This window comes from Pseudomonas sp. P1_F1_2 (assembly GCF_056405815.1).
This window is the reverse complement of sequence record NZ_JBFUBK010000089.1, coordinates 1-45,597: the sequence shown is the minus strand read 5'-3', so window position 1 is coordinate 45,597 and position 45,597 is coordinate 1. Positions and strand designations below refer to the sequence as shown.

Genomic DNA, 45,597 nt, shown 5'->3' with positions numbered 1-45,597 from the left:
CGGATAGCCCAGGTGGTGGCCGAGCTCAGCACTCAGGGCTCGCTCGATCAAAGCCTTCTTGAACGCCGCAGAGGCGTCCTCAATGGCTTCCGCTGTCATCGGTCCATCAGTGAATTGCTCGAGCAGCTCTTTCGGGATTTTCGGCAGCTCTCGCAACGCGGGTTTCTTCTTGGTTGGCATACATGCACCTCTTACTCATGTTATGCCCGAACACAAAATTTCTGACACCCCCTACCAAGGACGCTATGCAATGCTCAATTACCCCCTCACGGATAACTAAACGACTTCACCAACGTCAACTCCCCCACCGCCCGCATCGGCACCAGAAACGTCTCCATCTTCTCGCTCGGCGTCCCCTCCTCCGTAATCACCGTCACCTGCGCAGTCGTCAGCGGCTGAACCGCATCTTCTTCCCCCTCTTCATCACTGCGATACCCGCCGCCAAAGTAATTCACATACACCAGATACTGCCCCTTGATCGGCGCCGGCATGGCAAAGATCTCAGGCCCATACCCCGTCGTCACGTCAACATCCAGCGCCGCACCATTCGGCGCAACTCGGTCGCCGTACCAGATGTGCGCGCCATCCGGGGTGATGAGGTGCAAGTCCAGGTCGGTGCCGTCGCTGTCCCACGACAACAACACCCGCAACTTGGCCGGTGTTGCGCCACCACTGGCATTGAGAAACTGCGTGCGATGCCGCTGCTGCCCATCAGGGCTGCGCACTTCAACGCTGTTGCTGCCGTTCGGAAACGAGAACGGGCGATCGAAGCGGCCCGTCGGGTCGATTTTCAGCGGCATGCTCACGCCATTGACGATCAATCGGCCAGGCTCCGCAGACTTGGGCGTGGCTTTGATCTGGCCGCTGATGCGCGCGGTGTTGGCCTGGCCTACGGGGGTGTTCACCGACGAAGCGGGATAGTTGACGGTCTGGCGGAAGTTTTCACCTTCGCCTTCAACAGCGCCTGTGCGCCAACCTCCGACGGGAGTGTCAAGGTTGACGGCGGCCGCGAAAATCGTCGGCAGTACGCCAAAAGAACAAAGGAACAGGAGGACCTGTGGATAACGGAGTTTCATGGCCTATTCCAGCAAGAGGTGGCGGGCGAGCCCTTCGATGTAGGTTTCATCCTGGCCGTTGGGGTGTGCTTCGAAGGCCAGGTGCAAGTATTCGTGAGTCAGGTCGAGGCGGTCTTGCAGCGACAGCACGCCGCGCACGTAAATGCGCTGGCGTTCGCGGTCGACATAGGGCCGGCCGAAGGCCAGGCGACAGACGGCGAAGGTGCTGACTTCGTTGTAGCCGACTTCGCTTTCGAGGCGCAGGCGCCAGCCGCGACGCTGCTTTTGCAGCCAGTCTTGCGCGGCGGGCAGCGCTTCGCAGGAGGCGACGGGGTTGTCCCAGCGGCTGAGACTGGCGCGTGGGTAGGCGTGCAGCAAAATGGCGTCGAAGCGTTGGCCGGCGTTGGCTTGTTCGACGGCGTGTGTCCAGGAGAGTTTGTCCGGACCGGGTTGGTCGGAGTGGTAGGTGACGGTGCTGCCGGCCAGCACCAGATCGCTGGTCCAGGCGGCGATGTGCCGCGACTCGGCGGTGGCCGGGCGCGGGGCGACGCGTTGACGACTGCTGCTGTCGTCGATGCTCAGGCAGTCGCCGCTGCGGCTGGCGTTTTGCAGCAGGTAAGTGCGGATGGCGATGGCCAGGGCTTTGGCGGCTTCGACGGGTTCCGGTTTGGCTTCACGCTGAAGGACACGAGCGACGTACTCTTCACGATCCAGACGGGCGACGAGCTTGTCCTTGAGCAGAAACAGTTCGCCGTCGCTGTGAATATCGAGTTGGTTGCCGTTGCTGAATTCAACGCGATAGTCGCCCTGCAATGGCCCCGAATCAACAACACGATCTCCCGCCAGAACACGCCCGATCGGGTAGCGAGAAAATAGCCCGACTTCAACGCAGCGCCCCGCCTCCAGGGGCCAATCAACCGGCAACACCGACGACAACGCCTGACCGTAATGGCGCAGCACCATTTGACTGGTCCCGCGCCCACCGGCCCAGATCGGCGCGCCAGCAGCGGTCCAACCGGCAAACCCGCCCTGACGCGACGACGGGTCCTGATCGCCCAACCAGCTCCAGGTTTTCACCCGCAAGCGGCCCCCGAGTTCCCCCACGACATTGCCATCAGCGGCATTGAGCACCACGTCCAGCAACACTCGCCGCGCCTGATCCTGCGCCGGCATCACGGCCAGCACCTTGAGCAATTCAGCGACGGAAACTCGCGTGGAAGGCTTTAACGATGGCAAGTCCAGTAGCCACTCCGGTGCTTGTCGGTTTTGCCAATACTGGCGCCAATCAGCAGAAACAATGCCCAGACGCGCCGGCTCAAAGTACAAGCCGCAGGATTTGACCAACGCCTGATCGCGCTCAATTTTTCCGCCGGCCGTGCAGCAATAAACTTCGTCCTTCGACTGGCCGCGACACTCATAAGGCGATTCATGGGCGCCGGTATCCACCAGCCAGCCATAAACGAACAACTTCCACAGACTGCCCAGCGGCGCTTGAAAATCAGCGGGCATGGGCTCGCGGGCTATCACCTGAGTCCGGCTCAGCGACAGCAATTCACCGTTAAAGCCCAGCCGCAATGGTTCGTCCTGCGCTGTCGCCAGCGCAGGGATCAAACACAGCAGTAACCAGACCAGAGGTCGGGTCATGTCAGTTGACCGTGACCTGGCCCAGGGCCGGTTTCTGCTCCTGCGCTTGATGTTGCGGCGCGTAGACCTGAGTGAAACGCACCGGCGGCAGGTTGAACTGGCCTTTCTGCGAGAAACGCACCAGATGCCGCAGGCGCAACTCACCGCTCAAGGCATCCACCGGAATGGCATAGGCCATTTGCCCCGGTTCAAAACGCGCTTTTTCCAGCGAAGTCGGTTCGGTACCCGCCTTGCCCATCAGCTTGATGCCCCACGTCGTGCGCTCTACATCGGCACCCGGCGGCAACGGCACTTCGAGCATGCCGTAACGCAGCGGTTTGGCGGCTTTGCTGGTAACGATGACTTCGTCCAGGTACAGACTGTCACTGGACAACGGCTGGGAGCCGACCGCTTCGAGTTTGAAGGTGAAGGCTTCGTCACCCGGCACCAGACGCGACAGGCGACGGGTGATGGTCACGGCCATCGGATCAACCGCAGGTTGCCTGGTCTGGAAGCTCAGCGCGGCACGCAAGGGACGCTCTTGCTCCCCACTCAACGACAACACCGCCGGCACAGGCGTAGCGCCCTGCCACGTCCAGTACATCTCACCGGTATCACCGTAGTTTTTCTTCCAGCCTTCGCCCGGTGCCAGGGCGATGGTCGGCGACGCCTGCTCGATGCTGCGTTGCAACCAGGTCAGCGCCAGGGCGCGCTCCAGCGTCGATTGCTGTGGCAGCAACCGTTGCAACAGCGCTGTCGCGTGAGCCTGATCGAAGGCTTGCAGCGACAGGTTCAGCGCTTCGGCAAATGGCTGGGAACTGACCGCCAACCGTTGCTGCGCAGCCGCCAGTTGCCGATTGAACGCGTCCGGCAGAGCGACCTTCGACTGCTTGGCCAACGAGGCGGTCAAGGTACGTGCTGCGGCCAGGCCCAGCGCCGAATCCGGATCACTCATGACGAGGCTGTCTTCGCCGTCCTCCATCAGGTTGGCGGCATTGCCCTCGCCGGCTTTCGCCAGATCGTCCATCAAGCCGCTGAGCAAGGTGTTCACCGGCAATTGCATTTGTTTGGCGAACGACAGGATCAGCGCGCGCTGCAACAGCGGCGTGTTCTTGGCTTGCTTGGCGTAAACCTCCAGCACCCGCTGCCAATGCTCCGGCGGCAGGCTCAATTCCAGCGCCTTGCTGGCGTGCCAGTCGGCGTAGTAAGCGTACGCCGTCAGGAACGCATCCGGCTCACCGTCCATGCCCCACCAGGTGAAGCTCGCGGATGGCCCGGCCATTTGCACCAGACGCAGACGGCTGTTCTGCATGATCAAACGCAAGCGATCACGGATTTGCGGATTCGACGACAAGGTCGGGTAAGCGATGCTCAGCGGCAACAACTGGCTGGACGTCTGTTCGACGCCACCGTACGGGTAGCTCAACAGATCATCCAGCGCCGAACGGAACAGCGCTTGCGGGCTGTCATCCAGACGCAGGCGAATGTCGCTGGCGTCTGCCGGCAATGTCAGCGGCGTATCGCCACTGGCCACGTCCAGGCTTTGGCTTTGTGTGACCTGCCAACCTTCGCCGGTCGCGGTCAGACGCACAGCCAAAGCGTCGGCGGTTTTGCCGTCCTGTACCAGCTCAGCGGTCCACTCACCGTTAGCCAAGGCGAACGCGGGCAGTGCGATGTAGTTGATGCCGTTGTTCAGCGTCACCGRCACGCGTTGTTCGGTGCCTGCGAAGTGAATCACCAGCTCAGCCTTGACCGGCTTTTCTGCCTGGCTGAAGGCGAAAACACCGAGCGAAGGCTGGTCGCCGCTACGGAATTTGGTCGGGCCGCTCCACTTCAGATACAGCGGTTTTTCCGAGCGCACGAACTGTTTCTTCTGCCCGACCTGACCGTCATCGGCGATGGCCCGGGCGGTAATGCGCCAGCGAGTCAGCGAGTCCGGCATCTTGAAGGTGAAGCGGGTTTTGCCGTTGGCATCGGTCAGCAGTTCCGGCTGCCACGCGGCGGTATCGACGTCTTCACGACGCGGCCGCTCCAGCACTTTCACCCCGCGCTCACTGCGGTTGGCTTTGCCCGGTGCGCCCGGGCTGCCCGGCAGTGCAACGTCGTAGCTGATGAACGACAGGCTGGCGCTGGTGCGCACGTTGTTACGACGCGGGTGATAGAAGAACTGGTCGATGGTCGGCGCGACTTCCGGTTGCAGCGCGTAGACCATTTCGTCGACCACGCTGACGGTCAGGTGCGCCGGAATCGGCTTGCCGGCGAACTGCGTGGTCAGGTCGACCGACACGGTATCGCCGGGCTGATACGTCTCTTTATCGGTGGCGATGGCCACGTCGATTTGCGGTGCAATCACTTTGATGCCGGCGTTCTGGAAGCTGTACTGGCCGCCCTTGGTGTACAGCACGGAGAAGGTCAGGTTCGGCGCAAAACTGTCCTTCACCGGGATGCGCGCGCGGTACTGGGTGTCGCTGAGTTTTTCCATCTTCAACCAGTCACCGCCCTTGGACAGCAACGCCGTGGCCTCGACCTTGTCGCGCTCCAGTGACAGCAGCGCATCGCTGATCGGCTCCGGGAACGTGATCAATGCCAGGGCTTCGTCGCCGGCCTTGTACTCGGGTTTATCGAGGACGATTTCCACGGTGCCCGGCACGGCTTTGACGCCGTCGCCGGTGACCGAATGACCGGTCGCGCCAATCACGCGGCCATGCTCATCCTTCAACGTCAGGTTGTAAGTGCCCGGACGGTCGAAGGCCAGAGTGAAGCTTTTATCGGTGGCCGCGAGTTTGCCCTCGCCAGTGGTCTGGTCCTCCAGACGCACCCAGCTGTAGCTGCTCGGCGTCACCGCTTTGCTCTGCTCGTTGGCGCCTTCATTGACGTAGCTGAAAGCAACCTTGTCGCCTACCGCGCTGAAGCGACGCGGCGCACTCAGGCTGAAACTTGCCGCACCACGGTCGATGAGGATTTCCTTGGTGGTCTTGACCCGATACGCAGCGCCATCGCTGGCGAAAACGGTGAGCATGTAGCGGCTCGGCTTCTCGGCGGCCGGCAGGTCGAGGGTCGCGTTGCCCTTGGCGTCGGTGGTCAGTTCGGTGCTGGTCAACTCAACCGGGAATTGCCCGAGGTATTGCAACTCGTTGTCGACCATCGACAATTGCTGGGCACGCAGGCTCAGGCTCAATTTGGCATTGGCCACCGGTTTGCCGTCCGGGTACAACAACACCAGGCTGCCCTTGACCGGTTCGCCGGTGCGGTAATCCTGTTTGGCCAGGTTCAACGAAATCTCGAAGTGCGGCTTGATGTATTCGGCGACCCGGAACGCACTGCTGTAGGCCTGGTCCTTGTAGCTGAAACGCAGCTCATAACCGCCCGCCACCGCGTTGTCCGGCACCTGGAAGCGACCTTGTGTGCCGGACTTGGAATCGAGTTTCAGCGCCAGCGATTGCAGCGCCGTGCCAGTGGCATCGAGCACGGTCACGTTGACGTCGGCAGCGCTCGGTGCCACTGAATCCCGGGCATTCTTGAACTCGCGCCCGACGATTTTCAGCGACACCCAATCCCCCGGCCGATACAGCGGCCGGTCGGTGAAGGCGTAGAGTTTAGTGTCGTAGATTTCGCTGTCGTAGTAGAAGTTCTCGGAGACAAACACCCCGCCCTCTTCGTCCTCGCCAATCACGAACGAACGCTCGGGGCTGACGTGTTTCAGGCGCAGCAAACCATCGGCATCGGTGGCGCCGCTGCTCATTACGCCGAGGCCATCGGTCCACAGCACATTGACCTTGGGCACCGAACTGCCTTCATGTTTGCGCGCGGCCCAGACCAGCAGTTCATCACCGGCGATCTTGCTCACGGCCACGGTGTTCGAGACAAACACCATGGTCGTCGCACGGTATTTGCCGATCAACGCTTCCACCAGATACAGACCCGGTTTCAGGTTGCCCAACGGGATGTACACATTGCCCGGTGCAACGCTGACGAACTCACTGGAAGAGCCGGCTAGGTTCACCCCGGTCGGTGGCTGGATCGGTTTGGCTTGCCACAGCGGATAGCGGAATTGACTGACCACCGGCAGGCCGGGAATCAAGGCGAATTGTGGCTGAGCGTCGTAGGGCGTTGGCGTCGACATCGCATTGCCCATCTTCAGTTCCGGCACTTCCTCGGTGACCTGTTGACGCGACTCGTAGGAGAACGCCCGTTGCATCACGCGACGGGATTTTCGGTACCAGTTGTCCCACAGGTACGCGAGGGTATTCGACAGGCCTTCACCCTTGAACTGGCCGTCGCTGACCACGCGGTGCAGGTTCTTTTGGCGCTTGAGAAAGTCCAGCGGTTTGTCGATGCGGTACACACGAATGTCGGCACCGCCATAAGGCTCCATGCGGAACCGACGGTAATCGCGGCCCGGCGCTTCGAGGCGCACCATGGCCTGTTCGTCACTGGCGAAACTGCTGTCGGCCAGCAGGAAAAAGCTTTCGCCGGCCACCGGCGTATAGCCGCTCGGCTCGACGGTGTCTTCGGCATTGACCGCCGAAAAAGGCAGCACTAATACCAACAGTAGAGGCAGAAAACGCAGCATGCGGGCACCGGTCATTGGGAGAGAAAGTTCAGTCGATAGACGCCGATGAAGTTGGGGTTGGCTGCGTCGGGTATCCATCGGGTGTCCTTCCATGTCATGAGTTGCTGCAGGCTTGCCGAACGCATGCCGTTGTCAGTGGGGGTGGTGGTGCCGGTGTGATAGGCGATGTAGCGGCCCATCCAGATCATCAGGTGCTGGTCGTCGCCCTGATCGAAAAACATCAGGTCGCCGGGCCGGGCTTGCGCCACGTCACGGCCCACCAGATGACTGTTGAACTGAATCAGTTTGATCGCGTTGACGTACGGCCCGACCTTGCCACCGCCCTGCTGCCATTGCTGGGCGAGGCCGCGCTGGGCCTCGCTCAATTGCAGCTCTGGCGGCAGATAGCGATTGGACAAGCCGTTGCTGCGCAGCCATTTATCGTCGTGGACTTTCAGCGCTTCGTTGGCCGCGAAACGCACCAGCCCGGCACAGTCCTGCTGATACCAGCGCGGGCTTGGGCCTTGGGTCAGTTGCTCCTGGGCGATGCGCACAAACCAGGCGCGAAACACCTGGGACTGCTGCGGGTCCAGCGGCGCCGCCTCAGTGGCAAAGGCGCGACTGCCCAGCAACATCGCCAGCAAGCCGAGGCCTCGGATGAGTGCGGTCACAGGGCTTTCCACTCCAGCGGCAGCCATTGCCAGTGGCCGTCGGGCTCGCTGCCTTCAGGCAAGGTCAGGGCGTACTTGCCATAACCACCGAGCTTGCGCAGTTTCGGGATCAGGTAGGTTTGCGCGGCGTTGTAAAACACCGGCTCCATGTCTTGCGGCAGGCTGTCGAGGGTTTCCTGTTGCATCAGTTGCGCCATGGAATCCGGACCGAAGTACATCGGCATCAGCAGGTCTTTGGGCACCACGTCGGCCATCGGCGGGAAGCGCTTGTCGAGGGTGCCGAGGGCCTTGTCGACGAGTTTGTCGTCGAGGGAGAACAGCAGCGTCGAGCCGTGACGCGCGAGGCTGACTTTCATGAAAGCCTTGCCGGAGATCGCTTCCGGGTCTTGCGCCTCCTTGGCTTTATAAGGACCGAAGTTGGAGCTGACCTGACGCAGCCATTGATGAGTTTGGTCGGTCTGTTTCTCGACCACCGGGAAGGCGTGTTCTTCAACGTTGGGTTCAAAGGCACCGACCATCGAGCCGAACAAAGTGCCCAGGTCCGCATCGAGTTTAGCGCTGCCCTTGTCGTTCAGGCTGGCCACCAGCAACGGTGTGTAGAGACGAGAATCGGCGTACCAGCACAGGCCCGCCGCGCCGGCCATGTGTTCGGTCAGGGCCTCGGCCACCGGTTCTTCGGCGCCGAGTTTCACCAGCAACGGTTTCTGTTGTTCGGCGGCGAGCGGCAAAGCCACGCAGGCACTGGCGCCCATCGGCATGGCTTGCCAGATCGGCTTGAAGTCGAAGTCCGGCTGATCCTCCAGTTCATCCAGGGCGAGGAAGCTGTGCCAGCCCTTGTCGTCCATGTCGAAACGGACGCCGGCGAAGTTCGGGATGAAGCGCTGATACCCCATGGCCAGGACGCTGGAATTGACCGACAGGCGTTGCTTCACTTCCGGTGCGCGCGGTGGCAGGCCGAACGCCTCCGGGAACAGTTTGTCGCCATTGAGCAATGCCGCCAGCGCCAGGGTCGAGACACTGCCCGGCTCTTCACTCGGACCATTGGCCGGGTCATAGAGTTTGGCGGGATTGGACAGCACCACCAGTTTGTCGCCATGGGAGGCGAACACCAGCGCTTTGCTGTTGTTGTAGGTGAGCTGGTACAGCGCCACCTCGTCGGTGCCGACTTTCACCTCGCCAAGCGTTGTCAGTTGCGCATCGTCCAGCGCCACTTTGGCCAGCGGTTCCAGCACCTTGGCCAGACCGCCGCGATCCATCACCAGCAGGAAATCCTTGAGCCGGCCATCCGCCCCGCGCCACAGCGCCACGTCGGCCGGTTGATCGAACAGTTGCTCGATCAGGCTGTCCTGCAATTTGAGGTCATGCTCGTAGATTATCCGCCGCAGGCTGCCGATTAACCCCAGGCGATCCGCATGCGCTTCGTAATAGAAGACGAAATCTTCGGTCAGGGTTTCCTTGAGGAACGGCACCGCCAGCAAGTCCTTGGGCAATTGGCTCAAGGAGCGGGTTTCGAGCAGGCCGTCCGGCCGACTCATGCCCAGTTTGTCACTGGCCAGCGCCGCCACCGGCAACTTGGGTTTGTGCATGAACCAGCCCAGACCGCCCGCCACGCCCGCCACCAGGCACAGCCCGACCAGCAGCGCCGGCCAGCGGCGAGGAGTTTTGGCAGCAGGCGTTTCAGCGGCCGGGGAAACAGTCTTTTCGCTCATGTTTACGCTCATGTTCCCAAAGTTCAGCAATTCATCCGTGGAGCGGGATGCTTAATAGTTGAAAGTCTTGACCAGCAGCAGGTCACCGATGGCCCGCAGGGGCACGATGAAGGTCTCGCGTTTTTCGTCGACGGTGTTTTCGTTGAGCACCAGGTTGATCTGCGAGGTAATCACCTCGTTCTGGTTGCTGGTCTCATCGAAGTTATAGCCGCCGTTGCCGAAGTTGCCCCAATAGTTCACGTAAACCAGATAGGTGCCACGCAGCGGCGCGGTCATGGTGAACATTTCCGGACCGGGGCCGTCGACACCGTCCGGGTCCAGGCCGCCGCCATTGGTCAATGCCGGATGAGCCCAGAACGCATGCTGACCGTCGGGGGTGACAATGTGCAGGTCGAGTTCGGCTTTCGGATCATCCCAACCCAACACCACACGAATCCGTGCCGGGGTGCGCAGGTTGTTGGCTTCATAGAATTGAACGCGCTTGAGCGACTGACCTTTGGCACTGCGCACTTCGACGCTGTTGGAACCGGCGCCGAACGCATACGGCCGGGCAAACCGCCCCTGCTCGTCGGTGTACAGATTCAAAGGATTGCCATTGACCGCCAACGTGTGCGGCCCGCGCTGAGTGCCCAAGGCCTTGAGCTGGCCTTCGATCATCGTGCGATTGCGCTGCACCCCTCGGTCGATGGGTGGCGTGGGGTAGGCGACTTGAGGATTTTCGCTGCGGTCGAGCAGGCCGTTGAAGCGCCAGCCACCGACCGGCTCCGACAGCACGGCCGCAGGCTCGGCCAAGGCCGCGCTCGCGCAGACCAGCCCTATCAGCAGCAAAAGAAGTGAACGCATGTGACGCCTCCTGCCATGCATAACGAAACCTTGCGCCCGATCCTCGGCGCGTTACAGATCCAAATACTGCGTTTCGTCAAAAAGACCCGTGACTATTGGGTCGTAGAAGGCGCGAAGAGTAGCCATTTGGCGGATTTTTAACAATCGGATACATATGGGTTTGCTGCGCGAATCACGAACTTTCAGGGACGTGAGCCGAATAGCGGTGTTATTCGGCTCACAAAATGAGCCGAATAAGTCGCTAAGTTGAGCCGTCCCACAATCACGTAGCAGCTGGCGAAGCCTGGGCTCGGCTGCGTAGCAGTCGTCAATCCTGTTTGCACCGTATGTCTGATACTCCGCGAGCGCTTATTTTACGACTGCTGCGCAGCCGAACGCAGGCTTCGCCAGCTGCTACAAAGGATGCGTCGCAGTTGAAACGGTTGCCGCCGGCACTGTGGCAGAACTGCCCTGCTCATTTGCCCATAACCCCCATGTCTGCTAGTGTCGCGCCGGTTTAACGTCAACCGGAAATAGCCGCCATGGCCCGCAAAAAAGCTGCACTGGATTTCGAACAATCTCTCGCTGACCTGCAAACGCTGGTGGAGCGTCTGGAGAACGGCGAATTGTCGCTGGAAGACTCGCTGACGGCTTTCGAGCAAGGCATCGGTCTGACTCGCGATTGCCAGGCGGCGCTGGCCCAGGCCGAGCAAAAGGTTCAAGTGCTGCTCGAGCGTGATGGCGAGTTGGCCGAGGAACCCTTCGACGCGGATCAGCCAGAATGATTGCAGCGTACTCTGCGACCAGCCAGGCCCGGGTCAACGCGGCCCTGGAAACCCTGTTCAACGCGCCAGGCCCTGAACTCGCCCGCCTCTATGAAGCCATGCGCTATAGCGTGATGAATGGCGGCAAACGCGTACGCCCGCTGCTGGCCTATGCCGCCTGCGAAGCATTGGGTGGCAAGGCCGAGCAAGCCAACGGTGCGGCCTGCGCGGTGGAGCTGATCCACGCGTATTCTCTGGTGCACGACGATTTGCCGGCCATGGACGATGACGATCTGCGTCGCGGCCAGCCGACCACGCACAAGAAATTCGATGAAGCCTGCGCCATCCTCGCTGGCGACGGCTTGCAGAGCCTGGCCTTCAGCGCCCTGCTTGCCCCGCACCTGAACGAAGCTGACGCCGAGATCCGCCTGCAGATGGTCAGCGCACTGGCCGTCGCGGCAGGCCCGGCGGGCATGGTCGGCGGTCAAGCCATCGACCTCGGCTCGGTTGGCCTCAAGCTCGATCAAAAAGCCCTTGAGTACATGCACCGGCACAAGACCGGCGCGCTGATCGAAGTCAGCGTCAAACTCGGCGCCCTGGCCAGCGGCCGCGCCGAGAAGGACGAACTCAAAGCGCTGCAAACGTATGCACAAGCCATCGGCCTGGCGTTTCAGGTCCAGGACGACATTCTCGACGTCGAAAGCGATACCGAAACCCTCGGCAAGCGCCAGGGCGCTGACATCGCTCGCGACAAGCCGACCTACCCGGCGCTGCTCGGTCTTGACGCGGCCAAGGCCTACGCGCTGGAACTGCGCGACCAGGCCCTGCACGCGCTGCGACCGTTTGACGCGGCCGCCGAGCCCTTGCGCGATCTGGCCCGCTACATCGTCGAACGGCGTAGCTGACAGCGTATCGGCCAAGTTAAGACCAACGCGTGGGCAGGGGGCGAAGCATCAGGTAAACTGCCGCATCTTTTATACCTATAACGATTCGCCTGATGCCCACGACGTTTCATGAGATTCCCCGCAAACGCCCGACCACGCCCCTGCTCGACCGCGCCAACACGCCGGACGGCCTGCGCCGGTTAGGCGAAGCCGAGCTGGAAACCCTGGCCGATGAGTTGCGCCTGGAATTGCTCTACACGGTCGGTCAGACCGGCGGGCATTTCGGCGCCGGCCTGGGCGTCATCGAGCTGACCATCGCGCTGCATTACGTCTTTGACACCCCGGACGACCGGTTGGTGTGGGACGTGGGTCATCAGGCTTATCCGCACAAAATCCTCACCGGCCGTCGCGAGCGCATGGGCACCCTGCGCCAGAAGGATGGCGTCGCCGCCTTCCCGCGTCGTTCCGAGAGCGAGTACGACACCTTTGGCGTCGGCCACTCCAGCACCTCGATCAGCGCTGCACTGGGCATGGCGATTGCCGCCCGTCTGCAAAACAGCGATCGCAAGGCGATTGCAGTGATTGGCGACGGCGCGTTGACCGCCGGCATGGCGTTCGAGGCGCTGAACCATGCGCCGGAAGTGGACGCCAACATGCTGGTGATCCTCAACGACAACGACATGTCGATCTCGCGCAACGTCGGCGGGCTGTCGAACTACCTGGCGAAAATTCTTTCCAGCCGCACTTATGCGAGCATGCGTGAGGGCAGCAAAAAAGTTCTCTCGCGTCTTCCAGGCGCCTGGGAAATCGCCCGTCGCACCGAAGAATACGCAAAAGGCATGCTGGTACCCGGCACGCTGTTCGAAGAGCTGGGCTGGAACTACATCGGCCCGATCGATGGCCACGACCTGCCGACCCTGATCGCCACGTTGCGCAACATGCGCGACCTCAAGGGCCCGCAGTTCCTGCACGTCGTCACCAAGAAAGGCAAAGGCTTCGCCCCCGCTGAAGTCGACCCGATCGGTTACCACGCCATCACCAAACTCGAACCGCTGGACGCACCGGCCGCCGCGCCGAAGAAAGCCGGCGGGCCGAAGTATTCGGCGGTCTTTGGCGAATGGCTGTGCGACATGGCCGCGTCCGATCCACGCCTGGTCGGCATCACCCCGGCGATGAAAGAAGGCTCGGACCTGGTGGCGTTCAGCGAACGATTCCCGCTGCGCTACTTCGACGTGGCGATTGCCGAACAACACGCAGTAACCCTCGCCGCCGGCATGGCCTGCGAAGGCGCGAAACCGGTGGTGGCGATTTACTCGACCTTCCTGCAACGCGGCTACGACCAATTGATCCATGACGTCGCGGTGCAAAACCTCGACGTGCTGTTCGCCATCGACCGCGCCGGTCTGGTGGGCGAAGACGGCCCGACGCACGCCGGCAGCTTCGACCTGTCGTTCCTGCGCTGCATCCCCGGCATGCTGGTGATGACCCCGAGCGACGAAAACGAATTGCGTAAAATGCTCACCACCGGCCACCTCTACAACGGCCCGGCGGCAGTGCGCTATCCGCGCGGTTCGGGGCCGAACGCGCCCATCGAGAAGGACCTGCAACCGATCGAAATCGGCAAAGGCATCGTTCGTCGTCAGGGCAACAAAGCCGCCCTGCTGGTGTTCGGCGTGCAACTGGCCGAGGCGCTGAAAGTCGCCGAGACGCTGGATGCGACCGTGGTCGACATGCGTTTCGTCAAACCGCTGGATGAAGCGCTGGTTCGTGACATCGCCGCCAGCCATGAGCTGCTGGTGACCATCGAAGAAAACGCGATCATGGGCGGTGCCGGTGCCGCGGTCAGTGAATTCCTGGCGCGCGAGAACATCCTCAAGTCGGTGCTGCACCTGGGCTTGCCGGACCTCTACGTCGAACACGCCAAGCCTGCGCAGATGCTGGCCGAGTGCGGGCTGGACGAGGCCGGGATCGAAGCTTCGATCCGCGAACGCCTGCAACTGCTGAACCGCTAAATACACTCTCCCTGTGGGAGCAGCGGTGCGGCGATCCGACTTGCCCGCGAAAAGGCCGGCACATCCAACTTCAATGTTGATTGTGCCGACGCCTTCGCGGGCAAGTCGGATCGCCGCACCGCCGCTCCCACAGTGTTTTGTGGACCTATCAAAATTGTGTTCGCTAGAACGAGCCAACGGATTGCCAATGAAACTCTCCCCCCTCGCCCTGACGCTGACCCTGCTGCCGGCCGGCCAGTTGCTGGCCGATACCTTCGAACGCGATCAAGCCCTGAAGCTGCCGGACGTTCTGATCACTGCCAACCGTCAGGTTGAAGCGCGCAACGACAGCAGCGCCGCCAACACGGTATTCACCCGCGAAGACATCGACCGCCTGCAGCCGAACAGCATCACCGACCTGCTCAGCCGGGTGCCGGGTGTGCAAGTTGCGCAAACCGGCGGGCGCGGCAGTCTGCCGGGGGTTTACATTCGCGGCACTCAGTCGGCGCAAAGTCTGGTGCTGGTGGACGGTCAGCGCATCGGCAATTCGACGTCGGGCGACAGCAACCTGCAGCACATCAACATCGAACAGGTCGAGCGCGTGGAAGTGCTGCGCGGCTCCCGTTCGGTGATTTATGGCAGCGACGCTATCGGCGGGGTGATTCAGATCTTCACCCGCCGTGGTGACGAGCAAGGCCTGCAACCGCGGATGCACGTGGGATTTGGCAGTTACCAGACCTGGGAACGCAGCCTCGGGCTGTCCGGCGGCGATGAGAAAACCCGCTTCAATCTCGGTGCCAGCCTCAATGAAACCGCCGGGATCAATCGCACGCAGCAGTCGTTTCCCAGTGATGGCGATCACGATGAGTACCGCAATCAATCGGTCAGTTTCAGCGTGAGCCACGCGCTCACCGACGATCTCGAAATCGGCGCCAACGTCTTGGATAACCGGGGCAAAAGCGAGTTCGACAACCCGTTTGGCCGCTTCGACACCACCACTTTCGAGTCGGTCCAGCAGCAGCCTTCCAGCGATTTCGCCGTGAGCAGCGTCAGCAGTTACGTCGATGCACGGGTCAACGACGCCTGGAAAACCCGCCTCGAATTCGGCCATAGCGAAAACCGCGAGAAAACCTCAGACAAGCTCAGCGATGAACGCAGCGTATTCAACACCTACCGCGACTCGGTGAACTGGCAGAACGACCTGACGCTCAACGACCGTAACAACCTGCTCCTGGGCGGCGACTGGTACGAAGACAGGGTCAACAGCAGCACGGCCTTCGATGAAGACAGTCGCTGGAACCGCGCGGCATTTTTCCAGCATCACTACCGTGCGGACAGTTTTTCCACTGAGCTGGGCCTGCGCCACGACGAGAACCAGCAGTTTGGGAGTCAGAACAGCTGGAGCGGCACCTTCACTTTGCCGCTGAACCCGGACAACGACGTACTGCTGAGCTACAGCGAAGGCTTTCGTGCGCCGACGTTCAATGACTTGTACTACCCGGATTTCAGCAACCCGGACCTGAAACCTGAAACGTCGAAAAGCTATGAACTGCAATGGCGCAGCCAGTTGACTGAAACCAGTCGACTGGAAGCGTCGCTATACCGCACGGACCTCGAAGACGCGATTATTTTCGGCAGCAACTCTCGGCCAGAGAACGTCGCTTCAGCACGGATCAACGGGTTTGAAGCTGCGTTGAAACAGGAGTTGTTCGGCTGGCAGAGCAACCTTGGCGTCGCAATCATCGACCCTCGCGATCGCGACACCGGCCACACCTTGGCTCGCCGGGCACGACGGACGTTGAGTCTGGACCTGGATCGACAGTTTGATCGCCTCGGTCTCGGTGCCAGTTGGCAAGCCGTCAGCAGCAGCTACGACGACTTGAACAATGAGCAGCCGTTGGGTGGGTATGCGTTGCTCGGATTGCGCAGCAGTTGGGAACTCGATCGTGAGATCAAGCTTGAGCTGAAGGTCGATAACCTGCTGGACAAAGGCTACAGCCGGGCCTTGTACAGCCACGACAGCAATCAGTATGGGTACCGCGAAGAAGGTCGGGCATTGATGTTCGGGGTGACCTGGACACCGACAATTTAACTTGATCACCTGATCGTTCCCACGCTCCGCGTGGGAATACATCCCGTGGCGGCATTCCCACGCAGAGCGTGGGAACGATCAACGCAGAACGCGGGAACGATCAGCGTGATGGTACGATCAACTGGCACAGCTTGGCCGTCGCTTCGATCATTTGTCCACTCGGCCGCTCCAGGCCTTTGTCCGTTACCAGCAACAATTGCCCCTGCTTCACCGCCGCGACCTGCGACCACGCCTTCCACGCGTCCAACTGCGCCTGATCACTGGCCAGAATCACCTCGGGATCACGCTGCAACACCGCTTCGACACTGACCTGCGGTGCCGGCAATGTCAGGTCGGCAAACACGTTGCGGGCGCCGCAGACCGCCAACGCATCGCTGATAATCTGACCGCCACCAACGGTGTACAACGGCCGGTCCCACACCTGATAGAACACCCGCAATGGCGTGTCTCGCCGATAGCGCAGACGCAATGTTTCCAGCCGCTGGTGCAAATCGGTAGCCAATGAACGTCCACGTTCCGGGCGGCCCAGTTGCATGGCAATGGCTTCAATCTGCGCCGTCAGTTGTTCCAGCGAATGCGGTTCGGCGACGTAGGTGGGGATGTTCAATCGCTTGAGCTGCTCGCGCTGGGCCGGGCCAACGCTGCCCGGCCAGAGCAACAGCAAATCGGGTTTGAGACTGAGCAAGCGCTCCATATCCAACTGACCGTAGCGGCCCACCGAAGGCAGGTCTTTGAGTTCAGCGGGACGCTCACCGGCATCCAGGACACCGACCAGCAGGTCGGCTGATCCCAGTTCGACAACGATTTCAGAGAGGGACGGCGCCAGACTGACGACTCGTTCGACGGCAGCCGCCGAACCGCTGACGGCCAGCAGCAAAACCGCCAGCCAATAGCGCAACATCAGCCGAGTTGACGCGGAATACGGTAGAGGTAGAACAACACCGTGGTCGACAGTGCCAGCAACACCAATGGCACGGCTTCGAGGCCGACGAATACCGCCAGCGCGCCAATCCAGGCGGGCAATGCAGCCGCCAGGAACGCGGTACGCCGCTTGGCGGCCAGGGCGATCCAGGCAGCGGGCTCTTCAGGGGTGTCGAGGGCTTTTTGAGTGGCGATCAGCGCGTGCTTGTAGCCACCGAAAAACTTCAGGCTGACAAACATCGAGGCGACACCGGCGATGAACAATGGCATCGCCAGCACCGGCAGGATGGCCTCGCCCTGGCCAAACACACCGTTGATCACGAACAGCGGCAACAAGGCCAACGCCAGGTATTGCCACCAATTGAACGACAGTCGACGCCGAACCTGACCGCGGGTCACGCCCGATCCGCCTCGCCCTGATGCTCGTTGCCCATCATGTGGTCGAGCTTGCTGGCCTTGGTGGCCAGGTAAAGTTTGTTGTGCGGGTTATGACCGGTGTGCAGCGGCACGCGCTCGGCAACCACGATGCCCATGTCGGTCAAGGCTTTGACCTTGCGTGGGTTGTTGGTCATCAGGCGCACGGACTTCACCCCCAGGTGCTCAAGCATCGGCAGGCACATGGCGTAGTCGCGCTGGTCGGCAGCAAAGCCCAGACGCTCGTTGGCTTCAACGGTGTCGGCACCGCCGTCCTGCAACTCATAGGCGCGAATCTTGTTCAGCAGGCCAATGCCACGGCCTTCCTGGCGCAAATACAGCAATACGCCACGGCCTTCACGGGCGATGGCCTGCAAGGCGGCTTCAAGTTGCGAACCGCAGTCGCAACGCTGGCTGAACAAGGCATCGCCCGTCAGGCATTCGGAGTGCAGCCGGCCGAGTACCGGGGCACCGTCGGCGAAATCACCCAGGCTCAGCACGACATGCTCGCGGCCAGTGGCTTCATCGAGAAAGCCATGCATGGTGAATTGCGCAAAAGGCGTTGGCAGCTTGGAAGCGGCGACAAAAACGACAGGCACCGGTGTGCTCCTGATCATAATTACTGGAGATTCGCAGACGCGGCATTGTAACAGCAGGTTCCTACAGACGCTTAGGCTGAATTATGGGACATAACGATCAAAATGTTAGATCTCAGACGCCTGACGCCCGGCGTGCAGATCCCCTGTAGCAGCTGGCGAAGCCTGCGTTCGGCGGCGCAGCCGTCGTACGACGGCTGCGCCGCCGAACGCAGGCTTCGCCAGCGGCTACATGTGTTCAGTTCGCGTCAAAGGGGTAAGGCTGTTTCCAGCGCTCGAAGATCGGCTTCAACTGACCGCTTTTCACCAGCGTATCCATGCGCTGGTCAAACAACTCCATCAACGTACGAGCCCTGGGCGTATTGGCGAAGCACAGGTAAAGCGGCAATTCTGCGATAGGCGTGCGACGGAACAGGGAGGGATCTTTGGCCCGCTTGAGGACGTAATCGATCTCGGTCAGCGCATCGATGTAAAAGTCGGCGCGGTCGTGAATCAGCATCGACAAAATGCCGGTGCGCCGAATGACCTCGTTATAGCGACGCACGTTGGGCAGGTAATTCTGGTACTCGTAACCGCGGACCCAGGCCAGTCGATAGTTGCCGAGGGTCTGCGGGGTCGGCACCGGATGACTGGCCAGGCCCAGGGCATAGATGTGATCGGTATCGTAATTCCAGCGCGGATATAGCAGGTCGCTGACGTCATTGTGATACGCGCCGACACAGGCATCCACGTCACCGCGCTGGGTCAGGCCCACGGCGCGGGTATAAGGTTCAATGCGGATGTCCAGCTTGACCCCGGCCGGCTCGAAGATAGCCCGCAACACGTCCCAGCCAAGGCCATGCCCGTCAGCAGCGGTGTAGTCTTCCCATTCTTCGCTGGCCAGATGAATCACGGTCGGCGGCTCGTCCCCCGCCTGTGCAAGCGAGCAAAACAGGGCGAAAAACATCACCACCAACCCGCGCAGAGCCATCCTGAACCCTCTCTTCGCCCATCAGGCGAACATCCGTACCAGCCCTTGCATCGCCAACCAGGCAAATACGCCTGCCAACACGTCGTCGAGCATGATCCCGACGCCGCCATGCACATGCCGGTCGATCCAGCGAATCGGCCAGGGCTTGAGAATGTCGAAGAAGCGAAACATCAGGAAACCCGCCAGCAACCAGTACCAACCTTCCGGCACCAGCCACAGGGTGATCCACATCCCGACCATTTCGTCCCAGACGATGCCCTCGTGGTCGTGCACTCGCAAATCGTCGGCTACTTTGCCGCACAGCCAGAAGCCGAACAGCATGGTGATGCCGAGCATCAGCCAGTAACCCCAATCGGGCAGCATCTGCCACAACGGAATAAAAGGTAGCGCAACCAACGAACCCCAGGTGCCCGGTGCTTTTGGCAGGGTGCCCGAGCCGAAGCCGAACGCCAGGAAGTGCCAGGGATTGCGCCAGACCGATGGCGGTACGAACTCCGCCGGGACCTGTTTGGGATGATCTGTCACGGTGTCTCCCGAAAATGTTGATAGCCCCGGGTTTGCGGGGTGATGTCTTGTCCTGCGGCGTCCAGCAGTTGCACGCCCTGCCCCGACACAACGCGCCCGATCACATGGATTGGCCAGCCATCGGTCAGCAAGGCAGGCAATTCGACGGACGGCAGGGTAAAGGCCAGCACGTAATCGTCGCCGCCACTCAGGGCAGCCATTTCAGCATCGGACTGGCCGAGGAAGGCGACCAATGCCTTCGACAAAGGCAACTTACTACGCTCGACCTGAATGCCGACCTGCGAGGCGAGCGCAATATGCCCGCAATCGGCGAGCAAGCCGTCGGAGATATCGAGCGCCGATGTCGCCTTGCCACGCAACGCCTGGCCCAACGCGAGTTGCGGTTGTGGCGCCCAGTAGTGCGCCAGCAATGGCTCGGCAATGGCCGTCTCGGTCATCCGCTGGCCAAGCACCAGTGGAAGTGCCCCGGCCGCATTGCCCAACTCGCCACCGACGCACAACAAATCGCCCGGCTTCGCGCCACTGCGGGTCAGCGCCTGACCGACCGGCACACGGCCAAACACGGTCATGGTCAGGCTCAGCGGCCCACGGGTGGTATCGCCGCCCACCAGCGCCACGCCGCAGCCTTGCGCCATCAGGTTCAAACCACGGGCATAGGCTTGCAGCCAATCGGCGGTCACCGTCGGCAAGGTCAGGGCAAGGGTAAAGGCAACGGGTGTGGCGCCCATGGCGGCCAGATCGCTGACCGCTACGGCCAGCGAGCGCTGACCGAGCAGAAACGGATCGCAAGGGTCGGCGAAATGTACACCGGCCACCAGCGTATCGGTAGAAATCGCCAACTGCTCCCCGGGGGGAACAGCCAGCAAGGCGCAGTCATCGCCGATTCCAAGGGCAACGCCTTCGCCGCCCTGCGCACAAGGCGCGGCGGCGAAGAAATTGCGGATCAGCTCAAACTCGCCCATCGCAGACCCAAGCGCTAATTAGCGCTTGAACGCCTTGACTTCAGCTTCACGCAGACGTGGGGCCAGCTTGTCGAGTACACCGTTGACGAACTTGTGGCCGTCGGTGGAACCGAAGACTTTTGCCAGTTCGATACCTTCGTTGATCACAACGCGGTAYGGCACGTCGACGCGCTCGAGCAGTTCCCAGGTGGACAGGCGCAATACCGCCAGTTCAACCGGGTCCAGTTCTTCGATGGTCAGGTCGAGGCAAGGCTTGAGCGCCGCATCGATCTTGTCCTTCTGTGCCGGAACCCCGTGGAGGATTTCACGGAAGTAGGCACCGTCGACATCACTGAAATCGTTATCGACCCGAAACTGCGCTTCGATCTCGTTCAACGACTGCTTGGCCATGTGCCATTGGTACAGCGCCTGAGTTGCGAGCTGACGGGCTTCGCGACGCTTGACGCTTTTCGATGGCTTGCCGGCATCCGCAGGCTTTGGATCGCGCGGGTTGAAACGATCGCTTTCGTCGCTAATCACTTGGCCTCCAACTGCGCCAGCAGGCTGACCATTTCCAGAGCGGACAGGGCAGCTTCGGCACCTTTGTTACCGGCTTTGGTGCCGGAACGTTCGATGGCTTGTTCGATGGAATCAACGGTCAGCACGCCGAACGCGACTGGAACGCCAAATTCCATGGACACCTGGGCCAGGCCCTTGGTGCATTCGCCCGCCACGTATTCGAAGTGCGGAGTACCGCCACGAATGACCGCGCCCAGGGCGATGATTGCCGCGTATTCGCCCTTCTGAGCGACTTTCTGCGCAACCAGCGGAATTTCGAAGGCGCCAGGAGCGCGGATGATGGTGATGTCGCTTTCGCTTACGCCGTGGCGAACCAGGGCATCCACTGCACCGCTGACCAGACTTTCAACGACGAAGCTGTTGAAACGGCCCACTACCAAAGCGTAGCGGCCTTTAGGGGCGATGAAGGTACCTTCGATGGTCTTCAGGGTCATTCGTTAGATCTCTTAAAGAGCCGGGACGCGTTTTCTACGCGTCCCTCAGTGATGTGTTAACCGCGAATCAAGGACTGGAAATAACCGGTCATTATTCGGAGGGCACGTATTCTACAACTTCCAGATCGAAACCGGATATCGCATTAAATTTCATTGGCGCACTCATCAGACGCATTTTGCGCACGCCCAGGTCCCGAAGGATCTGCGAACCGGCACCGACGATGCTGTAGGTGGTCGGTTTTTTCACCGCCGCCTGGTCAGCGGTTTCGCGGATGTGCGCCAGCAACACGTCGCCATCCAGCGGGTGACCGAGCAACAGCACCACGCCGCTGCCAGCCTCGGCAACCGCGGCCATGGCGGCGCGCAGGCTCCAGCGGCCCGGCTGCTTGACCATCAACAGGTCGCGCAGGGGGTCCATGTTGTGCACCCGAACCAGCGTTGGTTCTTCGGCGCAGACAGTGCCCAGGGTCAGTGCCATGTGCACGTCGCCTTCCACGGAATCACGATAGGTCACCAGGTTGAATTGGCCCAGTTCGCTGTCCAGTGGCTGCTCGGCAATCCGCTGAACGGTACGTTCGTGGATCATCCGGTAGTGGATCAGGTCGGCGATGGTGCCGATCTTGATGTCGTGTTCAGCGGCGAACGCTTCCAGTTCAGCACGACGGGACATGGTGCCGTCGTCGTTCATCACTTCGCAGATCACGCCGCTCGGCTCGAAACCGGCCATGCGCGCCAGGTCACAGGCCGCTTCAGTGTGGCCTGCGCGAGCGAGGGTGCCGCCGGCCTGGGCCATCAGCGGGAAGATGTGACCCGGGCTGACGATGTCTTCAGCCTTGGCGTCTTTGGCGGCAGCGGCTTGCACGGTGCGCGCACGATCGGCAGCGGAGATGCCGGTGGTCACGCCTTCGGCGGCTTCGATGGAGACGGTGAACTTGGTGCCGAAACCGGAACCATTGCGTGGCGCCATCAGCGGCAGCTTCAGCAGCTCGCAACGCTCGCGGCTCATCGGCATGCAGATCAAGCCACGGGCGTGCTTGGCCATGAAATTGATGTGCTCGGGCTTGCAGCACTCGGCGGCCATGATCAGGTCGCCTTCGTTCTCGCGGTCTTCGTCATCCATGAGGATGACCATCTTGCCTTGGCGGATGTCTTCAACCAGTTCTTCGATGCTATTGAGCGCCACAAGGCACCCCCTTGAGTCAGGATTTGAGGTAGCCGTTGGCGGCCAGAAAGCTTTCGGTAATGGTGCTGCCAGGCTTTTGCGAAGAGCTCGGCTCGGCGGCCTTGTCGCCCAACAGCAGGCGCTCCAGGTAACGGGCCAGCAAGTCGACTTCCAGATTCACCCGGCGACCTGGCTGGTACGACGCCATGATGGTTTCGCTCAGGGTATGCGGGATGATCGTCAGCATAAATTCGGCGCCATCGACCGCGTTCACGGTCAGGCTGGTGCCGTCGACGGTGATCGAGCCTTTATGGGCGATGTACTTGGCCAGTTCTTTCGGCGCACGGATGCGGAATTCCACGGCACGCGCGTTTTCGGTGCGGGCAACCACTTCACCCACGCCATCGACGTGACCGCTGACCAGATGCCCGCCGAGGCGAGTGGTCGGGGTCAGGGCTTTTTCCAGGTTCACCGGGCTGCCGCTTTTAAGGTCGTTCATGGCGGTGCAGTCGAGGGTTTCGCGGCTGACGTCGGCGGCAAAGCCGTTGCCCGGCAGTTCAACCGCCGTCAGGCACACGCCGTTGACCGCGATGCTGTCACCCAGCTTGACGTCGCTCAGGTCGAGCTTGCCGGTTTCTACGTGGACCCGCACATCTCCGCCTTTTGGGGTCAATGCACGAATACTGCCGATGGATTCGATAATGCCGGTAAACATGGAGTCCTCCTCGAGAACAAAGCCGTCGCTAGGCTGCGGCCAGGAATTATACGCTCGCGGCTGGCGAAGGAATGGCTGTGACCCGCCAGTCATCGCCAACCGCGCGAATTTCGGTGATTTTAAGCTCGGGCGCATCCTTCATTTGCGCGAGCGGCCAGTCGAGCAGCGGTCGCGCCGAAGAACCCAGAAACTTGCCGGCGATGAAAATCTGGAACTCATCCACCAGGCCTTGCTGAGCGAATGCGCCCGCCAGGCGCGGGCCGGCTTCGACCAACACCTCATTGACGCCACGGGCGGCGAGCTCGACCAGCAATTGCCGCAGATCGACCTGACCATCGTAGCCGGGCACGATCAGGCATTCCGGGCCGTTGGCGTACTGTTCTTCCACTGCCACGCAGGTGGCGACCAGCGCCGGGCCGGCCTTGAAGAACGGCGCATCCAGCGGCACCCGCAGGCGACCATCGATCAATACGCGCAGCGGCGGACGGCTCATGGCCAACGCGGTTTGCTGCGCATCCAGGCCCAACTCGTCAGCGCGCACGGTCAGACGGGCGTTGTCCGCCAGTACCGTGTCGGCGCCGGTCAGCACCACGCTGGCCTGGGCACGCAGCCGCTGCACCGCCGAACGCGCGGCGGGGCCGGTGATCCACTGGCTCTCGCCGCTTTCCATCGCCGTGCGACCGTCCAGGCTCATGGCCAACTTGACCCGCACGAACGGCAAGCCGTGTTCCATGCGCTTAAGGAAGCCTTCGTTGAGCTTGCGCGCTTCGCCTTCCAGCACGCCGCTTTCGGCGGCGATACCGGCTTGGGCCAGACGTTGCAGACCGCGACCGGCGACGTCCGGGTTCGGGTCCTGCATCGCCGCGACCACACGGGCAACCCCGGCAGTCACCAGCGCATCGGCGCAGGGCGGCGTGCGGCCGTGATGGCTGCAAGGCTCAAGTGTCACGTAGGCCGTGGCGCCCCGGGCCAATTCACCGGCGGCGCGCAAGGCGTGGACTTCGGCGTGAGGCTCACCGGCGCGCTCATGCCAGCCTTCACCGACAATCTGCCCGTCACGCACAATCACACAGCCGACCCGCGGGTTGGGATGCGTCGTGTAATGACCTTTGCGCGCCAGTTCCAGCGCGCGGGCCATGTAATGGGCGTCGAGGATGGCGAGTTCGGCGGGTGTGCTCATTCTTTCACCGGCTCACGGGCCAGGCGATCGATCTCTTCGCGGAACTCGTTGAGGTCCTGGAAGCGGCGATACACCGAAGCGAAGCGGATATAGGCGACTTCGTCGAGCTTTTGCAGCTCGGCCATCACCAGCTCACCGACCACGAGGGATTTGACCTCGCGTTCGCCAGTGGCGCGCAGTTTGTGTTTGATGTGCACCAGCGACGATTCGAGGCGCTCGACACTCACCGGGCGCTTCTCCAGCGCTCGCTGCATGCCGGCACGCAGTTTTTCTTCGTCGAACGGCTGGCGACTGCCGTCGGTTTTGATCAGGCGCGGCAACACCAGTTCGGCGGTCTCAAACGTCGTGAAACGCTCGCCGCAGGCCAGGCATTCACGCCGGCGGCGCACCTGTTCGCCCTCGGCGACCAGACGCGAGTCGATGACCTTGGTGTCGTTGGCACCGCAGAAGGGACAGTGCATGGTGGCAGGCAACAAAAAAAGGGAGGGCCATGGTAGCGCATCCCGGTGGCAAGACAAGCCATAGGGTTTGCGGTATACAGTCGGCTATAGCGCTTGATCCGTGGATTTCATCTTGCTGGAGCCATAAATGTCCTTAAGACCGCTCGTTTTGCTCAGTCTTTTCAGCCTGCTGGTGGCCTGCGGCAGCGATGCGCCCAAGCCCCAGCCACCAACACCCGGCCCGGCACCGCAAGCTGCGCAGAAAAAAGCGCAGGAGTCGGCCAACCTCGGACCGCTGCCGGCGTATCAACGTGAGTTGAGCGGCACCCTGCAAGGCGTGCCGGCCGGCGCCGAAGTCGAACTGGCGTTGCTGGTGATCGACGAGAAAGATCGCCCGCAGCAATTGCTCGCCAGTTCCAGCCTGATCGGCACCAATCAAGTGTTGCCGTTTCATCTACGCTTCAACCCGGACTCCTTCCCGAGCGGTGCTCGCGTTGAACTGCGCGGCCGCGCCAGCCAGTCCGGCCAGCTGATTTTGCATCTGCCGTCGCAGGTCATTTCGCAGCCAACGACACAGGCACTGGGTCAGCTGCAATTTGTCAAAGCACCATGATTGCACCGCTCGACCTGCAACAGGCCTTGGGTGAACTGCTGGGTGATGCGCAGCTTGTCCCTGTTGCATTGCCCGATACCGACCTGAAGCTCTGGCTAATCGACGGCGACAACATGGACCGTGCGTTCAGCCCTGAAGAAACCCGACGGATTCTGCATGAGCCGCCGTACTGGAGTTTCTGCTGGGCCAGCGGCCTGGCGGTGGCGCGCTATCTCGTCGAATTCCCCGAGTGGGTCAAAGGCAAGCGGGTACTGGACTTCGGCGCGGGTTCGGGTATCGCGGGAATTGCCGCGGTGAAAGCCGGCGCCCTCGAAGTCGTGGCCTGTGATCTCGATCCGCTGGCCATTGCCGCGTGCCGGGCGAATGCCGAACTCAATGACGTACAGCTCAACTATTCGGCAGATTTTTTCGCCGAGGCCGACCGGTTCGATCTGATTCTGGTAGCGGACGTGCTGTACGACCGGGCGAATTTGCCCTTGCTCGATGAGTTTTTAACGCGCGGCAATGAGGCGCTGGTGGCCGACTCGCGTGTCAGGGATTTCCGTCACCCGTTGTATCAACGCATCGAGATGCTGGAAGCGATGACCCTGCCGGATCTGGCCGAACCCGAAGAGTTTCGGCATGTGAGCCTCTACCACGCGCGGCGTACCTAGCCTTATAGTTGCCACATTCACGCTTTTACGAGATCCCCCATGAGTCAGGAAACGCCGTACATCTTCGACGCCACGACTGCCGATTTCGACCAGTCGGTGATCGAGAACTCCTTCCACAAACCGGTGCTGGTGGATTTCTGGGCCGAATGGTGTGCGCCCTGCAAAGTGCTGATGCCGATGCTGCAGACCATCGCCGAAAGCTATCAGGGCGAGTTGCTGCTGGCCAAAGTCAACTGCGACCTGGAACAAGACATCGTTGCCCGTTTCGGTATTCGCAGCCTGCCGACCGTGGTGCTGTTCAAGGATGGCCAACCGGTTGACGGTTTTGCCGGTGCGCAACCGGAATCCGCCGTGCGCACGATGCTTGAGCCTCACGTACAAATGCCGCCTCCGGCCGCCTCCGACCCGTTCGAGCAGGCTCAGGCCTTGTTCGATGACAGTCGTTTCGCCGACGCCGAAGCCGTGCTCAAAGTGCTGCTGGGCGAAGACAACACCAATGCCAAAGCACTGATCCTCTACGCCCGCTGCCTCACCGAGCGTGGCGAGTTGGGTGAAGCGCAAACCGTGCTCGACGCGGTCAAGAGCGATGAACATAAAGCGGCCCTGGCCGGCGCCAAGGCGCAGATCCAGTTTCTCGGCCAGGCCAAGGACCTGCCGGATGCGGCGGACCTGAAAGCACGGCTGGCGAAAAACCCGCTGGATGATGAAGCCGTGTATCAGCTGGCGGTTCAGCAATTGGCTCGCCAGCAGTACGAAGCGGCCCTGGATGCGTTGCTCAAGCTGTTCATCCGCAATCGCAGCTACAGCGAAGGCTTGCCGCACAAGACCTTGCTGCAAGTGTTCGAACTGCTGGGCAATGACCACCCGCTGGTGACTACGTACCGTCGCAAACTGTTTGCCGCGCTGTATTAAGTCACCTTGTAGGAGCACGGCTTGCCGGCGATGGCGTCCTAAAGATCGCCATCGCGAGCAAGCTCAGCTCCTACCTGGCGCTTGCCAGCTGTAGAGCGGCGTATCCCCGCCGCTCGACACCTTCACATCGGCACTATGGCGCAAGCGCACCAACAGGCGTTTGCCCGACGCCGCACTACCGGTCAGCCCTTCCAGTTGCTCGAGCAAATCCGGCCCGCTCATTTGTCCGGCCTTGCGCAACAAGTCCTTGGCGATCTGCCACAGCGCATCATCCTGATTCAGTGGTTTGGCCGCAGCCGCGCTAGCCTCGGGCTTGCTCACCTGCAACTGCGCACCGAGCCGCGCCCAATCACCGTCATCCATCTCCAGCGTCAAATCCACCGGCCAGTCGCCGATGCTTCCGCGTATTCGCAACATGAGTCTGCTCCTGCACATTTCTGACTTGCATGCTCCCATGGGACTTGTGCAACGCCAAGCAGGCGGTCAAACTCTCCACGCTTACGTTATAAGATTACATAACAAATTATTCATCTTACTGCCGGAGACCCACCATGCAACGTCTGCTGCTCGCTTTGCCGTTTGCCTTGTTGCCATTGGCCGCCGCCCACGCCGCCGAGGAGCATGATCACGAGCACGGCAGCCTTGGCGCTCACGAACATGGTGTCGCGCGCTTGAACGCGGCGCTGGACGGCCAGACCCTGGAGCTTGAACTGGAAAGCCCGGCGATGAACCTGGTGGGCTTCGAACACGCGGCCACCACCGACGCCGATAAAGCCAAGGTCGCTGCGGCCCGGGCACAGTTGGAGAAACCGCTGGCGCTGTTCAATCTGCCGAAAGCCGCCGGTTGCGTAGTCGCCATGCAGGAACTGGAAAGCCCGTTGTTCGGCGACAAACCTGACACCGATGATGATCACGACGAAGATGAAACGGACAAGGACGGTCATGAACATCATCACGACCACAGCGAGATCCACGCTCATTACCAATTCACCTGCGCAGCTCCGGGTGCACTGAAGAACCTCGACCTGGCAACTATTTTCAACACGTTCCCGGCGACCCAGAAAATTCAGGTACAACTGATCAGCCCGAGCGGCCAGCAAGGCGTCGAAGTGACTGCGAAGACGGCGCCCCTGAAATTCTGAATCCACCCCGATCCTGTAGGAGCAAGGCTTGCCCGCGATAAAGACGTCRCAGGTTTCGATTAGACCGCGTCATCGTTCATCGCGGGCAAGCCATGCTCCTACAGGTCATCAACACCCATGAAATCGGCGCTATGACCCAAGCACTCATCGAACTGTCCGACCTGGGCTTCAGCTGGCCCGGTCACCCGCCGTTGCTGGACATCCCGGCGTTTCGCCTGGAGCCTGGCGAAACCCTGTTCCTCAAAGGCCCCAGCGGCAGTGGTAAAACCACCCTGCTCGGCCTGCTCGGCGGCGTGCAGAAACCTGATCGCGGGAGCATTCGGCTGCTCGGACAGGAATTGACCGAACTGGGTGCCGGCGCACGCGACCGTTTCCGCGTCGATCACACCGGGTACATCTTTCAGCAATTCAATTTGCTGCCCTTCCTGTCGGTTCGCGAAAACGTCGAACTGCCCTGCCACTTCTCCAGGTTGCGCGCCGAACGGGCGAAACAGCGCCACGGCAGTGTCGATCAGGCGGCGGCCACCCTGCTCGCCCATTTGGGTTTGAAGGACGAAAGCATCCTCAGCCGACGCGCCGATTCGCTGTCCATCGGCCAACAGCAACGAGTGGCCGCCGCGCGAGCGCTGATCGGCCAGCCGGAACTGGTCATCGCCGACGAACCGACATCAGCCCTGGACTACGACGCTCGGGAAAACTTCATTCGCCTGTTGTTCGCCGAATGCCGTGAAGCCGGCTCTAGCCTGTTGTTTGTCAGCCACGACCAGAGCCTGGCACCGCTGTTTGATCGCAACCTGTCGCTGGCCGAACTCAATCGCGCCGCCACGCCTGCAGAGGTCTGAGATGTATTTGTTTCGTCTTGCCATGGCCAGTCTGGCTAACCGGCGCTTCACCGCGATACTCACCGCGTTCGCCATCGCCCTGTCGGTGTGCCTGCTGTTGGCCGTGGAGCGCGTGCGCACCGAAGCCAAAGCCAGTTTTGCCAGCACCATCAGCGGCACCGACCTGATCGTCGGCGCACGCTCCGGTTCGGTGAACCTGTTGCTCTACTCGGTGTTTCGCATCGGCAATGCCACCAACAATATTCGCTGGGACAGCTTCGAACACTTCGCCAACAACCCGAAAGTGAAGTGGGCGATTCCAATGTCCCTCGGCGACTCCCATCGCGGCTACCGGGTGATGGGCACCACCGAGGCGTACTTCGAGCATTACCAGTACGGCCATCAGCAACACCTGGAACTGGCCGACGGCCGCGCTTTCGCCACCGACCCGTTTGAAGTAGTACTCGGCGCCGAAGTCGCGGATGCGCTGCACTACAAACTCGGCGACAAACTGGTGTTGGCCCACGGCGTGGCGGTGATCAGCCTGGTCAAGCACGACGACAAACCGTTCACCGTGGTCGGCATCCTCAAACGCACCGGCACGCCCGTGGACCGCACGTTGCACATCAGCCTTGGCGGCATGGAGGCGATCCATGTCGACTGGCACAACGGCGTGCCGGCACAAGGAAAAGGCCGAATCAGTGCCGATCAGGCACGCAACATGGACCTCACGCCGCAAGCGATCACCGCGTTCATGCTCGGCCTCAACAGCAAGATTTCGACCTTTGCGTTGCAACGTGAAATCAACGAATTCCGTGGTGAACCGATGCTGGCGATCCTGCCCGGCGTGGCGCTTCAAGAGCTGTGGAGTTTGATGAGCACGGCGGAAAAAGCCTTGTTCGTGGTTTCACTGTTCGTGGTGCTGACCGGGTTGATCGGCATGCTCACGGCGATTCTCACCAGCCTGAATGAACGTCGCCGCGAGATGGCGATTCTGCGCTCAGTCGGCGCCCGGCCCTGGCACATCGCGACCTTGCTGGTGCTTGAGGCCTTTGCCTTGGCGCTGTCCGGGGTGATTGCCGGCGTGGCGCTGCTGTATGTGTGCATCGCCGCCGCCCAGGGTTACGTGCAAGCCAATTACGGTTTGTACCTGCCGCTGGCGTGGCCGAGCGAGTATGAATGGACGCTGCTCGGTGGCATCCTGATCGCCGCTTTGTTGATGGGCAGCGTGCCGGCCTGGCGCGCGTATCGCCAATCGTTGGCCGATGGCCTGTCGATCCGACTATGAGGACGTTGAACATGCCCCGCGCCTTGCTTGCGCTGCTGATGCTGGTCGCCCTGCCCCTGTGGGCGGCCGAGCCGAAAGACCTGACCTGGTCGGAAATGATCCCGCCGGACGCCGCGCCGGAAGTGCCGAACATGACGCCGCTGCACGACTTGTCGCAGATGAGCAGCACGCTGTCTGCCGAGTCAGCGCCCGCCGCCAAGCAGGACATGCCCAATGCGCCGGTGGTGAGCAGCCTTGATGGCCAGAACATTCGCCTGCCGGGCTACATCGTGCCGCTGGAAGTCGGTGAAGACGGGCGTACCACCGAGTTTTTGCTGGTGCCGTATTTCGGCGCCTGCATCCATGTGCCGCCACCACCGTCAAACCAGATCGTGCATGTAAAAAGCGAAGTCGGCGTGAAGCTTGATGAGCTGTATCAGCCGTACTGGATCGAGGGCGCGATGCAGGTCAAGGCGTCGACCAGTGAGCTGGCGGATGCCGGGTATCAGATGGAAGCGGACAAGATTTATGTGTATGAATTGCCCGAATGAATCCGGTAATTCTGAGTCACTCACAAGGGTGCGACGATTCGACTTGACCGCGATGGGGCTATCAAATTCACCACAAAACCCGGTCATCACAGTTTCATTGAGCTGAATCAAAAGACCGTATCAGGCAGCTTTGTACCATTGGACATCAAAAATTTTTAACGTCCTTTGGAGCCTCCCATGCACAAGTCTTTGCTCAGTGCCTCGCTGATTACCCTCGCGCTCGCCGCCCCGCTCGCCCACGCCTTCGAGGCAGGCGATATCCTGATTCGTGCCGGTGCAATCACCGTCAACCCTAAAGCCGACAGCTCCAGCGTCAAGGTCGACCAGGGCCCGTTGGCCGGTACCAACCTGGGTGGCAAGGCCACCATGGACAGCGACACGCAACTGGGCCTGAACTTTGCCTACATGCTGGACAGCCACTGGGGGATCGAGCTGTTGGCTGCCACTCCGTTCGAGCATGACGTGAAACTCAAAGGCACTGCCCTGGGCTCAGCGGCCAACGGTAAACTCGGCACTCTGAAACACCTGCCACCGACCTTGAGCGTCGTGTACTACCCGCTGGACCCGAAGTCCGCTTTCCAGCCGTATCTCGGCGCCGGTATCAACTACACCGTGATCTACGACGAACACGTCGGCAGCGAAGCGCAGGCCAAGGGCTTCAGCAACTTCGAAGCGGATAACTCCTGGGGCATGGCGTTCCAGGTCGGCGCCGATTACATGATCACCGACAACATCTTGCTCAACGCCCAGGTGCGCTACATCGACATCGACACCACTGCGACCGTGGAAAACAACGGGATTGCGCCGGGCACTCGGGCCAAGGTCGACGTGGATGTAGACCCGTTCGTCTACATGGTAGGCCTGGGCTACAAGTTCTAAAGGTACATTCACGTGGTGGTGAATCGATCGCTCCCATGCTCTGCGTGGGAACGATCAGCAACAAAAAAGGCGCCTTAACAGGCGCCTTTTCTATTGGCTATCGTCCCAGCAACCGGGCCAATCCAACACTCATCGGTGTTTGCCCGGGTACGACAAAACGCTCCAGCAAACGCCGGTTACTCGCTCGCGAATGACGGATGTCACCGGAACGTGCCGGGCCAAAGCTCACGGGGGGCAGCTGGCCCACCACCGTCTCAAGGGCTTCGAGCATTTGCTTGAGACTGGTCGCCTGGTTCCAGCCGACATTCACCGCGCCGACTTCAACCTGCGGCATTTCGATGGCTTGCACCAGCAGGTCCACCAGATCCTCGACGTAAACGAAATCACGCGTCTGCTCACCGTCACCGAAAACAGTGATCGGCAGGCCATTTTGCGCCCGCTCGCTGAAAATACTGATCACCCCGGAATACGGCGAGGACGGGTCCTGACGCGGGCCGAAAATGTTGAAGAAGCGGAAAATCACCGGTTCCAGCGCATGCTGGCGGCGGTAGAAATCGAAGTAGTGCTCACTCGCCAACTTGTCCGACGCGTAGGGCGTCAAGGGCGCCTTGGGGGTGTCCTCATCGATCGATTCACCTTCGCCATTGTTGCCGTAGACCGCCGCGCTGGAAGCGAACAGCACGCGTTTGACGCCTGCCTGGCGCATGGCTTCGCAGACATTCAGCGAGCCGACGAAGTTGCTCTGATGAGTCTTCACCGGATCATCCACCGACGCTTGCACCGAGGCCACTGCCGCCAAGTGCGCCACCGCGCTGCAACCGACCATCGCCTGAGCCACGAGCGACGCATCGGCGACATCACCGACAATCAATTCCAGGTTGGGGTTATCCATCGGCAGGTTGCTGCGTTTGCCGGTGGACAAGTCATCGAGAATGCGCACCGAATGCCCTTTGGCGAGCAAGGCATCGGTCAGGTGCGAACCGATAAAACCGGCGCCGCCGGTGATAAAAACAGGGCCGTCAGCCATGGCGATAAAACCTGTCCAGTAAGCCCGGGAGTGCCGCGCGCCAGGCGCGGGGCTTGATCCCGAACGTGTGCAAAATTTTCTTGCAGGCCAGCACCGCGTGTTGTGGCTCTTCGGCGGCATCCGGTCGCGCGGCGTGAGCCTGGGCCGTCGGCGCTTCGATGGCCAACGGATGCAGGCTGCGTGCTTCAGTCAGGATGGCCTGCCCCAGCGCCAGCGGCGTGGTCGCCTCATGCCCGGCGTAATGATAGGTGCCCCACAGCGGCGCTGCACAATCGAGTTGTTTGAGCACCGAAATGATCACCCGGGCTGCATCGTCGACCGGAGTCGGGTTGCCCCGGCGGTCGTCGGCCAACAACAGTTCGTCAGGCGTTTCCGCTCGTGCAAGGAAGCGCCCGAGCGTGCCGTCAGGGCTGTCATCGAGCAACCAGCCAAAACGCAGCAGTACGTGCTGTGGACAGGTTGCGCGAACGCTTTGTTCGATGCGCCACAGTGACTGACCGCGTAGCCCCAGAGGAACCGGCTCATCTTTTTCGCTGTAGGCGGTGGCACGCGAGCCATCAAACACACGATAGCTCGAGGGTTGCAGCAGAACGATGTTGTGATGCTGGCACAGTTCGGCCAGACGCTCGATCGACCGCTCCTGCCCGGCCAGACGCATTTCGCTGACCGTCTCTGCCTGAAACCAGTCGAAGTAGTAGGCGAGGTTGATCAACGCGTCCGGACGGGTGTCGTCGAGCAGTTGCGTCAGGCTCGCGGCATCCCAGCCGTCTTGCGGGGGGCGGGGGGCGAGGAAACCGATGTCTTCCTCCGCACCGAGGCGAATCAGCGCCTGCCCAAGGGCATTTCCGCCGCCCAGTAACATAAGGCGCATTCGCATAGAGTCAGCAGGCCCAGTCTGATTGGAACGATGGCTTTATCGACAATGCCCGCAGGCAATGCCGTTGATAGTTGCCGGAATCGTTGCATTTTGCGGGTTTAGTGCGCAACCGTCATCCGTAAAGTGTAGATGCCCGGGATTTGTGCCGCCGGTGATGGCCCCTTCGCGGGCAAGCCCGCTCCCACAGGGATCTCCTATGAATACAAAATTTATGAACAACAGAAACCACTGTGGGAGCGGGCTTGCCCGCGATGAGGCCCTCAGGCTCGGCGAAGGGCTTGAATGGTACTTGCATCTGAACCACCCCACCCGCATAAATTACCCCATGAATCTGCCCATTCCCACGGACGCTGCACTGGCAGGCTTCCACCCCGCCGTCAGCGCCTGGTTCAGCAGCACCTTCCCGACGGTCACCGCCGCCCAGGCCCGGGCGTGGCCGTTGATCCGTCAGCGCCGCTCGACCCTGATCGCCGCGCCCACCGGATCTGGCAAAACCCTCACCGCTTTCCTCGCGGTCATCGACGACCTGGTTCACCGGGGCCTGGAAACCGACGACGGGCTGCCAGACGAAACCCTGGTGGTCTATGTCTCGCCGCTCAAGGCGTTGTCCAACGACATCCAGATCAACCTGCAAAACCCGCTCGCCGGGATCACCGAGCAATTGCGCGTGATGGGCCTGCCCCCATTACAGATCAACACCGCCGTGCGCACCGGCGATACACCGCAAAAAGATCGCTCGGCCATGCGCAAGACCGCACCGCACATTCTGGTGACCACGCCAGAATCCCTTTACGTGCTGCTCGGCTCCGATTCCGGCCGAAAAATGCTCGGCACCACGCGCACGGTCATTGTCGATGAAATTCACGCCATCGCCGCCAGTAAACGCGGCAGCCACCTGGCCTTGAGCCTTGAGCGATTGCAGGCGCTGTGCGCAGATCCGCTGGTGCGCATTGGTCTGTCAGCCACGCAAAAACCCATCGAAGCGGTGTCGCGTTTTCTGGTGGGCCGTGACCGCCCTTGCGAGATCGTCGACATCGGCCACGCCCGTCCACGGGACCTGGACATCGAAGTGCCACCGGTGCCGCTATCGGCGGTCATGGCCAATGATGTGTGGGAGCTGGTCTATGACCGCCTCGCCGCCCTCGCCCGCGAACACCGGACCACGCTGATTTTCGTCAACACCCGGCGACTTGCCGAACGCTTGAGCCGGCACCTGAGCGAACGCCTGGGCAAGGACGCCGTCGCCGCCCACCACGGCAGCCTGGCCAAAGAGTTTCGCCTGGACGCCGAACAACGGCTCAAGCGCGGCGACCTGCAAGTGCTGATCGCCACCGCTTCGCTGGAATTGGGCATCGACATTGGCGACGTAGACCTGGTGTGCCAAATCGCCTCGCCGCGCTCGATTTCAGGGCTTCTGCAACGGGTCGGCCGCTCCGGGCACCAGGTCGGCGGTACGCCCAAGGGCCGTTTGTTTGCCACCACTCGCGACGACCTGATCGAATGCGCCGCCCTGCTCGATTGTGTACGACGCGGTGAACTCGATACGTTGCAGATCCCCGAGGCACCGCTGGACGTGCTCGCCCAGCAAATCATTGCCGAGGTCAGTTGCCAGGAATGGCCGGAACAGGCGCTGCTGGAGATGTTGCGCAACGCCTCGCCCTACGCCGGGCTCGACGAAAAGCACTATCAGGCGCTGCTGCACATGCTTGCCGAGGGTTACAACGGTCGTCAGGGTATCCGCAGCGCTTACCTGCATCGCGACGCCGTGACCCGTACTTTACGCGGTCGTCGGGGTGCCAAACTGACCGCCGTGACCAGTGGCGGGACTATTCCGGACAACGCCGACTACAGCGTCTTGCTGGAGCCCCAAGGGCTGAACATCGGCAGCGTCAACGAAGACTTTGCGGTGGAAAGCATTGCCGGGGATGTGTTCCAGCTGGGCAATACCTCCTACCGGATCCTGCGGGTCGACACTGGCAAGGTCCGGGTCGAAGACGCTCAGGGGCAACCGCCGACCATTCCGTTCTGGCTCGGTGAAGCGCCCGGTCGCAGCGCCGAACTGTCCTTTGCCGTCGCTCGCTTGCAGGCGCACCTCGACGACCTGCTCGGCGCCACACCGGGCCATCTGCAACCGGCCCTCGACTGGCTGACCGACACCCTCGGCCTCAACCTCGACAGCGCCGGGCAACTGGTGGATTACCTCGCCCGTGCGCGCCTGACGCTCGGCGCCCTGCCGTCACARGACACGCTGCTGATGGAGCGGTTTTTCGACGAGTCCGGCGGTACACAACTGATCATCCACACGCCGTTCGGCAGCCGCATCAACCGGGCCTGGGGCCTGGCCCTGCGCAAACGCTTCTGCCGCACCTTCAACTTCGAATTGCAGGCCGCCGCCAGCGAAGACGCCATTGTCCTGTCGCTGTCCACCAGCCACAGTTTCGAACTCGACGATGTCTGGCGCTACCTGCACAGCAACAGCGCCGAGCACATCCTGATTCAAGCAGTGCTCGATGCGCCGTTGTTCGGTGTGCGCTGGCGCTGGAATGCCGGCGTCGCCCTGGCATTGCCGCGCTACAGCGGCGGACGCAAAGTCGCGCCGCAGATCCAGCGGATGAAAAGCGAAGACTTGATTGCCAGCGTCTTCCCCGACCAGATTGCCTGCGTGGAAAACCTCGCCGGCGAGCGCGAAATTCCCGACCATCCGCTGGTGGAGCAAACCCTCGACGATTGCCTGCACGAGGCGATGGACAGTGACGGCTGGCTGGCGCTGCTGCGGCGCATGGAACGCGGTGATGTGCGGCTGATCAGCCGTGACTTGCCGGCGCCCTCCCCTTTGGCGGCCGAAATCCTCAGCGCCCGGCCCTACACTTTTCTCGACGATGCGCCGCTGGAAGAACGCCGCACGCAAGCGGTGCTCAACCGTCGCTGGACCGACCCGCAATCCACTGACGACCTCGGCGCGCTGGATGCCGAGGCGATTCAAGCGGTGCGCGATGAGGCTTGGCCGACACCTTCCGGCATCGATGAGATGCACGAGGCATTGATGAGCCTGGCGTGCATCACCGACGCGGAAGCGCAGGCCAATCCGCACTGGCTCGATTGGCTGAACGCCTTGGCCGACAGCGGTCGCGCCAGCCTTTTGCGGATCAACGCCAGGCAATCATTGTGGCTGGCACTGGAGCGACTCACCTGTTTCAAATCGATTTATCCACAGGCCAGGTTGTTGCCGGCACTGCAAGCGCTACCCGGCTTCGATGAAGTCTGGGAGCCCGACGAAGCGATGCTTGAAGTGATCCGCGCGCGGCTCAGCGCCTTCGGGCCGTTACCGCTCGATGCCATTGCCGAACCGCTTGGATTGACAGTGAATCAAGTCACCCAGGCCTTGGCCCAACTGGAACGCGAAGGCTATGTATTGCGCGGTCGCTTCACACCCGGCGCCAGTGTGGAGCAATGGTGCGAACGGCATCTGCTGGCACGAATTCACCGCTACACGGTCAAGCGTCTACGTCGGGAAATCGAGCCGGTGGCGTTGCAGGACTTCATGCGTTTTCTGTTCGACTGGCAGCACCTGTCGGCGGCGACTCAAGGCCAGGGCAGTGCCGTATTGCCGGCGATCATCAGTCAGTTCGAAGGCTACCCGGCCGCTGCGTCAGCCTGGGACAGCGATATGTTGCCCGGACGTATCAAAGACTATTCGCCGGGCTGGCTGGATGACCTGTGCCGAAGCGGAAAACTCGTCTGGACACGCCTGACCGCTCGCAACAAAGGCGCCAGCACGGCACTGCGCAGCACACCCATTGTGTTGTTGCCGCGCGGCCAGATCGGGTTATGGGTCAGCTTGACCGAGCAGACACCGGTCAGCGAGTTGTCGCCCAAGACGCAAAAGGTCTATGAAGCGCTCAGCCAACATGGCGCGCTGTTTTTCGATGAGTTGATTCATGAAGCGCACCTGTTGCGCTCGGAACTGGAAATCGCCTTGCAGGAATTGGTCGGTGCGGGGCTTGTGAACGCTGACAGCTTCGCCGGGTTGCGGGCGCTGATTACCCCGGCCAGCAAACGCCAGAATCGCAGCAGCCGACGCGGGCGCGGAGCGTTTGTGGGCGGCATGGACGATGCCGGTCGCTGGGCCCTGTTGCGACGCGGGCCTGCCGCGCCGGTTGTGGATAACAAACGCCCGGCGCCCACACCCAACGAAACCCTGGAACACATCGCCATGACCTTGCTGCGGCGCTATGGCGTGGTGTTCTGGCGCTTGCTGGAGCGTGAGGCGGATTGGCTGCCAAGTTGGCGCGAATTGCTGCGCACATTTCACCGACTGGAGGCACGGGGCGAAATACGTGGCGGGCGGTTTGTCAGTGGTCTGGCGGGGGAGCAGTTTGCGCTGCCCGAGGCGATCCCGTTACTACGCGAAGTACGCCGACGGCCGCATGACGGCAGTTTGATCGCGGTGTGCGGGGTTGACCCGCTGAACCTGGCAGGCACGCTTTTACCGGGCGTGAAAGTGCCGGCGTTGGCGAGTAATCGGTTGGTGTACCGCGATGGATTGCCGGCGGCGGCGGAGATTGCCGGCAAGCAGCATTTCTGGATGGAGCTGGATCAGCAGGCGACTGCTGAATTGCACAACAAACTGATCCGGCATTGATCGTTCCCACGCTCTGCGTGGGAATGCAGCCAGAGACGCTCTGCGTCTCAAGAGTGGACGCGGAGCGTCCGGTGAGGCATTCCCACGCAGAGCGTGGGAACGATCTGTCCTGGTACTACTGGGTACGCGGCTGATCCGGCAGCAAAACCGACGAATGCTCCGGCGCCAGCCCGCCCTCTCCCTCATCCACCTGCCGCTGGGGAATAAAAACCTGCTGTGGATAAGTCTGCGCGAAATGCACCCAAGGGCTGTTATCCACAAGCTTTTTCAATCGCTGGTTGAAGGCTCGGCTCACCGCATACTGCCCGCCCGACACCGTACGGAACTGCGCCGTCAGCACCACGCCGTTGAGGTCCATTTTGTCGACCCCGAATACGTCGAGCGGTCCTTGCAGGTTGTACTTGAGAAACGGGTCGTCGCTGATCGAATGCCCGGCCTCGCGAATCAACTCAATCGCCTTGTCGACATCCGTGTCGTAGGTGAACTGCACCGAGAAGAACGCATAAGCAAACTGTCGGGACTGGTTGGTCACCGCCTTGATCTGGCCGAACGGCACCGAGTGCACAAAGCCCTTGCCGTCACGCAGACGCAGGGTGCGAATGGTCAGGCCTTCGACCGTGCCGGCATGCCCGGAATCGAGCACCACCCAATCGCCAATCGACAGGGTGTCTTCGATGATGATGAATAGCCCGGTAATCACATCCTGCACCAGTTGCTGGGAGCCGAAACCGATGGCCAGCCCCACCACCCCGGCGCCGGCCAGAAACGGCGCGACATTGATCCCGAGATTGGCCATGGTGGTGATCGCACAGATCACCACCAGCAGGATTTTGATCGCATTGCGCAGCAGCGGCAGGATGGTTTTCACCCGCGTGCTCGGTTGGCGTGCCGAGCGTTTGCTGACCGGTGGTTTCAGGGCCTCCTGAATCGCCGTGTCGAGCACCACCCAGACCATCCAGGTCATCAGGAAAATCAAGCCGATGCGGCTCAGCGAATCACTGATCGCCCGGCCGACCGAATTGCTCACCGCGAACTCGAAGAGTGACACCCCCCAGATACGTCCCAGGATGTCGATGAACACAATTGCCATGCCGATCCGCAGCAAGGCGTGAGAAAGGCTCAGGAAGCGCTCTTTATAGGCATTGCTACGCCGTACCGCTTGCTCGCTGCGGGACTTGAACAGGTGATGCAACGTGGTGCTGAGGAACACCGTCGCGATCAACAGAACCGTGGTGAGCAGTGCACTGCGCAACACCTGCTGATTGTCATCGCTGATGCTGACCAGGTTCATGATCGACACCATCACCATCAACAGGATCGGCCAGTACCACAGGCCGGAAAATATCCGCAGCGTCTCGCGCAGTGCAGGCTGACTCTGACGCTGGGCCAACGGCAGAACGCGGATCAGATGCGCGACTGGACGACGCATTTTGATCACCAGCAAACCGAAGGAAATCGACGCCCCCAGCCCGGTCAATACCGCGATGCTGCTGGTGAGATTGCCGCCCAATTGGTGGGCGATTTGCGGGCTGGTCAGGGCATCGCTGATCGCGACCAGAAAGCCGATGCCAAACAGTGGTCGCGGGCTGAACTGACGAAGGATCTGCACCGCCCGGCGCTTGTGCCCGGTGTTGAACAGGACCACCAGCGTCATGACCAGCGAGGCGGCAAAGATCCCGCTGCTGGTGGCATAGGCGAAACACAGCGCCAGCGCCCGCCCGGCTGACACGGGCAGGAAGTGGCTGACAAAAATCGTCAGCGGCAGGCTGACCAGCGCCGGAATGCTGTAAGGCAATGCATAACCGAGCACGGCTTGGCCGCGTTCTCGTGTGAGCAGCAAGCGGTGCTCGCTCAGTCGCTTGGCCAACAACCCGCCGAGCAGCCAGAGCAACGCAAAGACGCCCACCCACACGCCGGACAACAGCAGGAAATCCCCCGCCACGCTCCAGCTGGAACGCGCCGATGGATGATTGACCAGTTGATCCACTTCATCCGCCGCGCGGTCTGCGCGCAGACGCCAGGCGTCGACCAGGCCTTCGTTGAGATCGAGTTTGCCCTGGACCTCATCAATGCTCGAACTGATGGCCCCCAGCAAACCGCCCTGGACCAGCGGTTCCGGGTGAGCCGGTGGCGTCGCGGCGCTGCTGGCCGGCATGCCCGGCAGCGCTGCCGCTTGCAGCCCGACGCTGGTGGTGAACAGAAGTAGCGCCAGCCATATCGCAGTCTTGAACGGATGCAAAACGCGGTGCTCCTTTTAGTGAGTCGATATGAACACGAAAGATCGCAGCCTTCGGCCGCGCCTACAAGCGTAGACCGGCAGGAAGTTTCAGACCTGGCGGTGTATGCGGGGCCAGCCCGATTGCTGCCGTACATCGCCCCCACGTTGGTTATTTTGTGGGCCTGTACCGTCCGTAGTTCCGTCGAAACTTTCTCGCTCGCCCCGCAGTCATCAAAAGACAGGGTTGTTCGAAGACCATCAGGCGGGAGGCGGCATGGCGGCGATTCATGTGGGTAGTTCAGGCTGGCGCTACAGCGTCCCCGGCAAACCGGTGGCCGAAGGCGTGCTGCCATGAACGTTTCCGAGCCGCTTGGCGCCGCCGACGAGCCATCGCCTATCCTCACCGCCGTGCGCAGCTTCACCGTGCTGACGGTCAACACGCACAAAGGGTTTACCGCGCTCAACCGGCGTTTCATCCTCCCGGAGTTGCGTGAAGCGGTGCGCAGCGTGTCCGCCGACGTGGTGTTTTTGCAGGAAGTCCACGGCACCCATGAACAGCATCCGCGGCGCTACAGCGATTGGCCGACGATGCCGCAATACGAATTCCTCGCCGACACCCTGTGGCCGCAGTTTGCCTATGGCCGCAATGCGGTTTACCCGGCGGGCGATCACGGCAATGCGCTGCTGTCGAAATTCCAGATCATTCGCCATGACAACCTCGACGTCTCGATCAGCGGCCATGAAAACCGCGGCATCCTGCATTGCGTGTTACGCCTGCCCGGTGACGGTCAGGAGGTTCACGCCATTTGCGTGCACCTGGGGCTGCGCGAAACCCATCGCACCGAACAGCTCAAGCTATTGAGCCGACGCCTGGCACAGTTGCCGGACGATGCTGCGGTGATCGTGGCCGGCGACTTCAATGACTGGCGCCAACGCGCCGATGCGTTGCTCAAACCCTGCGGACTGCGCGAAGTGTTCGCCGAACATCACGGCAAACCGGCGCGCAGTTTTCCGGCGCGAATGCCGGCACTTCGACTAGACCGCATCTACGTGCGCAACCTCAAGGCCCACCGTCCGCAAGTGCTGGCGGCGCGTCCCTGGTCACACCTTTCCGACCATGCACCGCTGTCGGTGGAGATCGAGCTATGAGCAGCCCATCGATGGAAGAAGCCCGCGTGGAACACGTGTCCACTCCCCCGAAAACCCGAGAGCCCGCCGTGGTCGATGTCGACTATGGCTGGCAAGGCAACAACCGCGTCGAGTTGCTGGAAAACGGTGAGGAGTATTTCCCCAGGGTGTTCGAGGCCATGCGCCAGGCCAAGACGGAAATCCTCTTGGAAACTTTCATCGTGTTCGAGGACAAGGTCGGCAATGAAATGCAGCAAGTGCTGATCGACGCGGCTCGGCGCGGTGTGCGGGTCACGGCCAGCCTCGACGGTTTTGGCTGTGGCGAATTGAGCACCGGGTTTCTGGCCGCATTGAGCGAGGCCGGCGTACACATCCAGATATTCGACCCGGCGCCCAAGCGTCTGGGCATTCGCACCAACTGGTTCCGTCGCCTGCACCGCAAGATTGTCGTGGTCGACGGAGCGGTGGCCTTTATCGGCGGGATCAACTTTTCCGCCGACCATCTGGGCGACTTCGGCCCCGAAGCCAAACAGGATTATTCCGTTGAAGTGCAAGGCCCGGCGGTGGCCGACATCCATCATTTCGCGCTGTTGCAATGCGGTCGCCCGGCCCGGGCCAAATACTGGTGGCAGCGCCGTCGCCAACGGCGATCGGAACTGGCCCTGGACGATCATGACGGCCAGGTTCGCCTGGTGTACCGCGACAATGGCGACCACAGCACCGACATCGAAGAGGTGTATCGGCTGGTGCTGCGCAGTGCCAAACGCCGCGTGGTGATCGCCAACGCCTACTTCTTTCCCGGTTACCGCTTGCTGCGCGAGATCCGTAACGCGGCGCGCCGGGGCGTCGACGTGCGGCTGATTCTGCAAGGTCAACCAGACATGCTGGTGGCCAAACTCGCCGCACGCATGACCTACGACTATTTGCTCAAGTCCGGTGTACAGATTCATGAGTATTGCCAACGGCCGCTGCACGGCAAAGTCGCGCTGGTCGATGAGGATTGGAGCACCGTCGGCTCAAGCAACCTCGACCCACTGAGCTTGTCGATGAACCTGGAAGCCAACGTGTTGATCCGCGACCGCGCGTTCAATCGCACGTTGTTTGAACGCCTTGAACACCTGAGCGACAACCACTGCAAAGCCATGTCCGTCGACACTGCGCCGCGCGGCCGCATCTGGCACATGACGGTCGGCTTTCTGGTGTTCCACTTCCTGCGGCACTTCCCGGCCTGGGCGGGTTGGCTGCCGGCACACAAGCCGCGCCTCAAGCCCTTCACCCAGCCGACCGGGAGCGATCATCATGAGCCACGCTGAAGCGCATTCGGGCAGTCACACCGAGCACCCCGGCAAGTCTCGCTGGAGCCGCTGGAAACGGCCGTTGACGATGTTGTTTTTCCTGGCGCTGATTGTCTTGTTGACGATGCTGGCCGAGCGCCTCGAATGGGACGAAGTGTTCAACACCCTGGCCGATTTCAAGGTGCGAACGCTGGTCATCGCTTCAGGACTGACGCTGCTGAGTTTTCTGGTGTACGCCAGTTTCGACCTGATCGGGCGAACCTACATTCGCCAGGACCTGACGTGGAAACAGATCCTGCCGGTGGGGATTATCAGCTATGCCTTCAACCTCAATCTGAGTGCATGGGTGGGTGGCATCGCCATGCGCTATCGCTTGTATTCACGGTTGGGCGTGAGCAAGGGCAATATCGCGAAAATCCTCGGCTTGAGCCTGGCGACCAACTGGTTCGGTTACATGGTCATTGCCGGCGCGGTGTTCAGCAGTGGGCTGGTGCGCATGCCGCCCGGCTGGAAACTGAGCAGTGGCGCATTACAAGGCGTAGGCGTGTTGTTGCTGATTGTGAGCGCGGGTTATCTGGCGGCCTGCCGGTTTTCCAAGCGGCGTGAATGGGCCATTCGCGGGATAGAAATTGATCTGCCGTCATTGCGCATGGCCGTGCTGCAACTGGCCCTCGGCGCGCTGAACTGGTCGTTGATGGCGGCGGTGATTTTTACCTTGTTGCCGAGCAAGCTCGACTACCCACTGGTGCTGGGTGTGTTGCTGATCAGCGCCATCGCCGGGGTCATCACCCATATTCCAGCAGGGCTTGGCGTGCTGGAGGCGGTGTTTGTGGCGCTGCTGCAACATGAGGTTTCGCGGGGAAGCCTGGTGGCCGGGTTGCTGGCGTACCGGGCGATCTATTTCATCCTGCCGCTGTTGATTACGCTGGTGATGTATCTGGTGGTGGAGGCCAAGGCCAAGTCGTTGCGGATATCGAAGAAACCTTCTTGAGTATGTGGTGAGTCGAAGGCCGCCATCGCGAGCAAGCTCGCTCCCACAGGGGAATGCGTTCCAAATGTGGGAGCGAGCTTGCCCGCGATGGTCTCCAAAACACCGAAGATTTTTCAGCGGGACTGAATAATGCTCAACCGTTCGCCCACCACCATTTCGGTAATCCAGTCCACCAGGATCGAGGTGTACGCCTGCTGCGAAACAGGGTCGCTCAACGCGTGATCGGCACCGTCGATAATCCGGTGGGTCAGCGAGTGAGTCTGCTGACAGGCCGCGCGGTAACTCATGATGGTTGCGTGCGGCACATAGTCGTCCGTCTCGGACTCCACCAGCAGCACATCACCGGTGAATTGCGAACAGGCATGCAGCGCGCGGTTGCTGTCGGCGCGAATCAGGGTGCCGCGATAATCACGCAGGTCGGTCTTGTCCAGGTCACGTTTGGGTGTGTGCCATTGATCGTCGCGATACAGCGCCGGCACCCGTAGCGCCAGCCAGCGCACCGGTCGCAACGACGTCAGGATCGCGGCCAGGTAACCGCCATAACTGGTGCCCACCACAGCGATGGCCGACGTGTCGAGCGCCGGGTGCGCGAGCAGGCGGTCATACGCTGCCAGCAGGTCGCGCAAGTTGTCTTCGCGGGTGACGCGCGTCAGCGGAATACCGGTGCCCCCGGTGTGGCCGCGCAAGTCGAACGTCAGGCACACGCACCCAAGACCGGCGATGCCTTTGGCCCGTTCCAGGTCCCGTTCCTGGCTGCCACCCCACCCGTGCACAAACAGCACGCCGGGAACCTTCGATTTGGGGCTCAGAAAAGTCCCGCTCATCTGTTCATCGTCGATGTCGATCTGAATGGTTTCGCTTCTAGCCGTCATAGGATTTGACCGTTACGTACTTGAGTAGAAAGTCACTGGTTTGCGCTGGCCCGCGATACACCTCGATGGCGTCCGCCGGCAGCGGCTGGTCGATGTAGGTTTCGACAGACGACACGCGAATCGCGCGCATCCCCGGATCGTTGACGAAGCTCTGCAACGCCGCCACTTCCGCGCTGCTGGCGCCGCCCATGCGCCAGGATTGTTCCAGCACGCCGCTGCGTTGTTGGCCGTTACAGTCCAGGCCCTGGGCGATGTCGTAATTGCGCCGTGAGGCGTAGAAACCGGGATAGGCCTCGTCCGCAGCGCGGTCGAACACCTGCGCCTGCAGGATCGCCAACCGCACATCGTCAGGCAACGGCAGCTTGAGCAAGTCCTCGTAGTCACCCGGCACCACCAACAGGTTGGAACCGCCATACACCTGCTCGCCTTGAGCATCCTCAGTCAAGTATTGATCACCGCAGTAACTCAGCACGGTGTTGCCGATGAAACTCTGGCCGACGCTGTGGGTGATCACGTTGTCCAGATCCTGTTCCAGCACCACACCTTCGGTGAACAACTTGCTGGCATCGGGCCTGGCGAGGACTTCGTCGAACTGATCGAGGCTTTCAATTACCTCCTGGCCACGTCCGGCGCAGGCATGTACAGGCTTGAGGATGTACAGGCTTGAGG

The 45,597-nt window shown here is 61.4% G+C and carries 40 protein-coding genes and 1 pseudogene; 16 read left to right on the top strand and 25 right to left on the bottom strand.

The annotated features are described in order from the left end of the window. The 7 genes and pseudogenes from AC1D2P_RS22875 to AC1D2P_RS22845 form a co-directional block, all read right to left on the bottom strand. Positions 1 to 180: pseudogene (locus tag AC1D2P_RS22875) on the bottom strand (IS256 family transposase); the annotation flags it as partial. 86 nt (positions 181 to 266) lie between these two features. Next, on the bottom strand, positions 267 to 1,076 hold the full coding sequence (locus AC1D2P_RS22870) for a YfaP family protein (protein ID WP_223525618.1): 810 nt from the start codon (positions 1,074 to 1,076) through the stop codon (positions 267 to 269). A gap of 3 nt (positions 1,077 to 1,079) precedes the next feature. After that, positions 1,080 to 2,699 (bottom strand): DUF2300 domain-containing protein, encoded by a 1,620-nt coding sequence (locus AC1D2P_RS22865; RefSeq protein WP_109787340.1) that lies wholly within the window; start codon positions 2,697 to 2,699, stop codon positions 1,080 to 1,082. A gap of 1 nt (position 2,700) precedes the next feature. Then, a complete protein-coding gene (locus AC1D2P_RS22860) occupies positions 2,701 to 7,266 on the bottom strand; it encodes an alpha-2-macroglobulin family protein (protein ID WP_477811606.1) in 4,566 nt (1,521 codons plus the stop codon). After that, positions 7,263 to 7,928: a DUF1175 domain-containing protein gene (locus AC1D2P_RS22855; protein WP_046028765.1), complete on the bottom strand. Its 666-nt coding sequence runs from the start codon at positions 7,926 to 7,928 to the stop codon at positions 7,263 to 7,265. The genes AC1D2P_RS22860 and AC1D2P_RS22855 overlap by 4 nt, the downstream gene beginning before the upstream one ends. Next, the gene (locus tag AC1D2P_RS22850; protein WP_046028766.1) at positions 7,898 to 9,610 is read right to left on the bottom strand and encodes a DUF2138 domain-containing protein; all 1,713 of its coding nucleotides are present in this window, start codon (positions 9,608 to 9,610) and stop codon (positions 7,898 to 7,900) included. The genes AC1D2P_RS22855 and AC1D2P_RS22850 overlap by 31 nt, the downstream gene beginning before the upstream one ends. A gap of 51 nt (positions 9,611 to 9,661) precedes the next feature. After that, positions 9,662 to 10,453: a YfaP family protein gene (locus AC1D2P_RS22845; RefSeq protein ID WP_477758366.1), complete on the bottom strand. Its 792-nt coding sequence runs from the start codon at positions 10,451 to 10,453 to the stop codon at positions 9,662 to 9,664. A gap of 521 nt (positions 10,454 to 10,974) precedes the next feature. On the opposite strand from AC1D2P_RS22845, the gene AC1D2P_RS22840 reads away from it, so the two are divergent. From AC1D2P_RS22840 to AC1D2P_RS22825, 4 genes are all read left to right on the top strand, one after another. Continuing rightward, positions 10,975 to 11,217 (top strand): exodeoxyribonuclease VII small subunit, encoded by a 243-nt coding sequence (locus AC1D2P_RS22840; protein WP_007894317.1) that lies wholly within the window; start codon positions 10,975 to 10,977, stop codon positions 11,215 to 11,217. Beyond that, positions 11,214 to 12,101 (top strand): (2E,6E)-farnesyl diphosphate synthase, encoded by an 888-nt coding sequence (gene ispA, locus AC1D2P_RS22835; protein ID WP_077431191.1) that lies wholly within the window; start codon positions 11,214 to 11,216, stop codon positions 12,099 to 12,101. Before AC1D2P_RS22840 ends, ispA begins: the two co-directional genes overlap by 4 nt. Before the next feature lie 92 nt (positions 12,102 to 12,193). Continuing rightward, on the top strand, positions 12,194 to 14,092 hold the full coding sequence (gene dxs / locus AC1D2P_RS22830; protein WP_109787337.1) for a 1-deoxy-D-xylulose-5-phosphate synthase: 1,899 nt from the start codon (positions 12,194 to 12,196) through the stop codon (positions 14,090 to 14,092). Positions 14,093 to 14,279: 187 nt separating this feature from the next. Continuing rightward, positions 14,280 to 16,163 (top strand): TonB-dependent receptor domain-containing protein, encoded by a 1,884-nt coding sequence (locus tag AC1D2P_RS22825; RefSeq protein WP_477758365.1) that lies wholly within the window; start codon positions 14,280 to 14,282, stop codon positions 16,161 to 16,163. A gap of 100 nt (positions 16,164 to 16,263) precedes the next feature. Here AC1D2P_RS22825 and AC1D2P_RS22820 read toward each other — a convergent pair whose 3' ends face one another. The 12 genes from AC1D2P_RS22820 to nrdR form a co-directional block, all read right to left on the bottom strand. After that, on the bottom strand, positions 16,264 to 17,064 hold the full coding sequence (locus AC1D2P_RS22820; RefSeq protein ID WP_223525623.1) for a cobalamin-binding protein: 801 nt from the start codon (positions 17,062 to 17,064) through the stop codon (positions 16,264 to 16,266). Continuing rightward, positions 17,064 to 17,483: a hypothetical protein gene (locus AC1D2P_RS22815; protein ID WP_046028775.1), complete on the bottom strand. Its 420-nt coding sequence runs from the start codon at positions 17,481 to 17,483 to the stop codon at positions 17,064 to 17,066. The genes AC1D2P_RS22820 and AC1D2P_RS22815 overlap by 1 nt, the downstream gene beginning before the upstream one ends. Beyond that, positions 17,480 to 18,097 (bottom strand): GTP cyclohydrolase II, encoded by a 618-nt coding sequence (gene ribA, locus AC1D2P_RS22810; RefSeq protein WP_046028778.1) that lies wholly within the window; start codon positions 18,095 to 18,097, stop codon positions 17,480 to 17,482. The genes AC1D2P_RS22815 and ribA overlap by 4 nt, the downstream gene beginning before the upstream one ends. A gap of 235 nt (positions 18,098 to 18,332) precedes the next feature. Then, on the bottom strand, positions 18,333 to 19,064 hold the full coding sequence (locus tag AC1D2P_RS22805; protein WP_109787334.1) for a substrate-binding periplasmic protein: 732 nt from the start codon (positions 19,062 to 19,064) through the stop codon (positions 18,333 to 18,335). Between the two features lie 21 nt (positions 19,065 to 19,085). Next, on the bottom strand, positions 19,086 to 19,589 hold the full coding sequence (locus AC1D2P_RS22800) for a phosphatidylglycerophosphatase A family protein (protein ID WP_109787333.1): 504 nt from the start codon (positions 19,587 to 19,589) through the stop codon (positions 19,086 to 19,088). After that, on the bottom strand, positions 19,586 to 20,551 hold the full coding sequence (gene thiL / locus AC1D2P_RS22795; RefSeq protein WP_109787332.1) for a thiamine-phosphate kinase: 966 nt from the start codon (positions 20,549 to 20,551) through the stop codon (positions 19,586 to 19,588). Before thiL ends, AC1D2P_RS22800 begins: the two co-directional genes overlap by 4 nt. Positions 20,552 to 20,569: 18 nt before the next feature. Further along, on the bottom strand, positions 20,570 to 21,070 hold the full coding sequence (gene nusB / locus AC1D2P_RS22790) for a transcription antitermination factor NusB (protein WP_008033741.1): 501 nt from the start codon (positions 21,068 to 21,070) through the stop codon (positions 20,570 to 20,572). Next, entirely contained in the window at positions 21,067 to 21,543 is a 477-nt protein-coding gene (ribH, locus tag AC1D2P_RS22785) for a 6,7-dimethyl-8-ribityllumazine synthase (RefSeq protein ID WP_003185938.1), read from the bottom strand. Before ribH ends, nusB begins: the two co-directional genes overlap by 4 nt. 91 nt (positions 21,544 to 21,634) lie before the next feature. Next, on the bottom strand, positions 21,635 to 22,726 hold the full coding sequence (ribBA, locus tag AC1D2P_RS22780) for a bifunctional 3,4-dihydroxy-2-butanone-4-phosphate synthase/GTP cyclohydrolase II (RefSeq protein ID WP_007944233.1): 1,092 nt from the start codon (positions 22,724 to 22,726) through the stop codon (positions 21,635 to 21,637). A 16-nt stretch (positions 22,727 to 22,742) separates the two neighbouring features. Continuing rightward, complete coding sequence (locus tag AC1D2P_RS22775; protein WP_109787331.1) at positions 22,743 to 23,420, bottom strand: riboflavin synthase; 678 nt, start codon at positions 23,418 to 23,420, stop codon at positions 22,743 to 22,745. A 46-nt stretch (positions 23,421 to 23,466) separates the two neighbouring features. Next, complete coding sequence (gene ribD, locus AC1D2P_RS22770) at positions 23,467 to 24,600, bottom strand: bifunctional diaminohydroxyphosphoribosylaminopyrimidine deaminase/5-amino-6-(5-phosphoribosylamino)uracil reductase RibD (RefSeq protein ID WP_046028789.1); 1,134 nt, start codon at positions 24,598 to 24,600, stop codon at positions 23,467 to 23,469. Then, positions 24,597 to 25,061 (bottom strand): transcriptional regulator NrdR, encoded by a 465-nt coding sequence (nrdR, locus tag AC1D2P_RS22765; protein ID WP_003228656.1) that lies wholly within the window; start codon positions 25,059 to 25,061, stop codon positions 24,597 to 24,599. Before nrdR ends, ribD begins: the two co-directional genes overlap by 4 nt. A gap of 127 nt (positions 25,062 to 25,188) precedes the next feature. Here nrdR and AC1D2P_RS22760 point away from each other — a divergent pair, with 127 nt between their 5' ends. The 3 genes from AC1D2P_RS22760 to trxA are packed head-to-tail and all read left to right on the top strand — an operon-like array spanning position 25,189 to position 27,218. Beyond that, complete coding sequence (locus AC1D2P_RS22760; protein WP_046028791.1) at positions 25,189 to 25,653, top strand: YbaY family lipoprotein; 465 nt, start codon at positions 25,189 to 25,191, stop codon at positions 25,651 to 25,653. Further along, positions 25,650 to 26,306 carry a class I SAM-dependent methyltransferase gene (locus tag AC1D2P_RS22755; RefSeq protein WP_223525625.1) on the top strand — a complete coding sequence of 219 codons (657 nt, stop codon included), beginning with the start codon at positions 25,650 to 25,652 and terminating at the stop codon, positions 26,304 to 26,306. The genes AC1D2P_RS22760 and AC1D2P_RS22755 overlap by 4 nt, the downstream gene beginning before the upstream one ends. A 39-nt stretch (positions 26,307 to 26,345) precedes the next feature. Next, positions 26,346 to 27,218 (top strand): thioredoxin, encoded by an 873-nt coding sequence (trxA, locus tag AC1D2P_RS22750; RefSeq protein WP_109787329.1) that lies wholly within the window; start codon positions 26,346 to 26,348, stop codon positions 27,216 to 27,218. A gap of 63 nt (positions 27,219 to 27,281) precedes the next feature. Here trxA and AC1D2P_RS22745 read toward each other — a convergent pair whose 3' ends face one another. Continuing rightward, the gene (locus tag AC1D2P_RS22745; RefSeq protein ID WP_109787328.1) at positions 27,282 to 27,635 is read right to left on the bottom strand and encodes a hypothetical protein; all 354 of its coding nucleotides are present in this window, start codon (positions 27,633 to 27,635) and stop codon (positions 27,282 to 27,284) included. Between the two features lie 134 nt (positions 27,636 to 27,769). On the opposite strand from AC1D2P_RS22745, the gene AC1D2P_RS22740 reads away from it, so the two are divergent. The 5 genes from AC1D2P_RS22740 to AC1D2P_RS22720 all read left to right on the top strand — a co-directional run bounded on the left by AC1D2P_RS22740 (position 27,770) and on the right by AC1D2P_RS22720 (position 31,878). After that, on the top strand, positions 27,770 to 28,360 hold the full coding sequence (locus AC1D2P_RS22740) for a DUF2796 domain-containing protein (protein ID WP_477758364.1): 591 nt from the start codon (positions 27,770 to 27,772) through the stop codon (positions 28,358 to 28,360). A gap of 131 nt (positions 28,361 to 28,491) precedes the next feature. After that, positions 28,492 to 29,202 (top strand): ABC transporter ATP-binding protein, encoded by a 711-nt coding sequence (locus AC1D2P_RS22735; RefSeq protein WP_046028882.1) that lies wholly within the window; start codon positions 28,492 to 28,494, stop codon positions 29,200 to 29,202. A 1-nt stretch (position 29,203) separates the two neighbouring features. Continuing rightward, positions 29,204 to 30,469 carry an ABC transporter permease gene (locus tag AC1D2P_RS22730; protein WP_077431186.1) on the top strand — a complete coding sequence of 422 codons (1,266 nt, stop codon included), beginning with the start codon at positions 29,204 to 29,206 and terminating at the stop codon, positions 30,467 to 30,469. Between the two features lie 11 nt (positions 30,470 to 30,480). Beyond that, positions 30,481 to 30,999, top strand: coding sequence for a DUF3299 domain-containing protein (locus AC1D2P_RS22725; protein ID WP_109787326.1), 519 nt, complete (start codon positions 30,481 to 30,483; stop codon positions 30,997 to 30,999). Positions 31,000 to 31,176: 177 nt separating this feature from the next. Beyond that, positions 31,177 to 31,878: an OmpW/AlkL family protein gene (locus tag AC1D2P_RS22720; protein ID WP_109787325.1), complete on the top strand. Its 702-nt coding sequence runs from the start codon at positions 31,177 to 31,179 to the stop codon at positions 31,876 to 31,878. A 97-nt stretch (positions 31,879 to 31,975) separates the two neighbouring features. Here AC1D2P_RS22720 and AC1D2P_RS22715 read toward each other — a convergent pair whose 3' ends face one another. Further along, a complete protein-coding gene (locus AC1D2P_RS22715) occupies positions 31,976 to 32,905 on the bottom strand; it encodes an NAD-dependent epimerase/dehydratase family protein (RefSeq protein WP_046028808.1) in 930 nt (309 codons plus the stop codon). Further along, positions 32,898 to 33,782: a sugar nucleotide-binding protein gene (locus AC1D2P_RS22710; protein ID WP_077431185.1), complete on the bottom strand. Its 885-nt coding sequence runs from the start codon at positions 33,780 to 33,782 to the stop codon at positions 32,898 to 32,900. The genes AC1D2P_RS22715 and AC1D2P_RS22710 overlap by 8 nt, the downstream gene beginning before the upstream one ends. Positions 33,783 to 34,107: 325 nt before the next feature. Between AC1D2P_RS22710 and AC1D2P_RS22705 the strand changes: the two genes are divergently transcribed. Beyond that, complete coding sequence (locus AC1D2P_RS22705; RefSeq protein ID WP_477758363.1) at positions 34,108 to 38,424, top strand: Lhr family helicase; 4,317 nt, start codon at positions 34,108 to 34,110, stop codon at positions 38,422 to 38,424. Between the two features lie 115 nt (positions 38,425 to 38,539). On the opposite strand, the gene AC1D2P_RS22700 is transcribed toward AC1D2P_RS22705, so the two are convergent. Beyond that, positions 38,540 to 40,663, bottom strand: coding sequence for a mechanosensitive ion channel family protein (locus tag AC1D2P_RS22700; RefSeq protein WP_109787322.1), 2,124 nt, complete (start codon positions 40,661 to 40,663; stop codon positions 38,540 to 38,542). A gap of 330 nt (positions 40,664 to 40,993) precedes the next feature. On the opposite strand from AC1D2P_RS22700, the gene AC1D2P_RS22695 reads away from it, so the two are divergent. From AC1D2P_RS22695 to AC1D2P_RS22685, 3 genes are read left to right on the top strand one after another with little or no spacing between them, the layout of a single operon-like run. Continuing rightward, on the top strand, positions 40,994 to 41,791 hold the full coding sequence (locus tag AC1D2P_RS22695; RefSeq protein WP_077431182.1) for an endonuclease/exonuclease/phosphatase family protein: 798 nt from the start codon (positions 40,994 to 40,996) through the stop codon (positions 41,789 to 41,791). Next, complete coding sequence (gene clsB, locus AC1D2P_RS22690) at positions 41,788 to 43,083, top strand: cardiolipin synthase ClsB (protein ID WP_109787320.1); 1,296 nt, start codon at positions 41,788 to 41,790, stop codon at positions 43,081 to 43,083. Before AC1D2P_RS22695 ends, clsB begins: the two co-directional genes overlap by 4 nt. After that, entirely contained in the window at positions 43,070 to 44,056 is a 987-nt protein-coding gene (locus tag AC1D2P_RS22685; protein WP_109787319.1) for a lysylphosphatidylglycerol synthase domain-containing protein, read from the top strand. The genes clsB and AC1D2P_RS22685 overlap by 14 nt, the downstream gene beginning before the upstream one ends. A gap of 113 nt (positions 44,057 to 44,169) precedes the next feature. On the opposite strand, the gene AC1D2P_RS22680 is transcribed toward AC1D2P_RS22685, so the two are convergent. Then, a complete protein-coding gene (locus AC1D2P_RS22680; protein WP_109787318.1) occupies positions 44,170 to 44,928 on the bottom strand; it encodes an alpha/beta hydrolase family protein in 759 nt (252 codons plus the stop codon). Next, positions 44,918 to 45,597, bottom strand: a 680-nt coding sequence (locus AC1D2P_RS22675) for a DUF3182 family protein (RefSeq protein WP_477811605.1), incomplete at its 5' end; no start/stop codon positions are given. The genes AC1D2P_RS22675 and AC1D2P_RS22680, both read right to left, overlap by 11 nt.

Excerpts from the sequence above, each read along its gene's own strand:
- AC1D2P_RS22730 (WP_077431186.1), top strand. The coding sequence starts at position 29,204 with ATGTATTTGTTTCGTCTTGCCATGGCCAGTCTGGCTAACCGGCGCTTC.
- AC1D2P_RS22710 (WP_077431185.1), bottom strand. The coding sequence starts at position 33,782 with ATGCGAATGCGCCTTATGTTACTGGGCGGCGGAAATGCCCTTGGGCAG.
- AC1D2P_RS22720 (WP_109787325.1), top strand. The coding sequence starts at position 31,177 with ATGCACAAGTCTTTGCTCAGTGCCTCGCTGATTACCCTCGCGCTCGCC.
- AC1D2P_RS22755 (WP_223525625.1), top strand. The coding sequence starts at position 25,650 with ATGATTGCACCGCTCGACCTGCAACAGGCCTTGGGTGAACTGCTGGGT.
- AC1D2P_RS22745 (WP_109787328.1), bottom strand. The coding sequence starts at position 27,635 with ATGTTGCGAATACGCGGAAGCATCGGCGACTGGCCGGTGGATTTGACG.
- ribD (WP_046028789.1), bottom strand. The coding sequence starts at position 24,600 with ATGAGCACACCCGCCGAACTCGCCATCCTCGACGCCCATTACATGGCC.
- ribH (WP_003185938.1), bottom strand. The coding sequence starts at position 21,543 with ATGACCCTGAAGACCATCGAAGGTACCTTCATCGCCCCTAAAGGCCGC.
- ispA (WP_077431191.1), top strand. The coding sequence starts at position 11,214 with ATGATTGCAGCGTACTCTGCGACCAGCCAGGCCCGGGTCAACGCGGCC.
- nrdR (WP_003228656.1), bottom strand. The coding sequence starts at position 25,061 with ATGCACTGTCCCTTCTGCGGTGCCAACGACACCAAGGTCATCGACTCG.
- AC1D2P_RS22820 (WP_223525623.1), bottom strand. The coding sequence starts at position 17,064 with ATGTTGCGCTATTGGCTGGCGGTTTTGCTGCTGGCCGTCAGCGGTTCG.
- dxs (WP_109787337.1), top strand. The coding sequence starts at position 12,194 with ATGCCCACGACGTTTCATGAGATTCCCCGCAAACGCCCGACCACGCCC.
- AC1D2P_RS22740 (WP_477758364.1), top strand. The coding sequence starts at position 27,770 with ATGCAACGTCTGCTGCTCGCTTTGCCGTTTGCCTTGTTGCCATTGGCC.
- AC1D2P_RS22850 (WP_046028766.1), bottom strand. The coding sequence starts at position 9,610 with ATGAGCGAAAAGACTGTTTCCCCGGCCGCTGAAACGCCTGCTGCCAAA.
- thiL (WP_109787332.1), bottom strand. The coding sequence starts at position 20,551 with ATGGGCGAGTTTGAGCTGATCCGCAATTTCTTCGCCGCCGCGCCTTGT.
- clsB (WP_109787320.1), top strand. The coding sequence starts at position 41,788 with ATGAGCAGCCCATCGATGGAAGAAGCCCGCGTGGAACACGTGTCCACT.
- AC1D2P_RS22775 (WP_109787331.1), bottom strand. The coding sequence starts at position 23,420 with ATGTTTACCGGCATTATCGAATCCATCGGCAGTATTCGTGCATTGACC.
- AC1D2P_RS22870 (WP_223525618.1), bottom strand. The coding sequence starts at position 1,076 with ATGAAACTCCGTTATCCACAGGTCCTCCTGTTCCTTTGTTCTTTTGGC.
- AC1D2P_RS22805 (WP_109787334.1), bottom strand. The coding sequence starts at position 19,064 with ATGGCTCTGCGCGGGTTGGTGGTGATGTTTTTCGCCCTGTTTTGCTCG.
- AC1D2P_RS22855 (WP_046028765.1), bottom strand. The coding sequence starts at position 7,928 with ATGGCTGCCGCTGGAGTGGAAAGCCCTGTGACCGCACTCATCCGAGGC.
- trxA (WP_109787329.1), top strand. The coding sequence starts at position 26,346 with ATGAGTCAGGAAACGCCGTACATCTTCGACGCCACGACTGCCGATTTC.
- AC1D2P_RS22840 (WP_007894317.1), top strand. The coding sequence starts at position 10,975 with ATGGCCCGCAAAAAAGCTGCACTGGATTTCGAACAATCTCTCGCTGAC.
- AC1D2P_RS22685 (WP_109787319.1), top strand. The coding sequence starts at position 43,070 with ATGAGCCACGCTGAAGCGCATTCGGGCAGTCACACCGAGCACCCCGGC.
- AC1D2P_RS22845 (WP_477758366.1), bottom strand. The coding sequence starts at position 10,453 with ATGCGTTCACTTCTTTTGCTGCTGATAGGGCTGGTCTGCGCGAGCGCG.
- AC1D2P_RS22725 (WP_109787326.1), top strand. The coding sequence starts at position 30,481 with ATGCCCCGCGCCTTGCTTGCGCTGCTGATGCTGGTCGCCCTGCCCCTG.
- AC1D2P_RS22825 (WP_477758365.1), top strand. The coding sequence starts at position 14,280 with ATGAAACTCTCCCCCCTCGCCCTGACGCTGACCCTGCTGCCGGCCGGC.
- AC1D2P_RS22760 (WP_046028791.1), top strand. The coding sequence starts at position 25,189 with ATGTCCTTAAGACCGCTCGTTTTGCTCAGTCTTTTCAGCCTGCTGGTG.
- AC1D2P_RS22695 (WP_077431182.1), top strand. The coding sequence starts at position 40,994 with ATGAACGTTTCCGAGCCGCTTGGCGCCGCCGACGAGCCATCGCCTATC.
- AC1D2P_RS22715 (WP_046028808.1), bottom strand. The coding sequence starts at position 32,905 with ATGGCTGACGGCCCTGTTTTTATCACCGGCGGCGCCGGTTTTATCGGT.
- AC1D2P_RS22865 (WP_109787340.1), bottom strand. The coding sequence starts at position 2,699 with ATGACCCGACCTCTGGTCTGGTTACTGCTGTGTTTGATCCCTGCGCTG.
- AC1D2P_RS22735 (WP_046028882.1), top strand. The coding sequence starts at position 28,492 with ATGACCCAAGCACTCATCGAACTGTCCGACCTGGGCTTCAGCTGGCCC.
- AC1D2P_RS22680 (WP_109787318.1), bottom strand. The coding sequence starts at position 44,928 with ATGACGGCTAGAAGCGAAACCATTCAGATCGACATCGACGATGAACAG.